Origin of the sequence: Paraclostridium benzoelyticum (assembly GCF_001006285.1) — a bacterium.
Taxonomy (GTDB): Bacteria; Bacillota; Clostridia; order Peptostreptococcales; family Peptostreptococcaceae; genus Paraclostridium; species Paraclostridium benzoelyticum.
On sequence record NZ_LBBT01000241.1, the window covers coordinates 1 to 52,536 of the forward strand.

Genomic DNA, 52,536 nt, shown 5'->3' on the forward strand with positions numbered 1-52,536 from the left:
TTAGGGGATGAAATAGAAGAAAAAACTTCCAAATCAAATAAAGAGGTTTTTGTTATAGATAAATCATCATCTAGACCTTTAAATATAAACTCTATAGAAACTATAAAAGAGCAAAGATTTTCAACTTGTATAAACGAGTTAGATAGGGTTTTAGGTGGAGGAGTAGTTAAAGGATCATTAGTTTTAGTCGGAGGGGATCCAGGTATTGGTAAGTCAACATTACTTATACAAGTTTCAAGTAACGTTGCTAATAGCGGTAAAAAAGTTTTATACATATCAGGAGAGGAATCTGCATCTCAAATAAAAATGAGGGCTCAAAGATTAGGAATAAAGTCCGATAATTTATATATATTTGCTGAAAATAATTTAAGTATAATAGAAGCTCATTTAGAAAGTGTAAATCCAGATTTAATTATATTAGACTCAATACAAACTGTTTTTAGTCCTGAAATTACATCTGCTCCAGGTACTGTAAGCCAGATAAAGGAAGGTACTTCGAGATTTATGAAAATTTCTAAAAAAATGGGTATATCAACCTTTGTAGTTGGACATGTAACTAAAGAAGGTGCACTAGCAGGTCCGAAGGTGTTAGAGCATATGGTAGATACTGTATTATATTTTGAAGGAGAACGATTCAATACGTATAGATTGATAAGAGCTGTAAAAAATAGATTTGGGTCTACAAATGAATTAGGTGTATTTGAGATGAGAGAAGTAGGTTTAGTTGAAGTAGAAAATCCATCTAAAATACTTATAGCTGAAAAACCTAAAGATGTAGCAGGATCTATAATTATATCTACGGTAGAAGGTACCAGACCAATGCTTTTAGAGTTACAAGCATTAGCATCACCTACTAGTTTTGGTATTCCTAAAAGGACAGCTACAGGGGTAGATTACAATAGAGTATCGTTACTTATGGCTGTGCTTGAAAAGAGAGTTGGTATGCAAATACAAAATCAGGATATATATATAAATGTTGTTGGAGGAATAAAAATTAATGAGCCGTCTATAGATCTCGGCATAGTTATGGCAATAGCTTCTAGTTTTAGAAATATACCTATAGATGGAAATGTAGCAATTACAGGAGAAGTTGGATTAACAGGAGAAGTAAGAGCGGTGAGTTTTATAGAAAAGAGAATCGCAGAATGTAAGAAGTTAGGTTTCACTAAAATCGTTATTCCAAAGAGCAATTATGAGGCAGTTAAAGGTGTAAAAGGGATAGAGATATGTCCAGTGGATAGTGTAAGACAAGCTATAAATATGGTATTAGGAGGAAATAGATAAAATGGATGATTTTTTTAGTGGAAAAAAAGCAATTAGAACGCTAAAAATGATATCTCCTGGTACAGACCTTAGATTGGGAATAGACCATGTTTTAAAGGCTAAAACAGGAGGACTTATTGTAATTGCCGATAGCGATGAGGTTATGAGCATTGTTGATGGAGGATTTGCTATAAATGCAGAATATTCTCCAGCATACTTATATGAGCTAGCTAAAATGGATGGAGCTATAGTTTTAAGTTCAGATATAAAGAAGATACTCTTTGCAAATGCTCAACTTATACCAGATTACTCAATTGAAACATCTGAAACTGGAACAAGACACAGAACTGCTGAAAGGGTTGCAAAACAAACTGGAGGAATTGTAATAGCTATATCTCAAAGAAGAAATGTTATAACTGTATATCAAGGGGATAAGAAATATGTAGTAGAAGATATATCAAAGATATTTACTAAGGCCAATCAAGCATTACAAACTTTAGAGAAATATAAGTCTGTTTTAGACCAAGCTATAATAAGTTTAAATGCACTAGAATTTAAAGACTTCGTAACTTTGTATGATGTTGTACTCGTAGTTCAAAAGATAGAAATGGTTATGAGAGTGACAAATATAATTGAAAAGTATATAGTAGAATTAGGTGTGGAAGGTACACTTTTGAGTATGCAGGTTGAGGAACTAATGGGAACAACTAAAATAGATCAAAGCCAAATACTAAAAGATTATAAAAGAAATGATATGAATTTAGCTGAATTTAAGAAAAAAATTATATCATTATCATCAGAAGAGTTACTTGATTTAGCAAATATAGCAAAAATGTTAGGATATACAGGTTTTTCAGAAAGTATGGATATGCCTATTAGACCAAGAGGATATAGAATATTAAATAAAATACATAGATTGCCTAGTGCTATAATTGAGAATTTAGTTAATTATTTTGAAGATTTTCAGGATATACTATGTGCAACAATTGAAGATTTAGATGATGTTGAGGGAATAGGCGAAATAAGAGCAAAATATATAAAAAATGGACTTATAAAAATGCAAGAATTATCACTTATAGATAGACATATATAATATATTATGTCAAATTTGAAACAATATTGTGCTTGAATATAGTTAATAGTTTGATTATAATAAGAAAATATTAAGGAAAAAATATAGGGGGTGAAAATTTGGTATCTAAGATAATAAGAGCGATACTTACATTAGTAGGATTCGTGTTAGGTATGACAACGTATATATCATTAGTTCAAAAATTTCCTCAAATTTCGTTAGGATCAGAGCTATATGTATTTATAATTTCTATAGTTATTGGAGTAGTAATAGGTTTTGTATTCTTTATAATAGCTCCTTGGATTATGAACAAATCTAAGAAAATAGCAAAAGCTATGGATAGAGAAATTTCTAAATATCCTCAAACAGATATAATATTAGGAACAATAGGATTAATAGTTGGTTTTGTTATAGCTTATCTTGTAAGTCAATTAATATTGATGTTAAAGATACCTGTAATAGGAAGCTTACTATCTTTATTTACATATGTATTTTTAGGTTATTTAGGTAGTAGAATAGCACTAAAGAGTAAGGATGATATTTTTAACTTAAACAAGTTAACTAGGTTATCTGTAAATAAGGACAAGAACTCTAAAAAAGAAGAAAAAAGTATACCACCTAAAGTTTTAGACACTAGTGTTATTATAGACGGTAGAATTGCTGAAATATGCCAAACTGGGTTTATAGAAGGGAAACTTGTAATTCCTACTTTCGTTCTAGATGAATTAAGACATATAGCAGACTCTTCAGATGACTTAAAAAGAGTTAGAGGGAGAAGAGGATTAGATATACTTAACATAATTCAAAAAGAATTAAATATTGAAGTTGAAATAAGCAACAGAGATTTTGATGATATAGCAGAAGTTGATGCAAAATTATTAAAGTTGGCTGAAACACTTGGGGGTAAAGTTGTTACAAATGACTACAACTTAAACAAGGTAGCTCAAGTTCAAGGTGTTGAAGTTCTTAATATAAATGAATTAGCTAATGCAATTAAGCCAGTAGCGATACCTGGTGAACATATGATAGTTCAAGTTGTTAAAGAAGGTAAGGAATCTAATCAGGGTATAGCCTATTTAGATGATGGTACTATGATTGTAGTAGATGGTGGAAAGAAACATATGGGAGAAACTATAAGTGTTTTAGTTACATCGGTATTACAAACACCAGCAGGAAGAATGATATTTGGAAAACCTAAAGTTGATTAGTTAAAAGTCTTCAGGATAAAAGTTCTGAAGGCTTTTTTTGATAAAGTGTATTGAATTTTCTAGTTTATCAAAATTTAATTATTACTATGGTAAAATATATTTAAGTTATTTATTCGTATATTGTAAGAGGTGAGTTTATGAATGGTGTTGTAATAGTAGCAGCAGGAACTGGAAGTAGGATGAAGAAAGATATAAATAAGCAATTTATAAAGCTAAATAATAAAGAAATTGTAGCACACACTATAGACAAATTTTATAATAATGAAAATATAGATGATATAGTTGTTGTTATAAGAAAAGATGAAGAAGAATACTTTAATAAAAATATTAAAGAGAAATATGGATTTACAAATATAAAAGTAGCACATGGAGGAAATGAAAGACAAGATTCTGTGTTCAATGGAATAAAAATGTTAAAAAAAGAATGTGATGTAGTACTAATACATGATGGTGCTAGACCTTTTGTGACAGATGATATAATAAAAAGATCTATAGATGAAGCTAATGAGTATAATGCTATAGTTGTTGGAGTTAAGGTAAAAGATACGATAAAAGTAGTAAGTGATAATGGAAATATTGTAGACACTCCAAACAGAAGTTATTTATGGGCAGTACAAACTCCTCAGGTTTTTAAATATGATATTATAACAAAAGCATACGAAGATGCATGTAATAACAATTACTATGGAACTGATGATGCAATGTTAGTAGAAAGAATAGGTTATAATGTTAAAATGATAGAAGGGTCATATAATAATATAAAAATAACTACACAAGAAGACTTGGAATTTGGAGAGCAAATTCTAAAAAATATATAATTTCGGAGGATAAAAAATGAGAGTAGGAATGGGATATGATGTTCATAAGCTAGTTGAAAATAGAAAGTTAATACTAGGTGGAGTTGAAATAGAGCACCAAAAAGGATTATTGGGGCACTCAGATGCAGATGTTTTACTTCATGCAATAATGGACTCTATACTAGGCGCATTAGCACTTGGGGATATAGGTAAACACTTCCCTGATACAGATGAAAAGTATAAAGGTGCAGACAGCATGAAATTATTAGAGCATGTATATAATTTAATAAAAGAAAAAGGATATGCTATTGGAAACTTAGATGCGACAATTATAGCACAAGCCCCTAAAATGGCTCCACACATACAAAAAATGAGAGAAAATATAGCAAGAGTTTTAAATACAGATATAAACAATGTAAATGTTAAAGCAACAACAGAAGAAGGATTAGGTTTCACAGGGAACAAAGAAGGAATTTCATCGCAAAGTATTTGTTTATTAATTAACATTGACAATTAGAAATAAATTCTATAAAATTATTATAAATAATGTATCAAAAAGTTCGCCAAGAACATAATAGTAGGTATAACAAAAGCTTACTAAAATGCAATTAGATACGTTGACAAGGTATATTAATTACTATAAAATAGAATCAATTATTTATAATTAAAAAGCTAAGAAGAGAAATAGTAAAAGATAGTATTTTTTACAGAGAGGAAACACTTGGTGAAAGTTTCTAAAAATTATTCTTTGAACCAGTCTCAGAGCTTAAGAATGGTAAAAAGTTCTTACGGGAAGGACCGTTACATCCTATAAAGAGAATTGATAAAATTACTTATCAATTAACTAGAGTGGTACCGCGGAAATATAACCTTTCGTCTCTATATTGAGATGAAGGGTTTTTTTGATTATAAAAAAATTCAATAGGAGGAAGAAAATATGAAAATGTCAAGAATGTTTATGCCTACTTTAAGAGAGGTTCCAGCAGATGCAGAGATAACTAGTCATCAGTTAATGATGAGAGCTGGTATGATAAAGAAAATGTCATCAGGGGTATACAATCAATTACCTATGGGAATAAGAGTTTTCAAAAAAATAGAAAATATAATAAGAGAAGAATTAAATAAAAAGGGATGTCAAGAAATATTATGTTCTGCATTAATTCCAGCTGAATTATGGCAAGAGTCTGGAAGATGGGATGTAATGGGAGCAGAAATGTTTAGATTAAAAGATAGAAATACTAGAGATTACTGCTTAGGACCTACTCATGAAGAAGTTTTCACAGATATAATAAGACAAGAGATTACTTCATATAAACAATTACCTTTAAACTTATATCAAATTCAAACTAAATATAGAGATGAAAGAAGACCAAGATTCGGAGTAATGAGAACTAAGTCTTTCACTATGAAAGATGCATATAGCTTTGATACTGACGAAGCTGGATTAGATAAATCATATCAAGATATGTATGATGCATATACAGAAATATTTAGAAGATGTGGATTAGAAAATAGTCCAGTTCAAGCTGATTCAGGAGCTATAGGAGGATCGACTTCAGCGGAGTTTATGGTTAAATCTCCAGTAGGTGAAGATGAAATAGTATTCTGTACTGGTTGTGATTATGCAGCAAACATAGAAAAAGCTAACTCAGTAGATGATTTAAAAGCTAAAGAAGAAATGAGAGAATTAGAACCAGTTCATACTCCAGGAGTAACTACTATAGAACAATTGTGTGAGTTCTTTAATACAACAGCAGATACATTTGCTAAAACATTAATATATGAAGCAGATGGAAAGACAGTTGTTGTTTTAGTAAGAGGAGATAGAGACGTTAATGAAGTTAAAGTTGCTAACGCTATAGGTGAAGTTATAGAATTTGATTTAGCAAGAGAGGAAGTAGTAAAAGAATTAACTAATGCTGAAGTTGGATTTGCTGGACCAATAGGAATGAAAGCAGATTATGTATTTATAGATAAAGAAGTAGCAGAGCAAAGTAACATAGGGGTTGGTGGAAATAAAACTGATTACCATATAAGAAATGCTAACTTTAGTAGAGATTTTGATGGTGTAGTTGGAGATTTCAGAAATGTACAAGAAGGAGATAAATGTACATGTTGTGGAGCGCCACTTGAAATAGCTAGAGGAGTTGAAGTTGGTCATATATTCAAATTAGGTACAAAATACTCAGAAACTATGGGAGCTAAATTTATAGATAAAGATGGTAAGAGTAAACCAATAGTTATGGGATGTTATGGTATAGGTGTTGAAAGAACTGCAGCAGCAGTTATAGAACAACATAATGATGACAATGGCATAGTATGGCCTTTAGCAATAGCTCCATATCATGTAGTTGTAGTTCCTGTAAATATTAAGAAAGCTGAGCATATGGAAGCAGCTGAGAAGATATACAATGAATTAACAGCTATGGGAGTAGAAGCATTATTAGATGATAGAGATGAAAGAGTAGGGGTAAAATTCAAAGACTCTGAATTAATAGGTATACCTATGAGAATTACAGTAGGTAAAGATATAACTGATGGAAAAGTTGAGTTTAAATTAAGAGACGAAGCAGAAAAAGAGTTAATATCTTTAGACGAAATAAATGATAAAATAAAAGCTGAATTTGCTAAAAATGAAGTTAAGTTAGGATAGTTTAAATTAAAATAGTATATATAATCCACGAAGTTATTAACATTTTGAATAAAATGTGGATATATATACTATTTAATTTTGTATAAAAATACAATTATCCACAGGTGGAAAATTTAAAAAATAGGGTAACTATAGTAATAGTAATATAAAGTTTTTATTATAAATACTTATTAAGTTTGGTATTATAATAGATATTAAGATTATTTTAGGAGGTAAAGTTATGAATGTAAGAGTAAGATTTGCTCCAAGTCCAACAGGATTTGTTCATATAGGTAGTTTAAGAACTGCATTATACAATTATCTATTTGCAAAAAGAATGGGTGGAGAATACATATTAAGAGTTGAAGACACTGATAGAACTAGAATTGTTGATGGTGCAATAGAAAATATGCTAGAAGCAATGTCATGGGCAGGAGTTAACCATACAGAAGGAGTTATGTTAGATGAAAATAAAAATGTAACTCAAGTTGGACCATACGGACCATATATACAATCTGAAAGATTAGACATATATAAAGGTTATATACAAGAATTATTAGATAGTGGAAAAGCATACTACTGTTTCTGTTCAAAAGAAAGATTAGATGAAGTTAGAGAACAACAAAAAGAAGCTGGAGAAACTCCAAAGTATGATGGCCATTGTAGAAATTTATCAAAAGAAGAAGTAGAAGCTAAATTAGCAGCTGGTGAAGAACATGTAATAAGATTAAAATTACCTGAAAATCATGTTATAAAGTTTACTGATTTAGTAAGAGGAGAAACTGAATTTAACACTGATGAGTTAGATGATCAAGTACTTATAAAAACTGATGGATTCCCAACATACCATTTCGCAGTTGTTGTAGATGACCATATGATGAAAATAACACATGTTATAAGAGGAGAAGAATGGATATCATCTACTCCAAAGCATGTATATTTATATGAAGCATTTGGTTGGGAAGCTCCTACATTTGTGCATCTTCCAAATATACTTAATAAAGAAAAGAAAAAATTAAGTAAAAGACATGGAGATGTTGCTGTAGAAGACTTCAAGAGAAAAGGATACTTACCAGAAGGATTAGTAAACTATGTTGCTTTAGTTGGTTGGTCTCCAGAAGATAATCAAGAATTATTTACTATGAAAGAATTAGAAGAACACTTCTCTGTTGAAAGAGTTTCTAAGAGTGGAGGAGTATTTGATACAGATAAATTAAATTGGGTTAACCAACATTATATAAAAGATGCTTCAGATGAATATATAACTGATTTAGCAATACCTTTCTTAATAGAAGCTGGATACATAACAGAAGAAGATGCTAAAAATAGATATGAATTTGTAAAAGCTATGGTTTCTGTTGTTAAAGAAAAATTACAATATGTAAAAGAAGTAACAGATCACGTAAATATATTCTTTGGAGACAAAGTAGAGTTAGAAACAGAAGAATGTCAACAATTCTTAAAATTAGAGCATATGCCAACATTAATAAATGCATTAGAGGAAAAAATTAATGCTGCAGACGAAATAAGTGAAGAGTTCTTTAAGGCGATGTTTAAAGAAATACAAAAAGAACATGCAATAAAAGGTAAAAATTTATTCATGGGAACTAGAATAGTATTAACTGGACAAATGCATGGTCCAGATTTACCAAAAGCAGCTGCTGTTATAGGTAAACAAACATGTTTAAATAGAATAAAATATGTAAAAGAGAATTTATTATAGTAAAAATTATAGTAAAAAATCTCACCTTTTATTAGGTGAGATTTTTTTTATGTAGTTTTTTGAAGAAAGATTACAACCTAAAAATAAAGGGATTTTGCACAGTTAAACTAAATATATTTTAAATAGTTTATTATTAAAACAATGTATATTTTTAGGAGGATTGTATGAGTATAGATATTAACGAAATAAAGGAGGAACTAGATCAACTTTGTAAAGACTACATAGACATAGTTAGTAAAATGAAAAATAAGAAAATCATTAATGATGATATATATTTAAATTGTGTATCTAATAAAATAGAATTTTTAGAAAAAAATGATCTAATTAAAACTAAATAGTTTGTTTATAAAAGCCCGAGGGTATAATAGTAGTACTATTAATTCGGGCGAATATAAATTATAATAGATTATATAGTTAGATTTATAAATTAAACAATGGTGAGGTGAATATTATGAAGTTATACAATACGTTAACTAGGACAAAAGAAGAATTTGTACCAATCGAAGAAGGAAAGGTAAAGATGTATGTTTGTGGACCTACAGTTTACAACTTCTTCCATATAGGAAATGCTAGACCCTTTATAATATTTGATACATTTAGAAGATATTTAGAATATAGAGGTTATGATGTAAAATATATTCAAAACTTTACTGATGTAGATGATAAAATAATAAAAAGAAGTAATGAAGAGGGAATAGCTCCGGAGCAAGTTGCTGACAAGTACATAGATGAATATTTTAAAGATGCAGATGGATTAGGAATAAAAAGAGCTACTGTTCATCCAAGAGTTACTGAGAATATCAATGAAATAATAGAATTTATAAAAGAATTAGAAGAAAAAGGATATGCTTATGCAGTAAATGGAGAAGTTTATTTTGATACTCAAAAATTTGAAGGATATGGAAAATTATCTAAACAAAATCAAGAAGACCTAGAAGCAGGAGCAAGAATAGAAGTAAACTCTCAAAAAAGACATCCTATGGATTTCGTATTATGGAAGCCTAGAAAAGAAGGAGAGCCAGGATGGGAAAGTCCATGGAGTGTAGGTAGACCAGGTTGGCATATAGAGTGCTCTGTTATGTCTAAGAGATACTTAGGAGATACTATTGACATACATGCTGGAGGGCAAGATTTAGCATTCCCACACCATGAAAATGAAATAGCTCAAAGTGAAGCTAGAAGTGGAAAGACTTTCTCTAACTACTGGATACACAATGGTTATATAAATATAAATAATGAAAAAATGAGTAAGTCTAAAGGTAACTTCTTTACAGTAAGAGATATAGCAGATAAGTATGATTTAGAAGTTGTAAGATTCTTTATGCTATCAGCTCATTATAGAAATCCAGTAAACTTTAGTGATGAAATGTTATCTCAGTCAAGAGCTGGATTAGAAAGATTATATAATACAAAAGAAAAATTAGAATTTACATTAAGTAATCTAAAAGTAACAGATATAAAAGAAGACGAAAAAAGTTTAAGTGAAGAATTAAATTCATTTAGAGAAAAATTCATAGTTGCTATGGATGATGATATAAACACAGCTGATGCTATAAGTGTTATATTTGAATTAGCTAGATTTATAAACACTAATGTAAATGAAGAGTCATCAATAGAGTTTGCTAAGATGTGCTTAACTGAATTTGAGGAATTAACTAATGTTTTAAATATAGTTAATAAAAAACAAGAAGAAGTTTTAGATGCTGATATAGAAAAGTTAATACAAGATAGGGTTGATGCAAAGAAAAATAAAGATTTTGCATTAGCAGATGAAATAAGAAATAAGTTATTAGAAATGGGAATTGTTTTAGAAGATACAAGACAAGGAACTAAATGGAAAAGGGTGTAATAATGGAAAATGTAAACTTAGCTACGGTATCACCACTGGTTCTTGCTTATTTAGGAGATACTGTATATGAATCACATATAAGGGAGTATCTTATAAATAGAAATGTAAATAAGAAAGTTAATGATTTGCATAAGACAGCTATAAAATATGTAAAAGCTAAGGCTCAAGCAAATGTGATTCTTACTATTGAGGAATCATTGACTGAAGAAGAACACAGAATATATAAAAGAGGACGTAATCAAAAGTCTCATACTACACCTAAAAATGCGGATATTATAGACTATAAAAATGCTACTGGATTTGAAGCTTTAATAGGATATCTTCATATGAAAAAAGATTATGAAAGATTGAACTATATAATTCAAAAAGCAATTGAAATAACAGAAGAGAGCATATAATAAAAAAGAGCTATCTCTATGTAGAGATTAGCTCTTTTTTATGCTTATATAAAAATTTATGTTAATCTAAAAAACTCCATTTTTAGACGAAATAATGTATAATAATATAATAAACTATTAAAGGAGGTACACACATGAAAGTTAAAGTAATAGCACACACACCTGAACCAGAAAAAGTGATATCAATGGCAGCAAAATTATGTTATTCATCTGTAGGAGTAGATGAAATAGAACAAAATTTAACTGATGAAAGTGTAGAAAAATTTTTAAATATGTTAATAAATATAGGACATGAATCTCCGTTAGAGCATGTCACATTTACATTTGCTGTAGAAGGGATATCAAGAAGTTGTTCACATCAAATTGTTAGACATCGTATAGCAAGTTTTTCTCAACAAAGTCAAAGATATGTTAAGCTAGATCAATTTGAGTATATAGTTCCTCCTGAAATAGAGAGTATCGAGGAAGCTAAAGAATTATTTATAGATGCTATGAATAAAGATCAAGAAGCTTATGACAAATTAGTGGATATATTATTTGAAAAACATTATAATAATTTAATCAAATGTGGAAAAAATGAGAAGGAAGCTAAAAGAAATGCAGAAAAGAAAGCAATAGAAGATGCAAGATATGTTTTTCCTAATGCATGTGAAACGAAAATGGTATTTACAATGAATACTAGAAGTTTATATAACTTCTTTAATCATAGATGTTGTGAAAGAGCACAATGGGAAATTAGAGAGTTATCTATAGAAATGTTAAGACAGGTAAGATTAATAGCTCCTATATTATTTAAGAATATAGGGCCAAAGTGTATAAAAGGACCTTGTCCAGAAGGAAAAATGACTTGTGGAAATATTGTTCAAGTAAGAGAAAAGTTTAATAATTTATAGGCGGTGAAGAGTTTGGCAATTATAGAAGGTAGAAACCCAGTTATAGAAGCTATAAAAAACGATAGAGAGATAGATAAAATAATGATAGCGAATGGGGCTAAAGAAGGCTCTATAAAAAAGATAACTGCAATGGCAAAAGAAAAAAATATAATAATACAATATGTAGATAGAAATAAATTAGATGAAATAAGTACTAGTCATTCACATCAAGGTGTAATAGCTAATGTTAGTGAATATAAATATTTTGAACTAGATGATCTAATTCAAAATGCAAAAGATAAGGGAGAAGACCCATTTTTTATAATATTAGATGAAATAACAGATCCTCATAATTTAGGATCAATAATAAGAACAGCGGATGCAGTAGGTGCACATGGAGTTATAATTCCAAAGAGAAGATCAGTTCATATAACACCTACAGTTGTAAAGGCATCTGCAGGGGCCGTAGAGTACGTACCGGTTTGCAAGGTAACTAATATAGTTAATACAATAAAAACATTAAAAGATCACGGATTATGGATTGCAGCCGCAGATATGGATGGACAAACATTTTATGAGCAAAACCTAACAGGGCCTATAGGTCTAGTAATAGGAAGTGAAGGGTTTGGTATATCAAGGCTTGTTAAAAAGAATTGTGACTATATAGTAAAAATGCCTATGGTAGGAAATGTTACTTCACTAAATGCATCAGTTGCAGGAAGTATACTTTTATATGAAATATTCAAACAAAGAATAGGCTCTAAATAAGGTAATGAAAAGAAAGTTTAATCATTATCTAATAATTGATGGATATAATATTATAAATGCATGGGAAGAACTTAGACGTATTTCAGTAGAAGATTTAGATGCATCTAGGGAAAAATTAATTGATATAATCATTGAATATGCAGAATTTTCAGGCCAAAAAGCCATTATTGTTTTTGATGCATATAATGTTAAAAGCTCTATGGAAAAAATAGAAAATAGAAAATATATAACAGTGGTTTACACAAAAGAACATCAAACAGCAGATAGTTATATTGAAAAATATATAACATCTTTATCTAAGTATGATGTTGTAAAAGTAGCTACAAATGATTATGCTGAACAGCAAATAGTATTAGGTAAAGGAGCATCTAGAATATCAGCTAGAGAGCTTAAATTAGACATAGAAGACGCCAAAAACAAGATAAGAAGTAAACAAATAGGGTCAGAGCGCAAAATTCAAAGAAATTGGTTAGAAGATAGATTAGATAAAGAAACTTTGTCGAAACTTGAGAACATTCGTAGAAACCGTTGAAATTACTAAGTTTAATAAACTATAATATACCTATGAAATTAAGTAATGGGGGATAGTAAAATGTTAGTAGCTAAAGAAAATAATTTTGGGTTTATAAATAATTCTCAGCAAGATGAATATGAAATAGTATTAAAAGCAAACAAAGGGGACACAATAGCACTTGAGTATATAATTACCAAGTATAAAAACTTTGTTAAATCAAAGGCAAAGTCATACTTTTTAGTAGGAGCGGATAAAGAAGACATAATCCAAGAAGGTATGATAGGACTTTACAAAGCTATAAGAGATTTTGACGGTACAAAAACAAACTCTTTTAAGTGTTTCGCAGATATATGTATAACAAGGCAAATTATAACAGCAATAAAAACAGCAACAAGACAAAAACATATACCACTTAACTCTTATGTATCTTTGAACAAGCCTATATATGATGAAGAATCAGATAGAACTTTATTAGATATAATAGCAACAAGTATAATTACTGATCCAGAAGAATTAATAATAAGCAAAGAGGAACTTAAAAATATAGAATCAAAGATGAATGAAATTTTAAGTAAGTTGGAGCTAGAAGTTTTAGAATTGTACTTAAATGGCAAGTCTTATCAATACATAGCAGATAAATTGGATAGAGATGTTAAGTCTATTGATAATGCGTTACAAAGAGTGAAGAGAAAATTGGAAAAATATCTTGAAAACAGAAATAATTAATAGTAAAATACTTAGCATAAGCTTAATGTAAGCATTAACAAATATACAAAGGGAGGAATTCAAAATGGCTAAAGCTAAATTTGAAAGAAACAAGCCACACGTTAATATAGGAACAATAGGTCACGTTGACCACGGTAAAACTACATTAACTGCAGCTATAACAAAAACATTATACGATAGATATCAATTAGGGGAAGCAGTAGATTTCGCTAATATAGATAAAGCTCCAGAAGAAAGAGAAAGAGGAATCACAATATCAACTGCTCACGTTGAATATGAGACTCCAAACAGACATTACGCTCACGTTGACTGCCCAGGACACGCTGACTACGTTAAGAACATGATAACAGGTGCTGCTCAAATGGATGGTGCTATATTAGTTTGTTCTGCAACTGATGGACCAATGCCTCAAACAAGAGAGCATATATTATTATCAAGACAAGTTGGTGTACCATACATAGTAGTATTCTTAAACAAATGTGATATGGTAGACGATGAAGAATTATTAGAGTTAGTTGAAATGGAAGTTAGAGACTTATTAAATGAGTACGAGTTCCCAGGAGATGACACTCCAATAGTAAGAGGATCTGCTTTAATGGCATTACAAGATTCTTCTTCAGAGTGGGGAGATAAAATAGTTGAATTATTCGAGCAAATAGACGAATATATACCAGCTCCAGAGAGAGATGTAGATAAAGATTTCTTAATGCCAGTAGAAGACGTATTCTCTATAACAGGTAGAGGAACAGTTGCTACAGGTAGAGTTGAAAGAGGAATATTAAAGGTTCAAGACGAAGTTGAACTAGTAGGTTTAGCTGAAGAGCCAAGAAAATTAGTAGTAACAGGAGTAGAAATGTTCAGAAAGTTATTAGACCAAGCGCAAGCTGGAGATAACATAGGAGCATTAATAAGAGGTATACAAAGAAATGAAATAGAAAGAGGACAAGTTTTAGCTAAGCCAGGAACTGTTAAGCCTCACACTAAGTTCAATGCAGAAGTATACGTATTAAAGAAAGAAGAAGGTGGAAGACATACTCCATTCTTCGATGGATACAGACCACAATTCTACTTCAGAACAACTGACGTAACAGGAGCTTGTAAGTTACCAGAAGGTGTAGAAATGGTTATGCCTGGAGATAACATCCAAATGACTATAGAGTTAATAAACTCAATAGCAATAGAAGAAGGATTAAGATTCGCAATAAGAGAAGGTGGAAGAACAGTAGCATCAGGTGTTGTTGCTTCTATAATAGAGTAATTCTGTTATTTAAATATAAGTTTGAAAAACTAAAAAAAAGAGGGGGATATCCTCCTCTTTTTTTAACTTGAAACTAACAAAAACATTGACATGCCTACTAATTTGTGATAATTTATATGAGGTGATGATTCAAAAACGATAAATTGAACCTATTATACAGAGTAGGCAATAAAGTTAACAATATATATATTGTATTTACGAGTTGGAGGTGTAGCAGATGAGAGTTAAAGTAACTTTAGCATGTACAGAGTGTAAGCAAAGAAACTACAACACTACTAAAAACAAAAAGAATAACCCAGATAGAATAGAATTACAAAAATATTGTAGATTCTGTAAGAAGCATACTGCTCATAAAGAAACAAAATAGTTTTTATTAAGGATGTGAGTGTGGAATGGCTGCCCAAATAAATGAAAGTCCAAGAACTAAAAAGAAATTTAGTTTCGTTAGATATGTTAAGGAAACTAAAAGTGAATTAAAAAGAGTTACGTGGCCAACAAAGAAAGAGCTTTTAAAAAACACAGGAGTTGTTTTAACTGTTGTTGTTTCGGCTACTATCTTAGTATGGGCTTTAGATAGTGTATTATCTGGTGCACTAAATCTAATACTAAAATAGAAAGGGAGAATCAGAATGTCGGAATTACAAGAGGCTAGATGGTATGTAGTACATACTTATTCAGGTCATGAAAATAAAGTTAAAGCAACAATTGAAAAAGCTGTTAAAACTAGAGGTATGGAAGATTGCATAACTCAAGTGGTTGTCCCTACTGAAGATGTAGTTGAGACTACAAAAACTGGGAAAGAAAAAACTAGACAACGTAAGGTATTTCCAGGGTACGTACTAGTAAAAATGGTTATTACTGATGAATCTTGGTATGTCGTAAGAAATACTAAAGGGGTTACTGGATTTGTAGGACCAGGTTCTAAGCCAGTTCCTTTAAGTGAAGAAGAAGTAATAGCTATGGGCATAGATACAGCTGTTCCTAAATTAGTAAGCGGAGACATAAATTTTGAAATTGGCGAAGTAATAAAGGTTGCTAATGGTCCTTTTGAAGGACAAATAGGAACTATAGAAGAGATAGACCTGGAATCAAAAGAAGTAAAAGTGTGTATAGATGCTTTTGGTAAAAAAACTCTATTTGCAATAGACTACAAAGGCATAGAAAAATATAACTAGAGAATAAATAATCTGAGGAGGTGCGCTCAATGGCTAAAAAAGTTATAGGTCAAATAAAATTACAAATACCTGCAGGGAAAGCTACACCAGCTCCACCAGTTGGACCAGCATTAGGACAACACGGTGTTAACATAATGGGATTCACAAAGGAATTCAATGCTAAAACTGCAGATCAAGCTGGAATGATAATACCAGTTGTTATAACTGTTTATCAAGATAGATCTTTCAGTTTCATAACAAAAACTCCTCCAGCTGCAGTATTATTAAAGAAAGCTGCTGGATTAGATACTGCTTCAGGAGAGCCAAATAAGAAGAAGGTTGCTACTTTATCTTCAGCTAAGGTAAGAGAAATAGCTGAGTTAAAAATGCCTGACTTAAACGCTGCTTCAGTAGAATCTGCTATGAGAATGATAGCTGGTACTGCAAGAAGTATGGGTATCGTTGTTGAAGACTAATTAATATTAGATTAGTTATCTTCGCTTGAAAAAGTGGGAGGTAAAAAACCAATATAACCACAAGGAGGACATGAAAATGGCTAAAAAAGGTAAAAAATACGTAGAAGCTTTAAATAAGATAGATAGAACTAGATTATACGATGCTTCAGAAGCTTTAGCTTTAGTTGCAGAAGTTGCTACTGCTAAGTTTGATGAGACTGTAGAAGCTCATATAAAATTAGGTGTTGACTCAAGACACGCTGACCAACAAGTAAGAGGTGCGGTTGTATTACCACACGGAACTGGTAAAACTAAAAGAGTTTTAGTTTTTGCTAAAGGTGCAAAAGCTGAAGAAGCTACAAATGCTGGTGCTGACTTTGTAGGTGCTGAAGATTTAGTACAAAAAATACAAGGTGAAAACTGGTTTGAATTTGATGTAGTTGTTGCTACTCCAGACATGATGGGTGTAGTAGGTAGATTAGGTAGAGTATTAGGACCTAAAGGTTTAATGCCAAACCCTAAATCAGGAACAGTTACTTTCGATGTAGCTAAGGCTATAGATGAAATAAAAGCTGGTAAAGTTGAATATAGATTAGATAAAACTAACATAATACACGTTCCAGTAGGAAAAGTATCTTTCGGTGGAGAAAAGTTAACTGAAAACTTTGCTGCATTAATGGATGCTATAGTTAAGGCTAAGCCTGCTGCTGCTAAGGGACAATACTTAAAGAGCGTAGCTGTTACTTCAACTATGGGACCAGGAGTTAAAGTTAATCCTGCTAAAATAGCTGAATAATAAAAGCTTGACATTGATAAATAACGATGTTAAAATAATATTCGTTAATAAATAAAAAAGAATAGATTTGCCGTAGACAGTAGGTGCTTTAAGCTTAATATCCTACCGAGGTTTTAGATAAATTTTGATGCTAAAGCTTTTGTATGTCTATATGATTACAAAAGCTTTTATAAGTTGCGGCAGATAAAACCTATCGGATGAAGGAGGTGCTGACCAGATGAGAAAAGCTATAGAAGTAAAATCACATGTTGTTGCTGAAATAGTTGAGAAGTTACAAAACTCTTCTTCTGCTATAGTTGTTGATTACAAAGGATTAACAGTTGAAGAAGTAACTGAATTAAGAAAGAAAATGAGAGAAGCTGGTGTTGAATACAAAGTATATAAAAACACTTTAGTTAGAAAAGCAGCTAAAGAAGTTGGTATAGAACAATTCAATGACGAATTATTAGTAGGAACAAATGCGATAGCATTCGGATACGAAGATCCAGTTGCTCCAGCTAGAATAATAAAAGAATTTATGGATTCTCATCCAAAAATGGAATTAAAAATGGGTGTAGTTGAAGGAGAATTCTACGGTAAAGAAGATATCGTTGCATTCGCTAACATACCATCAAGAGAAGTACTTCTTGCTAAATTACTTGGAAGCTTAAAAGCTCCAGTATCAAACTTTGCATACTTATTAGATGCAATGATTAAGAAGCAAGAAGGTCAAGAAGCTTAATAATAGCTTAAAACTTAAGAATAAGAAAAAAATAACAATTATTAATTGAAAAGAATATAATTCGGAGGTGCTAACAATGACAATAGAACAAATATTAGAAGCTATAGAAAACATGAAAGTTTTAGAATTAAATGAATTAGTTAAAGCTGCAGAAGAGAAATTCGGAGTATCTGCTTCAGCTCCAGTTATGATGGCTGGTGCTGCTGCTGGTGGAGCTGCTGAAGAGAAAACTGAGTTTGATTTAGTATTAACAAGTGCTGGATCTTCAAAAGTTGGAGTTATAAAAGCTGTTAGAGAAATAACTGGATTAGGATTAAAAGAAGCTAAAGAATTAGTTGATAATGCTCCTAAGACATTAAAAGAAGCAGTTTCTAAAGATGAAGCTGAACAAATGAAAGAAAAGTTAGAAGCTGCTGGAGCTTCAGTAGAAGTTAAGTAGTTTTCTTTTAAAGAAGATGTCCTTTAGGGCATCTTTTTTTTTCCTAAAATACAAAAAATAACAGTATATTTTTTAAAAAAGCGAATTAGAGAATGATTTTTTGAACATAATAAATAATGCATGTTTTATGTCGAACAAAAAAAGCTAATATTATGCATATACATAAAAGTTATATATTGAAAAAAGCTTGCAATTATGTTAGAATTATTAGATGCGTTAGAATAAACTATGGTTTTATTTTTAATTATTGAGAGGTGAAAAGTGAATGCCACATCCTGTCACGATAGGTAAGAGAACTAGAATGAGCTACTCAAAAATAAAAGAGATAGCTGATGTACCAAATCTTATAGAAATACAATGCGATTCCTATGAGTGGTTTTTAAAAGAAGGTTTAAAAGAAGTGTTTGAAGACATTTCACCTATAGAAGATTATACAGGTAATCTTATATTAGAATTTGTTGATTATTCTTTAGACGAGAAACCGAAGTATGACATAGAAGAATGTAAAGAAAGAGATGCAACATATTGTGCACCTCTAAAAGTTAAAGTAAGACTTATAAATAAAGAAACAGGTGAAATAAAAGAACAAGAAGTATTTATGGGTGACTTCCCTTTAATGACAGAAAAGGGAACTTTCATAATAAACGGAGCAGAAAGAGTTATAGTAAGTCAGTTAGTTAGATCTCCTGGAGTTTACTATGCTCAAGAAATGGATAAGTCAGGTAAAAGACTTATATCATCTACTGTTATACCAAACAGAGGTGCGTGGTTAGAATACGAAACTGATTCTAATGATGTTATATCTGTAAGAGTTGACAGAACAAGAAAACAACCTGTTACAGTCTTATTAAGAGCATTTGGAATAGGTTCAGATGCAGAAATAATAGAGCTATTAGGCGAAGATGAAAGATTAATGGCTACATTAGAAAAAGATAACACAAAAACTGTTGAAGAAGGTCTTATAGAAATATACAAAAAATTAAGACCAGGTGAACCTCCAACAGTAGAAAGTGCATCATCATTATTAAATGCATTATTCTTTGATGCTAAGAGATATGACTTAGCTAAAGTTGGTAGATACAAGTTTAACAAAAAACTTGCATTATGCTATAGAATAATGAACAAAATTTCAGCTAACGATATTATAAATCCAGAAACAGGGGAAGTATTTGTTAAAGCTGAAGAAAAAATATCTTTAGAGGTAGCTGTTGCTATACAAAACTCAGGAATAAATGTTGTTGAGTTATTGACTGAAGATGAAAAAGTTGTAAAAGTTATAGGGAATAACTTTGTAGATATAAAATCACATATAAACTTTGATATAGACGATTTAAGGATAAAAGAAAAAGTTCACTACCCAACTTTAAAAGAAATTTTAGATGAGTATAGTGAAGAAGAAGAGATAAAAGAAGCTATAAAATCTAGAATGAAAGAACTTATACCAAAGCATATATTATTAGATGACATAATTGCTTCTATAAGCTACCAATTTAATATATTCTATGGAATAGGTAATATAGATGATATAGATCATTTAGGAAACAGAAGAATAAGATCAGTTGGTGAATTACTACAAAACCAAGTTAGAATAGGTCTTTCAAGAATGGAAAGAGTTATAAAGGAAAGAATGACGGTTCAAGATATGGAATCTATAACTCCTCAAGCATTAGTAAACATAAGACCTGTTTCAGCTGCAATAAAAGAATTCTTTGGTAGTTCTCAGCTATCGCAATTCATGGACCAAACAAACCCATTATCAGAGTTAACTCACAAGAGAAGACTATCAGCACTTGGACCAGGAGGACTTTCAAGAGAAAGAGCTGGATTCGAAGTTCGTGACGTTCACCATTCTCACTACGGAAGAATGTGTCCGATAGAGACTCCAGAGGGACCAAACATCGGTCTTATAAACTCTCTAGGAACATATGCTAAAATAAATGAATTTGGATTTATAGAGTCTCCTTATAGAAAATATGATAAGGAGAGCGGAAAAGTTACAGATGAAATACATTACTTAACAGCTGACGAAGAAGATTTATTCATAAGAGCTCAAGCAAATGAGCCTTTAGATGATAATGATGCATTCGTAAACAGCAGAGTTGTATGTAGAACTGTAAATGGTGCCATGGAATTAGTTCCTACTGAAAAAGTTGACTACATGGATATATCTCCTAAGCAAGTTGTGTCTATAGCAACAGCTATGATACCATTCTTAGAGAATGATGACGCCAACCGTGCGCTTATGGGATCAAACATGCAACGTCAAGCAGTACCACTAGTAAGAAGAGAAGCACCTATCATAGGTACAGGTGTTGAATATAGAGCTGCTAAAGACTCTGGAGCAGTTGTAGTTGCTAAAAATGCTGGTATAGCAGAAAAAGTAAGTGCAGAAGAGATAATCATAAGAAGAGAAGATGGAAATAAAGATAGATATAAGTTACTTAAGTTTAAGCGTTCAAACCAAGGTACTTGTATAAATCAAACTCCTATAATAAATAAAAATGATAAGATAGAAGCTGGAGATGTTATAGCTGATGGACCATCTACTGAAATGGGAGAAGTAGCTTTAGGAAGAAACTGCTTCATAGCATTCATGACATGGGAAGGTTACAACTATGAGGATGCTATCTTAATAAATGAAAGACTTGTAAAAGAAGATAGACTATCTACTATTCATATAGAAGAATATGAATGTGAAGCTAGAGATACTAAACTAGGACCAGAAGAAATAACTAGAGATATACCTAACGTCGGAGAAAGTGCTATAAAGAACTTAGACGAAAGAGGTGTAATCAGAATAGGTGCAGAAGTTGACTCTGGAGATATATTAGTAGGTAAAGTAACTCCTAAAGGAGAAACAGAACTTACTGCAGAGGAAAGATTACTTCGTGCTATATTCGGAGAAAAAGCTAGAGAAGTTAGAGATACTTCATTAAAAGTACCTCATGGAGAATCTGGTATAATAGTTGACGTAAAAGTATTCACAAGAGAAAATGGAGATGATTTATCTCCAGGAGTGAATGAATTAGTTAGATGTTATATAGCTAAGAAGAGAAAAATAAGAGTTGGAGATAAAATGGCCGGACGTCATGGTAATAAAGGGGTTATCTCAAGAGTATTACCTGAAGAAGATATGCCGTTCATGGAAAATGGTCAACCACTTGATATAGTTCTTAACCCACAAGGTATACCATCTCGTATGAACATCGGACAGGTTCTTGAGGTTCATTTAGGTCTTGCTGCTAAAACTTTAGGATGGCATGTAGCTACATCAGTATTTGATGGAGCGAAAGAGCCTGATATAAGAAAAGCATTAGTAGAAGCAGGATACCCAGAAGATGGAAAAGTAACTTTATATGATGGTAGAACCGGAGATGCGTTTGACAATAGAATTACAGTTGGATACATGTACATGTTAAAACTACATCACTTAGTTGATGATAAGTTACATGCAAGAAGTACAGGACCATACTCTTTAGTAACTCAACAACCGCTTGGTGGTAAAGCACAATTCGGTGGTCAGAGATTCGGAGAGATGGAGGTTTGGGCATTAGAAGCATATGGTGCTGCTCACATACTTCAAGAAATTCTTACAGTTAAGTCAGATGACGTTGTAGGACGTGTTAGAACTTACGAAGCTATCGTTAAAGGTGAAAATATACCTGAACCAGGTATACCAGAATCATTTAAAGTTTTAATAAAAGAACTTCAAAGTTTATGCTTAGATGTAAAAGTATTAACAGAAGAAGATCAAGAAATAGAAGTAAGAGAGTCTATAGATATAGATGAGGATGCTAAAGAGTTTGAATTAGATGTTATGGAAAACATAAGCGAACTTGAAGAAAATAGCATAGTTGAAGAAATAGATAATCTTGAAACATCAGAAGAAGTAGAAGAATTAGAATTTGAAGAAGACGTAGTTTACGAAGATTTAAATTACGACGATGAAGACTTTGATATATAGTTTCTTATTTTAAGTAAATCTCAAATAGAAGGGAGAGAACTCCTTGTTTGAACTAAACAATTTCGAGTCAATAAAAATAGCATTGGCTTCTCCAGAAAAAATAAGACAATGGTCTAGAGGAGAAGTAAAAAAGCCTGAAACAATAAACTACCGTACACTTAAGCCTGAGAAAGATGGTCTTTTCTGTGAAAGAATATTTGGACCACAAAAGGACTGGGAGTGTCACTGTGGAAAGTACAGAAGAGTTAGATATAAAGGTGTTGTTTGTGATAGATGTGGAGTAGAAGTAACTAAGGCGAAGGTAAGAAGAGAAAGAATGGGACATATAGAGCTAGCAGCTCCTATGTCTCATATCTGGTACTTCAAAGGGATACCAAGTAGAATGGGACTTCTACTTGATATGTCTCCTAGATCGTTAGAAAAAATATTATACTTTGCATCTTATGTAGTAACCAATCCTGGTGAAACTGGATTAAATGAAAAGCAATTATTAACAGAAAAAGAATACAGAACTGCTGTAGAAAAGTATGGATATAATACTTTCGAAGTAGGAATGGGTGCTGAAGCTGTTAAGAAGCTTTTAAAAAACATAGACTTAGAGCAACAAAGTAAAGAATTAAGAGCTGAACTAAAAGATAGTACAGGTCAAAAAAGAGTTAGGACTATAAGAAGATTAGAAGTTGTAGAAGCATTTAAGAAATCTGGAAATAAACCAGAGTGGATGATATTAGATGCTATTCCAGTTATACCACCTGATTTAAGACCGATGGTTCAATTAGATGGAGGAAGATTTGCAACATCTGACTTAAATGACTTATACAGAAGAGTTATAAATAGAAATAACAGATTAAAGAGATTATTAGAGCTTGGAGCTCCAGACATCATTGTAAGAAATGAGAAGAGAATGCTTCAAGAAGCTGTAGATGCTTTAATAGACAATGGTAGAAGAGGTAGACCAGTAACTGGACCAGGAAATAGACCATTAAAGTCGTTATCAGATATGCTTAAAGGTAAGCAAGGACGTTTCCGTCAAAACTTACTTGGTAAGCGTGTTGACTACTCAGGACGTTCTGTTATAGTTGTTGGACCGGAACTTAAATTCTATCAATGTGGTCTTCCTAAGAAGATGGCTCTTGAATTATTCAAGCCATTCGTTATGGATAGATTAGTTAAAGAAGGATATGCACACAACATAAAGAGTGCAAAATCTATAGTAGAAAAAGTTAAGCCGGAAGTTTGGGATGTATTAGAAGATGTTATAGAAGGACATCCAGTAATGCTTAACCGTGCTCCGACTCTTCATAGATTAGGTATACAAGCATTTGAACCAGTTTTAGTTGAAGGAAAAGCTATAAAATTACATCCATTAGTATGTACAGCGTACAACGCTGACTTCGATGGTGACCAAATGGCGGTACATGTTCCTTTATCTGTTGAAGCTCAAGCTGAGGCAAGATTCTTAATGTTATCTATAAATAACATACTTGCTCCTAAAGATGGTTCTCCTATAACTACTCCTTCTCAGGATATGGTTCTAGGATGCTACTACTTAACAATAGAAGCTCAAGAAGGTGCTAGAGGTACTGGAATGGTCTTCAAAGATTATAATGAAATGATGCTTGCTTATGATAATAAGGCGGTTACATTACACTCACTAGTTAAAGTAAGAAGAACTGTTGAGGGTGTTGGAACTCAATTAGTAGAAGCAACTGTTGGTAGATTTATATTTAATGAAAATATACCTCAAGACTTAGGATTCGTTGATAGAAACGAAGACAAATTTGCTTTAGAAGTAGATTTCTTAGCAGATAAAAAGTCTTTAGGAAAAATAATAGATAAGTGTTTCAGAAAGCATGGAAACACAGTAACTGCTGAGATGTTAGACCATATAAAATCTTTAGGATTTAAATATTCTACAAGAGGTGGTATAACTGTTGCTGTTGCAGATATGAAAATACCAGAAGCTAAGAAAGGTTATATAATTGAAGCTGAAGGTAAGGTTGATAAATATGAAAAAGCATATAGAAGAGGTCTTATATCTAACGAGGAAAGATATGAGAGAGTAATAGAAACTTGGACAGAAACTACTGAAAAAGTTACAGATGCTCTTATGGCTAACCTAGATAGATTAAACAACATCTTCATAATGGCTCACTCTGGAGCCAGAGGTTCTAAGAACCAGATAAGACAGTTAGCTGGTATGCGTGGTCTGATGGCCAATGCATCTGGTAAGACAGTTGAAATACCAGTTAAATCTAACTTCCGTGAAGGTTTATCAGTACTTGAATACTTTACATCTTCACATGGAGCTAGAAAGGGTCTTGCCGATACAGCTCTGCGTACAGCTGACTCAGGATACTTAACAAGAAGACTTGTTGATGTCAGTCAAGATGTTATTGTTAGAGATGTTGATTGTGGGACAACAGAAGATACAGAAATCTTTGCAATAAAAGATGGAAATGAAGTAATAGAAGAATTATATGATAGAATAGTGGGAAGATACACTATAGATCCTGTAGTTCACCCAGAAACAGGTGAGGTAATCGTTGAAGCTGATTCTATGATACAAGAAGATCAAGCTGAAAAGATTATAGAAGCGGGAATAGAAATAGTTAAGATAAGAACAGTTCTTAATTGTAAAACTAACCATGGAGTATGTTCTAAGTGTTATGGTAGAAACTTAGCTACTGGTAAAGAAGTTAATATAGGAGAAGCTGTTGGTATAATAGCTGCTCAATCAATCGGTGAACCTGGTACTCAGCTTACAATGCGTACATTCCATACAGGTGGGGTTGCCGGAGGAGATATAACACAAGGTCTTCCAAGGGTAGAGGAATTATTTGAAGCTAGAAAGCCAAAAGGTCTTGCTACAATAACTGAAGTACCAGGTAGAGTAGAAATAGATGAAACTGGTAAGAGAAAAGAAGTTACAGTAGTTCCAGAACAAGGTGAAGCACAAGTATATGCTATACCATATGGTTCAAGATTAAGAGTTAAAAATGGTCAATTTGTAGAAGCTGGAGAAGCTTTAACTCAAGGATCAATAAATCCTCATGATATAGTAAGAGTTAAAGGTATTGAAGGTGTTCAAGACTATGTTGTTAAAGAAGTTCAAAGAGTTTATAGAATGCAAGGGGTTGACATCAACGATAAACATATAGAGGTAATTGTTAGACAAATGCTATCTAAAGTTAAAGTTGAAGATCCAGGTGATACTGATTTATTACCAGGAGGATATGAAGATGTTCTTACATTCAATAAAACAAATGAAGAAGCTGAAGCTCAAGGTTTAAGACCTGCATCAGCTAAGAGAGTTTTACTTGGTATAACTAAAGCATCTCTTGCAACAGAATCTTTCTTATCAGCTGCATCATTCCAAGAAACTACTAGAGTATTAACAGAAGCTGCTATAAAAGGAAAAGAAGATCACTTAATAGGTCTTAAAGAAAATGTTATAATAGGTAAGTTAATACCAGCAGGAACAGGAATGAAGAGATACAAAAATATAGCAGTTGAAAAAATAGAAGAATAATTTTACTTTGTTATATAAACTAAACATCCTTGACATAAGGTGTCGCTGATGCTAAAATGTAAAGGTATGTGAAGTAAAGATATTAAATATTACTAAGGGCCAAGCTCTTAGTAATATTTTAAATATATTTTATTTTAACTAATAAAAAGCATAATAATATGCACCAAACTAAAGAGCTAAAACCACAAATGTGTGTTATAGACATTTATTGCATTGTAGCAGATTTGCTACATATTATATCAATATGAGTTCATATTGATGTAGTTGGCGGTCATTTAAGATCGAAAAATTTGGAAGGAGGTGCAGATGATGCCAACAATTAACCAATTAGTTCGTAAGAGAAGAAAAGCGATAGAGAAGAAATCTACTGCTCCAGCATTACAAAAAGGATACGATTCTTTACACAAGAAATCAACTGATACTAGTGCTCCACAAAAAAGAGGGGTTTGTACTTCAGTTAAAACATTTACTCCTAAGAAACCTAACTCAGCTTTAAGAAAAGTTGCCAGAGTTAGATTAACTAACGGTATAGAAGTTTCTGCTTATATACCAGGAGAAGGACATAACTTACAAGAACATAGTGTTGTTCTTATAAGAGGAGGAAGAGTTAAAGACCTTCCAGGGGTTAGATACCACATATTAAGAGGTACATTAGATACAGCTGGTGTTGATAAGAGAATGCAAGCTAGATCTAAGTACGGTGCTAAGAGACCTAAACCTGCAAAAAAATAAGCAATTAAAAATCAATTATAGTTCGGTGCTTTAAATATATAAATATTTATGGCATCACGGCGTTTTATATGATGTCGAGTACCTATGATTTAAGATTAAATAATTAAGGAGGGAAGCAAAATGCCAAGAAAAGGTAATGTTCCAAAAAGAGAAGTTTTACCAGATCCATTATACGGAAGTAAGGTAGTAACTAAGTTAATAAATAACTTAATGATAGATGGGAAAAAAGGGAAATCTCAAAAGATAGTATATGATGCTTTCGAGATAATCGCTGAAAAAACTGGAGAAAATGCTTTAGAAATTTTCGAAGCAGCTATGGAAAATATAATGCCTGTTTTAGAGGTTAAAGCTAGAAGAGTTGGTGGAGCTAACTACCAAGTTCCAGTTGAGGTTAGACCTGAAAGAAGACAAACTTTAGGATTAAGATGGTTAGTAAACTATACTAGAGCTCGTGGTGAAAAAGGTATGGTTGAAAAGCTAGCTAAAGAAATAATGGATGCTGCTAACAATACAGGAGCTTCTGTTAAGAAGAAAGAAGATACTCATAAGATGGCAGAAGCTAATAAAGCATTTGCTCATTACAGATTCTAATAATAGGATATATTTGATATCCTTTTATTAGATTAGGATGTCGTAAGGAGGAGAATCATGGCTAGAAAGTTTCCTTTAGAAAGAACTAGAAATATAGGAATCATGGCTCATATAGATGCTGGAAAAACTACTACTACAGAAAGAATCCTATTCTATACAGGGCAAACTCATAAAATAGGAGAAACTCACGAAGGAGCTTCTCAAATGGACTGGATGGAGCAAGAGAAGGAGAGAGGTATAACAATAACTTCTGCTGCTACTACTGCTGCATGGAAAGACCATAGAATAAACATAATAGATACACCAGGTCACGTCGACTTTACAGTTGAGGTTGAAAGATCTCTAAGAGTTCTTGATGGATCAGTTGCTGTATTCTGTGCTAAGGGTGGGGTTGAGCCTCAATCTGAGAATGTATGGAGACAAGCTGATAACTACGGTGTACCTAGAATAGCATTCGTAAATAAGATGGACATCATGGGTGCAGATTTCTACAATGTTGTACAAATGATGAAAGACAGATTAAGTGCAAATGCTGTACCAATGCAATTACCAATAGGTAAGGAAGATTGGTTAGAAGGTGAAGTTGACTTATTAGAAATGAAAGCTCATATCTATAAAGATGACTTAGGTATTGAAATAGAAATAACTGAAATACCAGAAGATATGAAAGAATTAGCTCAAGAGTGGAGAGAAAAAATGGTTGAAGCAGTAGCTGAAACTGACGAAGAGTTAATGATGAAATATCTTGAAGGTGAAGAGCCAACTATAGAAGAATTAAAAGCTGCTATAAGAAAGGCTACAATAGCTTGTGAACTTAATCCAGTATTCTGTGGATCTGCTTACAAGAACAAAGGTGTTCAGTTATTATTAGATGCTGTTATAGACTACTTACCAGCTCCAACTGATATAGCTTCTATAAAAGGTATATTAGAAGATGGAGAAGAAGCAGAAAGACATTCATCTGATGAAGAACCATTCTCAGCTTTAGCATTCAAAATAATGACTGACCCATTCGTTGGGAAGTTAGCATTCTTCAGAGTTTACTCAGGAACACTAGAAAGTGGTTCTTATATCCTGAATGCTACTAAAGGTAAGAGAGAGAGAATAGGACGTATACTACAAATGCATGCTAATACTAGAGAAGAAATATCTATAGTATATGCAGGGGATATAGCTGCAGCAGTAGGATTAAAAGATACTACTACTGGAGATACTTTATGTGATCCAGCTAACCCAATAATACTTGAATCTATGGAATTCCCTGAGCCAGTTATAGATGTTGCTATAGAGCCTAAATCAAAAGCTGCTCAAGAAAAGATGGGTGTTGCTCTTCAAAAGTTAGCTGAAGAGGATCCAACTTTCAGAGTTAGAACTGATGAAGAAACTGGACAAACTATAATCGGTGGTATGGGTGAATTACACTTAGAGATAATAGTAGACAGATTATTAAGAGAATTTAAAGTTGAAGCTAACGTTGGTGCTCCACAAGTTGCTTATAGAGAAACTATAACTCAACCAGTTGATGTTGAGTACAAGTACTCTAAGCAATCAGGTGGTAGAGGACAATATGGTCACGTTAAGATCAGAGTTAATCCTCAAGAACCAGGTGAAGGATATAAATTTGAAAACAAAACTGTTGGTGGATCTGTACCGAAAGAGTACGTTGGACCAACAGATGCAGGTATACAAGGAGCTATGGCTTCAGGTATAGTTGCTGGATACCCAGTTGTTGACGTTGCTGTTGAGTTATACGATGGATCATATCATGAGGTTGACTCTTCAGAAATGGCATTCAAGATGGCAGGATCAATGGCTATGAAGGACGCTCTTAAGAGAGGAAACTCTGTATTACTTGAGCCATACTTCAAAGTTGAAGTTGTTACTCCAGAAGAATACATGGGAGACGTTATGGGTGGATTAAACTCTAAGAGAGGTTTAATCCAAGGTATGGAAGCTAGATCTGGTGCACAAGTTATAAATGCATTCGTTCCACTTTCAGAAATGTTTGGATACTCTACAGAGTTAAGATCTTCTACTCAAGGTCGTGCAACATACACTATGATATTCGACCATTATGAGCAAGTTCCAGCTTCAGTTGCTAAGAAAATAGCTGAAGGTAAATAATTAATTAATTTAATTAATTTTGTATATAATAAAAAAATAAGGCGAGGGAATCCTCGTCTTACAAAAAATAAAACCAATATTAAAGGGAGGAATTCAAAATGGCTAAAGCTAAATTTGAAAGAAACAAGCCACACGTTAATATAGGAACAATAGGTCACGTTGACCACGGTAAAACTACATTAACTGCAGCTATAACAAAAACATTATACGATAGATATCAATTAGGGGAAGCAGTAGATTTCGCTAATATAGATAAAGCTCCAGAAGAAAGAGAAAGAGGAATCACAATATCAACTGCTCACGTTGAATATGAGACTCCAAACAGACATTACGCTCACGTTGACTGCCCAGGACACGCTGACTACGTTAAGAACATGATAACAGGTGCTGCTCAAATGGATGGTGCTATATTAGTTTGTTCTGCAACTGATGGACCAATGCCTCAAACAAGAGAGCATATATTATTATCAAGACAAGTTGGTGTACCATACATAGTAGTATTCTTAAACAAATGTGATATGGTAGACGATGAAGAATTATTAGAGTTAGTTGAAATGGAAGTTAGAGACTTATTAAATGAGTACGAGTTCCCAGGAGATGACACTCCAATAGTAAGAGGATCTGCTTTAATGGCATTACAAGATTCTTCTTCAGAGTGGGGAGATAAAATAGTTGAATTATTCGAGCAAATAGACGAATATATACCAGCTCCAGAGAGAGATGTAGATAAAGATTTCTTAATGCCAGTAGAAGACGTATTCTCTATAACAGGTAGAGGAACAGTTGCTACAGGTAGAGTTGAAAGAGGAATATTAAAGGTTCAAGACGAAGTTGAACTAGTAGGTTTAGCTGAAGAGCCAAGAAAATTAGTAGTAACAGGAGTAGAAATGTTCAGAAAGTTATTAGACCAAGCGCAAGCTGGAGATAACATAGGAGCATTAATAAGAGGTATACAAAGAAATGAAATAGAAAGAGGACAAGTTTTAGCTAAGCCAGGAACTGTTAAGCCTCACACTAAGTTCAATGCAGAAGTATACGTATTAAAGAAAGAAGAAGGTGGAAGACATACTCCATTCTTCGATGGATACAGACCACAATTCTACTTCAGAACAACTGACGTAACAGGAGCTTGTAAGTTACCAGAAGGTGTAGAAATGGTTATGCCTGGAGATAACATCCAAATGACTATAGAGTTAATAAACTCAATAGCAATAGAAGAAGGATTAAGATTCGCAATAAGAGAAGGTGGAAGAACAGTAGCATCAGGTGTTGTTGCTTCTATAATAGAGTAATCTATTATCCACTATATATAAGAGGAAGATGTTTATCATCTTCCTCTTTTTTATGTAACTAAAGAAATTAGAAATGTTTTTTAAAAAGATATAAAGAATGTAAGTAAGAAGTGTTTTTTATAAAGTGGAAATTAAGATAAATTGAAAATTTTATTTAATTATTATAAAAAATAAAAATCATTGACAAAATTGCTGAAAGAATATATACTATCTTAGTACCCGTTAAGATTCTCAACACAAAATTTGTAGTAAGTTTTACATACAAAAAATATTTTGTAAAATTATAAAAAAAACTTGAAAAAAAGTAAAAAATAATATAAACTATAATAGTGTGCTTGAGAGATGCGAAATGAAAGACAAGTAAAGTAATATCCTAGAGATAGGCGACGAGATGCCGATTTTTAAAAAAACACAACACACCCGGAACTGTGTATCGGTATCAGTCGTGCGTAACCAAAAAAATTAAACGTACGATAAAGGAGGGAAACTAAAATGGCTAACAATGGAAAAATAAGAATAAGATTAAAGTCATATGATCACAAATTATTAGATTTTTCAGCTGCTAAAATAGTTGAAACTGCTAAAAAAGCTGGATCACAAGTTTCAGGACCTGTGCCACTACCAACTGAAAAGCAAGTTGTAACTATATTAAGAGCTGTACACAAGTATAAGGACTCTAGAGAGCAATTCGAAATGAGAACTCATAAGAGATTAATAGACATAGCAAACCCAACACCTAAGACAGTTGACTCATTAATGAAGTTAGACTTACCAGCTGGTGTTGATATAGAAATAAAGTTATAAGATAAGCCTCTAAGATACGATCCTATAAGGCAACTATCTTAGAATGATTATGAGAAATCATAATCCGCTGTAAGATTATAGGAGGTGCGATATGAAAGGAATATTAGGAAAAAAGTTAGGAATGACTCAAATATTCACTGAAGCAGGGAATGTAGTACCTGTAACTGTTGTTGAAGCAGGACCAGTAGTGGTTACTCAAATAAAAACAACAGAAAAAGAAGGATACAATGCAGTTCAAGTAGGTTTTGTAGATGCTAAAGAGAAATCTTTAAACAAGCCTCAAAAAGGACATCTTGCTGCTGCTAACGTATTAAAGAAACACTTAAAAGAATTCAGAATGGATTCAGTAGAAGAGTTCACAGTAGGACAAGAAATGAAAGCTGATATATTTGCAGCTGGAGAAATGATAGATGTTACTGGAACAAGTAAAGGTAAGGGATTCCAAGGTCCAATAAAGAGACATGGTCAATCAAGAGGTCCTGAATCTCACGGTTCTAGATACCACAGAAGACCAGGTTCAATGGGAGCATGTTCTTTCCCAGGTAGAGTTTTCAAAAACAAAAAACTTGCTGGTCACATGGGTAGCGTTACAGTAACTGTTCAAAACTTAGAAGTAGTTAGAGTAGATGCTGATAAGAACCTTATATTAGTTAAGGGTGCTATACCAGGAGCTAAAGGTTCAGTAGTAACTATAAAAGAAGCAGTAAAGGCTTCTAAATAATAACTAACCTAAGAAAGGAGGAAGCACAATGCCAAAATTAAATATATTAAATGTTAATGGACAAAATGTTGGAGAAATCGAATTAGCAGAAGCTATATTCGGTGTTGAAGTTAACGAGCACGTATTATACGAAGTAGTTAAAAATCAATTAGCAAACAAGAGACAAGGTACTCAATCTGCTAAAACTAGAGCAGAAGTTAGAGGTGGCGGAAGAAAACCTTGGAAACAAAAAGGAACTGGTAGAGCAAGACAAGGTTCTATAAGAGCTGTACAATGGGTTGGTGGAGGAGTTGCTTTTGCACCTAAGCCAAGAGATTACAGCTACACTTTACCAAAGAAAGTTAGAAGATTAGCTATAAAATCAGCTTTATCATCTAAAGTTCAAAACAACGAAATAATAGTTTTAGATGCTTTAAACATGGAAGCTCCAAAAACTAAAGAATTCGTTCAAATATTAAAGAACATAAATGCTTCTAAGAAAGCTTTAGTAGTAACAGCTGAAAAGAACGAGAACGTTGTAAAATCAGCTAGAAACATAGAAGGTGTTCAAGCTGCTACAGTTAACACTATAAACGTTTATGACATATTAAAGTACGATACTTTCGTAATAACTACAGATGCAGTTAAGAAAGTGGAGGAGGTGTACGCATAATGACTAATCCACATGATATAATAATGAAACCAGTTGTAACTGAACAAAGTATGACTGAAATGGTTGAGAAGAAATACACTTTTGTTGTTGCTAAAAGCGCAAACAAAACTGAAATAAAGAAAGCTGTAGAAAGCATATTCGGAGTTAAAGTTGATAAAGTAAATACTTTAAACTACGATGGAAAAGTTAAGAGAATGGGTAGAAACGAAGGAAGAACTGCAAGTTTCAAGAAAGCAGTAGTTAAGTTAGCTGCTGATAGTAAAGAAATAGAATTCTTCCAAGGTATGTAATTAACCTTAATAAACAAAGGAGGGAAAACAGATGGCTATAAAAAAGTTTAGACCAACTTCTCCTGCCTTAAGACAAATGACAGTTTTAGTTTCTGATGAAATAACTTGTAATGAACCAGAAAGATCTCTTTTAGTTTCATTAAAAAAGAATTCTGGAAGAAACGTACATGGTAAAATAACTGTTCGTCACAGAGGTGGAGGAAACAGAAGAAAATATAGAATAATAGATTTCAAGAGAAATAAAGATGGAATACCTGCTAAGGTTGCTACTGTTGAGTATGATCCAAATAGAACTGCTAACATAGCATTATTAAACTATGCTGACGGTGAAAAAAGATATATACTAGCTCCAGTTGGAATACAAGTTGGAGATACTATATTATCAGGACCAGAAGCTGATATAAAGCCAGGTAACGCAATGGCATTAAAAGATATGCCAGTTGGTACAGTAGTACACAACGTTGAATTAAAGCCAGGAAAAGGAGCTCAGTTAGTTAGATCTGCTGGAGCATCTGCTCAATTAATGGCTAAAGAAGGAAAAACAGCATTACTAAGATTACCATCAGGTGAAATGAGATTAGTAAGCATAAATTGTAAAGCTACAATAGGACAAGTTGGAAACTTAGAACACGGTAACGTTGTTATAGGTAAAGCTGGTAGAAAAAGACATATGGGTATAAGACCTACAGTTAGAGGTTCTGTAATGAACCCTTGTGACCATCCACACGGTGGAGGGGAAGGTAGATCTCCAATAGGTAGAGCTAATCCAGTTACTCCTTGGGGTAAACCAGCACTTGGATATAAAACTAGAAAGAAAAATAAAGCTTCTGATAAGTTAATCGTATCAAGAAGAACTAAGTAATAGATTTATTTTTGCTCGAAAGGAGGAAATAAAATGTCAAGATCAACTAAAAAAGGACCTTTTATACATGCAAGACTTTTAAAGAAGATAGAAGATATGAATGCTTCTGGAAATAGAGAAGTTATAAAGACTTGGTCAAGATCTTCAACTATATTCCCACAAATGGTTGAACATACAATAGCTGTACATGATGGAAGAAAACATGTGCCAGTTTATATAACTGAAGATATGGTTGGACACAAGTTAGGTGAATTCGTTCCTACAAGAACTTTCAAAGGGCACAAGGACGACGAAAAATCTAATAAGAGAAGATAATTAAAGATCTAACTAAGGAAGGAGGAAATTGTAATGGAAGCAAAAGCTACTGCAAAATACGTACGTGTATCACCTAGAAAAGCAGGTCAAATATGCGGCCTTGTTAGAGGAAAAAATGTTGATGAAGCTTTAGCAATATTAAAGTATACTCCAAGAGGAGCTGCTTCAATAATAGCTAAGGTTGTAAAATCAGCGAAAGCTAATGCAGAAAACAATCACGAGATGGATGTTGAAAATTTATATATAGCTTCAATAGTTGCTAATCAAGGACCAACTATGAAGAGATTCATGCCTAGAGCTATGGGTCGTGCAACTATGATAAGAAAGAGAACTTCACATATAGAGGTTGTTCTTAAAGAGAAAAAATAATAATAGATAGGAGGGAAACACATGGGTCAAAAGGTTAATCCACACGGTTTAAGAGTCGGTGTTATAAAGGACTGGGACTCAAGATGGTTCGCAACTGATAAAAAAGAGTTCGGAAACTTATTATTAGAAGACCATAATATACGTAAATTCTTAAAGAATAAATTATACTCAGCTGGTGTTGCTAAGATAGAAATAGAAAGATCAGCAAACAAATTAAAGCTAGACTTACACGTTGCTAAGCCAGGTGTAGTTATAGGTAAAGGTGGAGCTGGAATAGAAGCTCTTAAAGCTGAGTTAGAAAAAATGACTAAAAAAAATGTTATAGTTAACATAGTAGAAGTTAGAAACCCTGATAAAGAAGCTCAATTAGTAGCAGAAAATATAGCTTTAGCTATAGAAAGAAGGGTTGCTTTCAGAAGAGCTATGAAGCAAGCAATACAAAGAGCTATGAAATCAGGAGTTAAAGGTATAAAAGTATCTGCTTCTGGTAGACTTGGTGGAGCTGAAATGGCTAGAACTGAAGGATACAGCGAAGGAAATGTACCTCTTCAAACAATAAGATCTGACATAGAGTACGGATTTGCTGAAGCAAACACTACTTATGGAAAGACTGGTATCAAAGTTTGGATATGCAACGGAGAAGTTTTACCAACTAGAAACGGTGTAAACCCAAGAGAAGATAGAAGAGATAACAATAGAAGAGATAGAAGAGACAACAGAAGAAACGATAGAAGAAACGACAGAAGAAATGATAGATCTAACAACAACAGATCAAACAACAGAGGACCAAGACCTCAAAGAACTGAGAATAAACAAGCTTAATAGAAGCACAGTTAAGGAAGGAGGAAAATACTCATGTTAATGCCAAAAAGAGTAAAACGTCGTAGAGTACACAGAGGTAGCTTAGCTGGAAAGGCTCATAAAGGTAACAAAGTTACTTATGGAGAGTTCGGTTTAGTTGCTTTAGAGCCATCTTGGATAACTTCTAACCAAATAGAAGCTGCCAGAATAGCTATGACTAGATATATAAAAAGAGGGGGAAAAGTTTGGATAAAGATATTCCCTCACAAACCAGTAACAAGAAAACCTGCAGAAACTCGTATGGGTGCTGGTAAAGGTTCACCAGAATACTGGGTAGCAGTAGTTAAACCAGGAAGAGTTATGTTCGAATTAGCAGGTGTTTCAGAAGATAAAGCTAGAGAAGCAATGAGACTTGCTATGCATAAACTTCCAGTTAAATGTAAGTTTGTGAAACGTGAAGATTTAGAAGTAGAGGGTGGTGAATAGGATGAAAGCTAAAGAACTAAGAGATTTAACAAGCGAAGAGTTAATGAACAAGTTAAATGGTTTTAAAAGTGAATTATTTAGCTTAAGATTCCAATTAGCTACTGGTCAATTAGAAAACACAGCAAGAATCAAGTTCGTTAAGAAAGATATAGCTAGAGTTAAAACTATACTTGCTGAAAGAAAGTTAAACGAAACTAGAGCTTAATTTTGGAAAGGAGGCTGTCAAACATGGAAAGAGGAAGAAGAAAAGTAAGAGTAGGCCGTGTTGTTAGTAATAAAATGGAAAAAACAATAGTTGTTGCTGTTGAAGATTTCGTACGTCATCCATTATATAACAAGCCAGTTAAGAGAACTAAGAAATTTAAGGCTCACGATGAGAACAACGTATGTAGCATCGGAGATAGAGTAAGAATAATGGAAACTAGACCTTTATCTAAAGACAAGAGATTCAGACTAGTTGACGTTATAGAGAAAGTTAAGTAGTTTGTAGAGAAGGAGGGATTACGATATGATACAACAAGAATCACGTCTAAGAGTTGCTGATAACTCAGGAGCTAAAGAACTTTTAACTATCCGTGTATTAGGCGGAAGTAAAAGAAGATATGGTAACATAGGTGACGTTATAGTTGCAACTGTTAAAAGTGCAACACCAGGTGGAGTTGTAAAAAAAGGTAAAGTAGTTAAAGCTGTTATAGTAAGAACTAAGCAAGGCGTAAGACGTAAAGATGGTAGTTATATATCATTCGACGAGAATGCTGCAGTTATCATAAAAGATGATAAAACTCCAGTAGGAACTCGTATATTCGGGCCTGTTGCTAGAGAGTTAAGAGACAACGACTTTATGAAGATAGTATCTCTTGCTCCAGAAGTACTATAATAAGGAGGTGCAATAGGACATGATGCGTGTTAAAAAAGGTGACACTGTTGTAGTTATAGCAGGAAAAGATAAAGGTAAAAAAGGTACAGTTGCTAAGGTTTTCACTAAAACTAATAAAGTATTAGTTGAAGGTGTTAACGTTATAACTAAACACCAAAAGCCAACTGCTGTTAACCCACAAGGTGGAATAATAAATAAAGAAGCCCCAATACACATATCTAACGTAATGCCAGTAGATCCTGAAACAGGAAAAGGTACTAGAGTTAGAGTTGAAGTTAAAGATGGGCAAAAAGTTAGAGTATCAGTAAAGAGCGGAAAAGAATTATAATAAGCTTGAAAGGAGGGACCACAAATGACTTCTAGATTACAAGAAAAATATGTTAAAGAAGTTGCTCCAGCTTTAATGGAGAAATTTGGATACAAAAATGTTATGGAAATACCTAAGTTAGAGAAAATAGTAATAAACATGGGTATAGGTGATGCAAGAGAAAATCCAAAAGGATTAGAAGCTGCAGTTGCAGAATTAGAAATGATATCTGGACAAAAGCCAGTTATAACAAAGGCTAGAAAATCAGTAGCTAACTTCAAATTAAGAGAAGGAATGCCTGTTGGAACTAAAGTTACTTTAAGAGCTGACAAGATGTTCTACTTCATGGACAAGTTAGTAAACATTTCTTTACCAAGAGTTAGGGACTTCAGAGGAGTTAATGCTAATGCATTCGATGGAAGAGGAAACTACGCTTTAGGATTAAAAGAGCAATTTATATTCCCTGAAATAGAGTACGACAAGGTTGACAAAGTAAGAGGAATGGATGTAATATTCGTAACTACGGCTAAAACTGATGAAGAAGCTAGTGAGTTATTAAGATTATTAGGAATGCCATATTCTAAGTAAATAAAGGAGGGATTCCAGTGGCTAGAAAAGCGATGGTTGTAAAACAACAAAAAAAGCAAAAGTACGCAACTAGAGAGTACACTAGATGTACAATATGTGGTAGACCACACTCTGTGCTAAGAAAATTCGGTATATGCCGTATATGCTTTAGAGAATTAGCTTATAAAGGTCAAATACCTGGTGTAAGAAAAGCAAGTTGGTAAGACTTGGTTAAAATGGAAGGAGGTTTACAATTATGACAATGACAGATCCAATAGCAGATATGTTAACACGTATAAGAAATGCTAACATGGTTAAGCATGAAACTGTTGATGTTCCTGCTTCTAATATGAAGAAAGAATTAGCTAGAATCTTATTAGAAGAAGGTTTCATAAGAGGGTACGATGTTATAGAAGATGGAAAGCAAGGAATAATAAGAATACAATTAAAGTACGGACAAATAGGCGAGAGAGTTATAACAGGATTAAAGAGAATATCTAAGCCTGGTATGAGAGTTTACGCTGCTAAAGAAGAATTACCAAAAGTATTAAACGGATTAGGTATATCAATAATATCTACTTCTAAGGGTATATTAACTGACAAGCAAGCTAGAAATGCAGGCGTTGGTGGAGAAGTAATCTGCTACGTTTGGTAATAAAAACGAACAATGTAAGGAGGTGCAACTATGTCAAGAATAGGTGTTAAGCCAATAAACGTTCCTGCAGGTGTTGAAATAACTATAGCTGAAGATAACTTAGTTACAGTAAAAGGACCAAAAGGAACTTTAGAAAAGCAATTCAGTAATGAATTAGCTATAAAAAAAGAAGAAAATACTGTATTAGTTGAGAGACCAACTAATAATAAAAAACATAGATCTTTACACGGATTAACTAGAACTTTAATAGATAATATGGTAGTAGGTGTTACTACTGGATTCGAAAAGAAGTTAGAGTTAGTTGGTGTTGGGTACAGAGCTCAAAAACAAGGAAACAAGTTAGTTATGAACTTAGGATACTCTCATCCAGTTGAGATGGTAGATCCAGAAGGAATAACTGTTGAAGCTCCAAACCAAACTGAATTAGTTGTTAAAGGAATCGACAAGCAATTAGTAGGTAACTATGCTGCTAAGATAAGAGCTTGGAGAGAGCCAGAGCCATACAAAGGTAAAGGTATAAGATACGCTGGTGAAGTTGTAAGACGTAAAGAAGGTAAAACTGGTAAGAAATAATACCAAACATAAAAGCTAGAAAGGAGTGATCTCTGTGTTTAAAAAAGCTAACAAAAACGCAAATAGACTTCAAAGACATAAGAGAGTTCGTAGAAAAATAACTGGAACTACTCAAAGACCAAGATTATGTATATTTAGAAGTTCTAATAACATATATGCTCAAATAATAGATGATACAAACAGAGTAACTGTTGTTTCTGCATCTTCTTTAGAAGCTGAAATAAAAGGTGCTGTTAATCACTGTGGAAATAAAGAAGCAGCTAAAAAAGTTGGAGAACTTGTTGCTAAGAGAGCTGTAGAGAAAGGTATAACTGAAGTTGTATTTGACAGAGGTGGATACTTATATCACGGAAGAGTTCAAGAATTAGCAGAAGGTGCTAGAGAAGCTGGACTTAAGTTCTAATACAAAGGAGGGAAAATAATGCTACGTCGTAAACCAATAGATGCAAGACAACTTGATCTTCAAGAGAAAGTTATCGAAGTAAGACGTGTTACTAAGGTTGTTAAAGGTGGTAGAAACTTTAGATTTGCAGCTTTAGTAGTTGTTGGAGATGAAAACGGACACGTTGGTATAGGTGCTGGTAAAGCTATGGAAGTACCAGATGCTATAAGAAAAGCAGTTGAAGATGCTAAGAAGAATTTAATAACTGTACCTATGGTTGGTACAACTATACCTCACCAAACAAACGGACATTTTGGTGCTGGAAAAATATTAATAATGCCTGCTGCTCAAGGTACAGGAGTTATAGCTGGGGGACCTGCTAGAGCTGTACTTGAATTAGCTGGATTAAAGGATGTTAGAGCTAAATCTTTAGGAACTAACAACCCAAGAAACATGGTAAATGCTACAATAGAAGGTTTAAAATCTTTAAGAACAGCTGAAGATATAGCTAAACTTAGAGGTAAAAAAGTAGAAGATCTTCTAGGGTAAGGAGGTAGTAAAAAAATGGCTAAATTACAAATAAAGTTAGTTAGAAGTACAATAGGAACTACTCCTAACCAAAGAAAGAACGTAGAAGCGTTAGGATTAAGAAAAAGAGAGCAAGTAGTTGTTAAAGAAGACAACGCTCAAATGAGAGGTATAATAGCTAAAGTTAGTCACTTAGTAGAAGTTACTGAAATAGCTGAATAATAATTTAAACAAATACTAAGGGAGGTGCAATCCATGAAGTTACATGAATTAAGACCTGCTGAAGGTGCAGTTTCTTCTAAAAAAAGATTAGGAAGAGGTACTGCTACTGGACAAGGTAAAACTTCAGGACGTGGACAAAAAGGTCAAAAGTCTCGTTCAGGTGGTGGAGTAAGAGTTGGATTCGAAGGTGGACAAATGCCACTTGCTAGAAGACTTCCTAAGAGAGGATTCAAGAATCCTTGTAAGAAAGTTTACTCACTAGTTAACGTAGAAACTTTAAATAGATTCGAAAACGGAACAGAAATAACAGCTGAATTACTTAAGTCAACTGGAGTAATAAGCAAAATAGAAAAAGACGGCGTTAAAATCTTAGGTGAAGGTAACTTAGAAAGAGCTTTAACTATAAAAGCTGCTAAGTTTACTGCTTCAGCGCAAGAAAAAATAGAAAAAGCTGGAGGAAAAGCAGAATTAGTTTAATCTAATCTGCTAACTCTTGGCCATAAGGCAGGGGTGAGTTTAACGTGCTGTCAAACTTAAAACAAGCTTGGAAAATAAAAGATGTAAGAAGAAAAATTTTATATACTTTGATGATGATTGTTATCTTTAGGATAGGATGTACAATTCCTGTTCCTGGAGTTAATAGAGATATTATAAAGGGAATGGTTGACGGAAACGGTCTTCTTTCCCTGTATAATATGTTTACAGGAGGAGCTTTTAGCAACTTTACTTTATTTGCATTAGGAATCAGTCCTTATATAACGGCATCTATAATCATTCAACTTTTAACTATCGGATTCCCATCTCTTGAAGAACTTCAAAAGTCTGGTGAAGAAGGTAAGAAAAAGATAAATAAATACACTAAGTATACAGCATTAGGATTAGCTATAGTACAAGCTATCGGTATAACACTAGGAATAGTGAGACGTGCTTTACAAACAGATAGTGTATTTTTTATAGTTACTGTTATAGTCACATTAATTTCAGCAAGTATGCTTTTAATGTGGATGGGAGATAAGATTACTGAAAAAGGATTAGGTAATGGAAGCTCTGTAATAATATTTATAGGGATTATATCGAGAATTCCTAAAGACATAACTCAATCAATATCTCAATTTGAAAGCGGAAGTGTTGGATTATGGGTATTAATAGTTATGGCTGTAGTATCGCTTCTTACAGTAGCTGCGGTTACATATATACAAGAAGCTACAAGAAAAATACCTGTACAATATGCTAAAAGAGTTGTAGGAAGAAAAACATATGGGGGCCAAAATTCCCATATACCAATGAAAGTAAATCAATCTGGAGTTATTCCAGTTATATTTGCAAGTTCACTGTTAGCTTTCCCTCAAACTATAGCTATATTTATGGGAAAAGATGCTCAAGCATTTGTAACTAAATTCTTATCTCCAAGTGGAGAGCCAGGATTCTGGATATATTTAGTTATAGAAGTTGTGTTAATAATATTCTTCTCTTATTTCTATACTACTATATCATTCAATACTGAAGATATAACTAATAATATGAAAAATAGTGGAGGTTTTATACCAGGTATAAGACCGGGTAATCCAACCATGGATTACTTAAATAGAATATTATCAAGATTAACTTTAGCAGGAGCATTATTCTTAGCTGTTATAGCTGTAATTCCTTCTATAATAGGTAAATTTACTGGCGTACATTTAAGTTTAGCTGGTACATCATTACTTATAGTTGTAGGTGTTGCATTAGAGCTTAAGAGACAGCTAGAATCAAATCTAGTAATGAGAAGCTATCAAGGCTTTTTAAAATAAATGGAGATGATCATATGAGAATAATATTACTTGGACCTCCTGGTGCGGGTAAGGGTACTCAAGCAGCAGGAATAGTAGAAAAATACAATATACCTCATATATCAACTGGAGATATATTCAGAAAGAATATAAAAGAAGGTACAGAACTTGGTAAAAAAGCTAAAGGATATATAGATCAAGGTCTTTTAGTTCCAGATGAATTAACAGTAGGTTTAGTTACTGATAGAATAGCTCAACCTGATTGTGAAAAAGGATTCATGTTAGATGGATTCCCAAGAAATGTAGCTCAAGCTCAACATTTAGATGAATATCTAAAAGAAGTTGGTATATCTTTAGACAAAGTTGTTAACATTGAAGTTGATAAAGATATATTAGTAGGTAGAGCAGTAGGTAGAAGAATCTGCAAATCTTGCGGAGCTACTTACCATGTTGAGTTTAACCCTCCAAAAGTAGATGGCGTATGCGATGTATGTGGAGGAGAACTTTACCAAAGAGCTGATGATAATGAAGAAACTGTATCAAAAAGAATACAAGTTTACTTAGATGAAACTAAGCCTTTAGTTAACTATTATTCTGAAGAAGGTATAATAGCTAATATAAATGGTCAACAATCTATAGAGAATGTATTTGGAGATATAGTTGAGGCTCTAGGAAGTGAAAAATAATGATTATTTTAAAATCTAAGCAAGAGATTGAACTTATGAGAGAATCAGGTAAAATCGTTGCTGAAACACATGAGATTTTAAGAGATGCTATTAAACCGGGAATATCTACTTTAGAGTTAGATGAAATAGCTGAAAATCATATTAGAAAATATAATGCTATCCCATCTTTTAAAGGGTATAACGGATTTAAAGGATCTATATGCGCTTCTATTAATGAAGAAGTTGTACATGGAATACCTGGATCTAAAAATTTAAAAGACGGTGATATTATAAGTATCGATATAGGTGCTTATTTTAAAGGATATCATGCAGATTCAGCAAAAACACATGCGGTAGGCATAATATCTGAAGAGGATAGGAAATTAATAGAAGTAACAAAAGAAAGCTTCTATGAAGGATTAAAGTTTGCTAAACTAGGATGTAGACTTTCTGACATTTCGCACGCAGTACAAACACATGTAGAAAATAACAATTTTTCTGTAGTTAGAGATCTTGTAGGGCATGGGGTTGGTAAACAACTACATGAAGATCCTCAAATACCTAATTATGGACGACCAGGTAAGGGCCCTAAACTTAAAGAGGGTATGGTTCTTGCAATAGAGCCTATGGTTAACTATGGTACACACTATGTTAAAATGTTAGGTGATGGTTGGACAATTGTTACAATAGACTCTAAAAAGTCAGCTCATTATGAGCATACGATAGCTATTACTGAAGATGAACCTTTGATATTAACAAAGTTATAGTCAGAAATGTAGGTGGAAATTATGCTATCAAGTAACATAAGTGTAGGGCAAGTTGTTAAAAATACATCTGGAAGAGATGCTGGGAGATTATTTTTCGTAGTAAAAATAATTGATGATAAGTATGTTCTTATATCCGATGGTAAAAAAAGAAAACTTGAAAATCCTAAACTAAAAAAAGTTAAGCACTTGCAAAAGTATGATATTATTAATTGTATAGTTAAAAATAAGATAGAGTCTAATGAATCTATCACAAATACTTTTTTAAGAGCTGAACTTGGAAAGTTAAACAATGTTTAGCTTATTGAATGGAGGTTTGGTTAGTTAATGGCCAAAAAAGATGTTATAGAATTTGAGGGTACAGTTACAGAAAACTTACCTAATGCTATGTTTAAAGTCAAGCTAGAAAATGGACATGAAGTTTTATGTCATCTTTCTGGGAAGCTAAGAATGAACTTTATAAGGATTCTTGAAGGAGATAAAGTTAATGTTGAGCTTTCTCCATATGACCTTACAAGAGGAAGAATTACTTGGCGTAAGAAGTAGACTATCGATGCTAGTCTATAAGGAGGGATTAATAATGAAAGTAAGACCATCAGTAAAACCAATATGTGAAAAATGTAAAGTAATAAAGAGAAAAGGAAGAGTAATGGTTATATGTGAAAATCCTAAGCACAAGCAAAAGCAAGGTTAATAAATTGTGCTAGCATTTTGTTAAATATTATAGTATAATATCATATTGTGATAATTAACAAACTTTTTTTGGATTTTATATAAACATGAATCGGAATTAACTTATTATTTAAGAAAATTTAATCATGAAAAAAGTTAAAAAAGTTAAGTTGTAGGAGGTGCAAAGTATGGCAAGAATAGCTGGGGTAGATTTACCTAGAGAAAAAAGAGCAGAAATAGGCTTAACATATATCTACGGTATAGGTAAGGCAACTGCTAACGAAATATTAGCTAAAGCTGACATAGATCCTAACGTAAGAATCAAAGATTTATCTGAAGATCAAGTAAATGATTTAAGAAAGATAATAGATAATGATTTCTTAGTTGAGGGAGATTTAAGAAGAGAAATAGCTTTAAACATAAAGAGATTAAGAGATATAAAATGTTACAGAGGTATGAGACATGCTAAAGGTCTTCCTCTAAGAGGTCAAAAGACTAAGACTAACGCTAGAACTAGAAAAGGTCCTAGAAAGACTGTATCTCGTAAGAAGAAGAAGTAATAGTTAGAAGAGGAGGGAAGAATAATGGCTAAACCAAAAAAGAAAGTTACACGTGTTAGAAGAAGAGAGCGTAAAAACATAGAACGTGGACATGCTCATATACAATCAACTTTTAACAATACTATAATAACTTTAACAGACGTTCATGGTAACGCATTATCTTGGGCAAGTTCTGGACAATTAGGATTCAAAGGATCAAGAAAAGCAACTCCATTTGCATCTCAAATGGCTGCTGAAACAGCTGCTAAAGCTGCAATGGAACACGGATTAAAGACTGTAGAAGTATTCGTAAAAGGACCAGGTTCTGGTAGAGAAGCTGCTATAAGAGCTTTACAAGCAACTGGATTAGAAGTAACTATGATAAAAGACGTTACTCCAATACCACACAACGGATGTAGACCACCAAAAAGAAGAAGAGTGTAATATAGGAGGTGTAATTAATGGCAAGATATACAGGTGCATCATGTAGACAATGTCGTAGAGAAGGAATGAAGTTATTCCTTAAAGGTGACAGATGTTATACTGACAAATGTGCTATAGTTAAGAGAAACTATGCTCCAGGACAACATGGACAAGGAAGAAAGAAAGTTTCTAACTATGGATTACAATTAAGAGAAAAACAAAAAGTTAAGAGAATATACGGAGTTTTAGAAACTCAATTCAGAAATTTATATGAGCGTGCTGAGAAAACACCTGGAATAACAGGGGAAAACTTATTAAGCTTATTAGAAAGAAGATTAGACAACGTAGTTTACAGAATGGGATTAGCATCTTCTAGAAAAGAAGCTAGACAATTAGTAAGACACGGTCACTTCACTTTAAACGGACATAAGGTAGATATACCTTCTTTAACAGTTTCTAATGGAGATGTTATAGCTGTTAAAGAAACATCTAAATCTTCTGCAAAATTCAAAGGATTAGTTGAAAATAGCTCAAGAATAGCTCCTAAATGGTTAGATGCTAGCTTAGAGAACATGACAGCTTCTGTTGTTGCTAATCCAGGAAGAGAAGATATAGATCTTGAAATAGCTGAACACTTAATAATAGAGCTTTACTCTAAGTAATAAGTATAGTTATAAAAAATATTTTAAGATTTTGTTTACCCTCAGTGGATTAATAAATTTTAAGGAGGGTTTTGTCCATGATAGAAATAGAAAAACCAAGAGTAGATATAATTGAAATTAGCGAAGACCATAGATATGGTAAATTCGTTATAGAGCCTCTAGAGAGAGGTTATGGAATAACTATAGGTAATGCACTAAGAAGAATATTATTATCTTCTTTACCAGGAGTAGCTGTTAACTCTATAAGAATAGATGGAGTTCTTCATGAATTCTCAACAGTGTCTGGTGTTAAAGAAGATGTTACAGAAATAATATTAGCATTAAAAGAATTATCAGCTACTATAGATGGTGAAGGAAGTAGAACACTTAAAATAGAAGCACAAGGACCATGCACAGTAACAGGAGCTGACATAATATGTCCTCCAGATGTTGAAATAATAAGCAAAGACTTACATATAGCTACGCTAGATGATAATTCTAAGCTTAACATGGAAATATCTGTTAATAAAGGAAGAGGTTATGTATCTTCTGAAGACAATAAAACAGAGCATATGCCTATAGGAGTTCTTCCTGTAGACTCAATATATACTCCTGTTGAAAAAGTTAGCTACCATGTAGAAAATACTAGAGTTGGTCAAAAATCAGATTACGATAAATTAATACTTGAAGTTTGGACTAATGGAAGTATAAATCCTCAAGAAGGAATATCACTTGCAGCTAAGGTTCTAGTTGAACATCTAAATCTATTCATAGATTTAACAGAGCATGTAAGCAATGTTGAAATAATGGTAGAAAAAGAAGAAGATCAAAAAGAAAAAGTTCTTGAGATGACTATCGAAGAACTTGACTTATCAGTTAGATCTTACAACTGTTTAAAGAGAGCGGGAATAAATACAGTTGAAGAACTAGCTAATAGATCTGAAGAAGATATGATGAAAGTTAGAAACTTAGGTAAAAAGTCATTAGAAGAAGTTATCCAAAAGTTAGAAGAACTTGGATTAAATCTTAAACCAAGCGAAGAGTAAGCGCAAAGGAGGGATAAGCATGGCTAAGTACCGTAAATTAGGACGTGTAACTGCTCACAGAAATCTTATGTTAAGAAACTTAGTAACAGACTTACTAAGAAATGGAAAAATAGAAACTACAGTTACTAGAGCAAAAGAAACTCGTAGAATGGCAGAAAAGATGATAACTCTTGCTAAGAGGGGAGATCTTCATGCTAGAAGACAAGTTTTAGCTTATGTTTTAGATGAGACAGTAGTTAACAACTTATTCACTGATATAGCTCCAAAATATGCAGAGAGAAACGGTGGATACACTAGAATAATGAAAATGGGACCAAGAAGAGGCGACGCTGCTGAAATGGCTCTAATAGAATTAGTATAGTATATAAAGGATTAGGCTTAGCCTAGTCCTTTTTTTATATTTAATAAAAATGTTAATATACAAAAACGATAATAAGTTATAAGGAATTATTTTATACTTGAATAAAAAAACTAACAAAATTATGAAATTACTTGAGTTATAAATTAAATTGTCCGTTTAGTTATGAAGGTAAATAAATTTTTATTTTATAAATGAGTTTTGAAATTTGATGAAGATAAAATGAAATATAAAGTCATACACATATATTTTAGGTGGATTTTTATATTAATTTAGAATTTAAATTGTGTTATAATACAATAGAAATTGTAAATTAAGAGCACTACTAACAAAAGGAGAAAAGTTTATGAAAGTTAATGATATAGTAAGTGTTGAAGATATTTCATTTGAATATGTAACAGAAGAGGATAAGTTTAAAGCTATAGACAACTTGAGTTTAAATGTAAAGCAAGGAGAGTTTGTTGTAGTTATAGGTCATAATGGATCGGGAAAATCAACTCTTTCTAAAAACTTAAATGCAATTCTTATGCCAACGAGTGGAAATATTTATATAAATGGATTAAATACAAAGGAAGAAAAAAATCTGTGGGATATTAGACAAACTGCAGGTATGGTATTTCAAAACCCAGACAATCAAATTGTTGCCACTATAGTAGAAGAAGATGTTGCATTTGGACCTGAAAATTTAGGCATAGATCCCCCAGAAATAAGAAAAAGAGTAGAAGAGTCTCTTAAAAGTGTGGGGATGTATGAAATGAGAGGTAGACAACCTCATTTACTATCAGGAGGACAGAAACAAAGGGTAGCAATAGCGGGGATAATAGCTATGAAACCTAAATGTATAATATTTGATGAGGCTACAGCTATGTTAGATCCATCTGGAAGAAAAGAAGTAATGAAAACAATTAGAAGATTAAATAAAGAAGAAGATATAAGCATAATGCATATAACTCATTTTATGGAAGAAGCAGTTGATGCAGATAGAGTTATTGTTATGGAAAAAGGGAAAAAAGTATTGGAAGGTGCTCCTAAAGAAGTTTTTTCTAAAGTAGAAATGTTAAAAAATATAGGCTTAGATGTTCCGTGCATGACTGAATTAAGTAAAGAACTTAAAGAAGAAGGATTAGATATAGATGGAGATATATTAACTGTAGATGAGATGGTGGTGAAACTATGTCAATTGTAATAAAAAATTTAACTCATATATACAATGAAGGATTACCATTTGAAAGTAGAGCCTTAGATGATATAACATTAGAGATTAAATCAGGTGATTTTGTTGGTTTAATAGGTCATACAGGTTCTGGAAAATCTACTTTAATTCAACATTTAAATGGAATTCTTAAACCTTCATCGGGAAAAATTTTAATAAATGAATTTGATATAACCGATAAAAATTTAAACTTAACAGATATAAGAAAAAAAGTAGGTGTTGTATTCCAATATCCTGAGTATCAGCTATTTGAAGAAACTGTCGAAAAGGATATAGCTTTTGGACCTTCAAATTTAGGTTTAGGAGAAGAAGAGATAAGCAATAGGATTAAAGCATCTATGGAAGCTGTCGGACTTGATTATGAAGCGTTTAAAGATAAATCGCCTTTTGAGTTATCAGGAGGACAAAAAAGAAGGGTAGCAATAGCTGGAGTTATAGCTATGAATCCAGAAGTGTTAATACTAGATGAACCAACAGCAGGATTAGACCCAAAAGGTAGAGATGAAATTTTTAAATTAATAAAAGACTTACATGAAGAAAAAAATATGACCATAATATTATCTTCTCATAGCATGGATGACATGGCTAAGTTAGTAAAAACTATAATAGTTATGAATTCAGGTAAGGTTGAGTTTATGGGACCCACAAGAGAAGTGTTTAATAATCACTCTAGTAGACTTAAAGAGATTGGCTTAGATATACCTCAAGTATTGGAATTATCTATAAAATTAAAAGAACATGGGTTTGAGATAAAAGAAGATGCAATTACTATAGAAGAAATTAAAAACGAAATAATAAGAGTTATGAGAGGTAAGGGAAAATGTTAAAAGATATAACAATAGGCCAATATTATCCTACAAACTCGAGTATTCATAAGTTAGATGCTAGAGTTAAGCTTATAGCAACGTTTATATTTATGATATCTTTGTTTATAATAAATAAATTTTGGCCATATTTAATAGTGGTAGCAAGCTTGATTGCAGTAATAGGTTTATCTAAAATACCAGTAAAGTTCATTATGAAAGGATTAAAACCTTTAAAATGGATTATAATATTTACATTTGTAATTAATATATTTTTTATACCTGGAGACCCTATATGGTCATTTGGATTTGTAAAGATAACATACCAAGGTGTTAGTCAAGCTATATTTATGGCTTTAAGACTTATATTTTTAGTTGTAGGGACATCTCTTTTAACACTTACTACATCACCTATAGAACTTACAGATGGTATAGAGAGACTATTGAATCCTTTTAAAAAAATAGGATTTCCAGTTCATGAGTTAGCTATGATGATGACTATAGCTCTAAGATTTATACCTACTTTATTAGATGAAACAGATAAAATAATGAAAGCTCAAATGTCTAGAGGAGCAGATTTTGAAAGTAAAAATATCATAAATAGAGCTAAGAACCTAGTTCCACTATTAATACCTTTATTTATTAGTGCTTTTAGAAGGGCTGATGAGCTAGCTATGGCTATGGAAGCTAGATGTTATAGGGGTGGAGATAATAGAACTAAGATGAAAGAGTGTATAATGACTAAAGCAGATTATATAGCATATGTTGTACAAGTTTTATACTTAGGAATTGTAGTGTTTATAAGATTTGTTTAAAGAGGTATAATATGAGAAATATAAAATTAACTATCCAATATAATGGTAAAAGATTTTGTGGATGGCAAAAGCAAAATGATTCATTGGGTATTCAAGGTAATATTGAACAATCAATAAAAGATATAACTAATGAGAGTGTAAAAATAACTGGATCTGGAAGAACAGATGCAGGGGTTCATGCGTTGGGACAAGTTGCAAATTTTAATACGGAGTGTAATATTCCTATTGAAAAAATACCTAATGCATTAAATTCTAAGTTGCCGAAAGATATAGTTATAATAAATGCAGAAGAAGTTAATTTAGATTTTCACTCTAGATATTCAGCTAAAGGAAAAAGATATAGATATATTATATATAATAACCGATATAGAAGCCCTATATATAGTGATATTTCTTATTTTGTAAAATATGATTTAGACTTTGAAAAGATGAAAAAAGAAGCTGAATCATTAAAAGGAACACATGATTTTAAGGTATTTATGAGCTCGGGATCAAGTGTTAAAGACACAGTTAGAACTATTTATGATATAGATATTTCAAAGTGTGAAGACTTGATAGTTATAGAAATTGAAGGGAATGGATTTTTATATAATATGGTTAGGATTATAGTTGGAACGTTAGTTGATATAGGAAGAGGGAAAATAGATAATAGCATGTCGAGCATAATAGAATCAAAGTTGAGATCGATGGCAGGACATACAGCTCCAGCCCACGGATTATTTCTCAAAAAAGTTGATTATTAGCTTGACACACTAGGGTGCATGTATTAAAATATACAAGAGTGTGTTAATAAGTCCACTTGCCCCGGACTTGACATAGACGGTAAAATATCATATGGAAATAAGATAAGGAGGGACTTGTAATGAAAAGTTATATAGCTAAACCAGCTGACGTACAAAGAAAATGGTACGTAGTTGATGCTGAAGGAAAAACATTAGGTCGTATGGCTACTGAAATAGCTACAATATTAAGAGGAAAGCATAAACCAACTTTCACTCCTCACGTTGATGGTGGAGATTTCGTTGTTGTTGTAAATGCTGATAAAGTAGTTTTAACAGGAAAGAAATTAGATCAAAAGATGTACAGATACCACACTGGATATGTAGGTGGATTAAAAGAAATAACATATAGAGAAATGATGGAAAAGAAACCTGAAGAGGTTGTTATGCATGCTGTTAGCGGTATGTTATGTAAGAACAAATTAAGAAGCAGAATGATGACTAGATTAAGAGTATTTGCTGGACCAAACCACGGACACGAAGCTCAAAATCCAGAAGTTTTAAACTTTAAATAATCATAACGGGTGAAAGGAGGAGTTAATCATGGCTAACGTTCAATACTATGGAACAGGAAGAAGAAAACACTCTGTAGCAAGAGTAAGATTAGTTGCAGGTGAAGGAAATATAATAGTAAATGGAAGAAAAGTTGAAGAATTCTTCAACTATGAAACTTTAATAAGAGATGTTAAACAACCATTAGTTTTAACAGGAACTGAAAACAAATACGATGTTATAGTAAAAGTTGAAGGTGGAGGATTCACTGGACAAGCTGGAGCTATAAGACATGGTATATCTAGAGCTTTATTAACAGTAGATGCTGAGTTAAGACCAGCTTTAAAGAAAGAAGGTTTCTTAACTAGAGATGCTAGAATGAAGGAAAGAAAGAAATACGGATTAAAGGCAGCAAGAAGAGCTCCACAATTCTCAAAGAGATAATTATATATGTTTACTCAAAGACTTTGGAATATTCCAAAGTCTTTTTTTATATAATATATGGGGTGATATTATATGAAATATATTAAGCATGTAAGTTTGATTGGAGCTCTTTTATGTTTTTTGGCTATATTTATATTTGAAGTCAAAAAGAATTCCCAAGATGTATTGACTTATATGCCTGTAACTAATAAGGTTATTCTTTTAGATGCGGGACATGGAGGTATAGATCCAGGTGCTTTGAGTGATGATGAGTCTGTTGAAGAAAAAGATATAAACTTACAAATAACGTTGAAGCTAAGAGAGTTGTTAGAATCAAGTGGATGTTTAGTATTATTAACTAGAGAAGATGATATTAGTTTGTACGAAGAGAGCCCAGATAAGACAACTAGACAGAAATATAATGAAAACTTAAAAAATAGGAAGAAAATGATTGAAGAATCAGGGGTAGATGCTTTTGTATCTGTTCATCTAAATAAATTTGAACAGAGCAAATATTATGGAGCTCAAACTTTTTATCCTCAAGGACAAGATGATAGCAAATTGTTATCGAAATTTATTCAAGATGAATTAAAGAGAGTTGTAGATGAAACAAATCAAAGAGAAGTTAAACCAAGTAATGATATTTATTTATTGAAGGATAATAAAATACCTTCAGTGTTAATAGAGTGTGGTTTTTTATCTAATGAGAAAGAATCTAAACTATTGAATGATGAAAAATATCAAGAAAAAGTAGCTTGGGCTATATATGCAGGTATTCAAAAATATTTTGGAACAAATGTACATAATTAAATTGAAATATGTAAAAAATAACTTATATATTTA

The 52,536-nt window shown here is 32.5% G+C and carries 67 protein-coding genes and 2 other annotated features; all 67 genes read left to right on the forward strand.

Translation table 11 applies throughout. From position 1 onward, the window contains the following. A partial coding sequence (gene radA, locus VN21_RS11960; RefSeq protein WP_046823489.1) for a DNA repair protein RadA occupies positions 1–1,284 on the forward strand: 1,284 nt, incomplete at its 5' end. Position 1,285: 1 nt separating this feature from the next. Continuing rightward, positions 1,286–2,356 (forward strand): DNA integrity scanning diadenylate cyclase DisA, encoded by a 1,071-nt coding sequence (gene disA / locus VN21_RS11965; protein ID WP_046823490.1) that lies wholly within the window; start codon positions 1,286–1,288, stop codon positions 2,354–2,356. A 98-nt stretch (positions 2,357–2,454) separates the two neighbouring features. Continuing rightward, entirely contained in the window at positions 2,455–3,543 is a 1,089-nt protein-coding gene (locus VN21_RS11970; protein ID WP_046823491.1) for a PIN/TRAM domain-containing protein, read from the forward strand. Between the two features lie 137 nt (positions 3,544–3,680). Continuing rightward, positions 3,681–4,361 (forward strand): 2-C-methyl-D-erythritol 4-phosphate cytidylyltransferase, encoded by a 681-nt coding sequence (gene ispD / locus VN21_RS11975; RefSeq protein WP_046823492.1) that lies wholly within the window; start codon positions 3,681–3,683, stop codon positions 4,359–4,361. 16 nt (positions 4,362–4,377) lie between these two features. After that, complete coding sequence (gene ispF, locus VN21_RS11980; protein ID WP_046823493.1) at positions 4,378–4,857, forward strand: 2-C-methyl-D-erythritol 2,4-cyclodiphosphate synthase; 480 nt, start codon at positions 4,378–4,380, stop codon at positions 4,855–4,857. Between the two features lie 148 nt (positions 4,858–5,005). Beyond that, positions 5,006–5,224 (forward strand) — a binding site (T-box leader). A 53-nt stretch (positions 5,225–5,277) separates the two neighbouring features. After that, a complete protein-coding gene (locus VN21_RS11985) occupies positions 5,278–6,993 on the forward strand; it encodes a proline--tRNA ligase (protein WP_046823494.1) in 1,716 nt (571 codons plus the stop codon). Between the two features lie 220 nt (positions 6,994–7,213). Beyond that, positions 7,214–8,695, forward strand: a complete 1,482-nt coding sequence (gene gltX, locus VN21_RS11990) for a glutamate--tRNA ligase (RefSeq protein WP_046823495.1) — start codon at positions 7,214–7,216, stop codon at positions 8,693–8,695. 164 nt (positions 8,696–8,859) lie between these two features. Further along, positions 8,860–9,033, forward strand: a complete 174-nt coding sequence (locus tag VN21_RS18700) for a hypothetical protein (RefSeq protein ID WP_161794395.1) — start codon at positions 8,860–8,862, stop codon at positions 9,031–9,033. 113 nt (positions 9,034–9,146) lie between these two features. Continuing rightward, positions 9,147–10,544, forward strand: coding sequence for a cysteine--tRNA ligase (gene cysS, locus VN21_RS11995; RefSeq protein ID WP_046823496.1), 1,398 nt, complete (start codon positions 9,147–9,149; stop codon positions 10,542–10,544). Continuing rightward, entirely contained in the window at positions 10,529–10,942 is a 414-nt protein-coding gene (locus VN21_RS12000; protein ID WP_025162206.1) for a Mini-ribonuclease 3, read from the forward strand. The genes cysS and VN21_RS12000 overlap by 16 nt, the downstream gene beginning before the upstream one ends. Positions 10,943–11,076: 134 nt before the next feature. Next, positions 11,077–11,835 carry an FAD-dependent thymidylate synthase gene (gene thyX, locus VN21_RS12005; protein WP_046823497.1) on the forward strand — a complete coding sequence of 253 codons (759 nt, stop codon included), beginning with the start codon at positions 11,077–11,079 and terminating at the stop codon, positions 11,833–11,835. Positions 11,836–11,847: 12 nt separating this feature from the next. After that, positions 11,848–12,582 carry a 23S rRNA (guanosine(2251)-2'-O)-methyltransferase RlmB gene (gene rlmB, locus VN21_RS12010; protein ID WP_046823498.1) on the forward strand — a complete coding sequence of 245 codons (735 nt, stop codon included), beginning with the start codon at positions 11,848–11,850 and terminating at the stop codon, positions 12,580–12,582. 4 nt (positions 12,583–12,586) lie between these two features. Further along, positions 12,587–13,114 carry an NYN domain-containing protein gene (locus tag VN21_RS12015; RefSeq protein WP_046823499.1) on the forward strand — a complete coding sequence of 176 codons (528 nt, stop codon included), beginning with the start codon at positions 12,587–12,589 and terminating at the stop codon, positions 13,112–13,114. A gap of 60 nt (positions 13,115–13,174) precedes the next feature. Further along, positions 13,175–13,822 (forward strand): RNA polymerase sporulation sigma factor SigH, encoded by a 648-nt coding sequence (gene sigH / locus VN21_RS12020; RefSeq protein WP_046823500.1) that lies wholly within the window; start codon positions 13,175–13,177, stop codon positions 13,820–13,822. Between the two features lie 64 nt (positions 13,823–13,886). Then, positions 13,887–15,080 carry an elongation factor Tu gene (gene tuf / locus VN21_RS12025; RefSeq protein WP_046823501.1) on the forward strand — a complete coding sequence of 398 codons (1,194 nt, stop codon included), beginning with the start codon at positions 13,887–13,889 and terminating at the stop codon, positions 15,078–15,080. A 217-nt stretch (positions 15,081–15,297) separates the two neighbouring features. Next, a complete protein-coding gene (gene rpmG, locus VN21_RS12030; protein WP_021121979.1) occupies positions 15,298–15,447 on the forward strand; it encodes a 50S ribosomal protein L33 in 150 nt (49 codons plus the stop codon). A 25-nt stretch (positions 15,448–15,472) separates the two neighbouring features. Next, positions 15,473–15,694 (forward strand): preprotein translocase subunit SecE, encoded by a 222-nt coding sequence (secE, locus tag VN21_RS12035; RefSeq protein ID WP_021428169.1) that lies wholly within the window; start codon positions 15,473–15,475, stop codon positions 15,692–15,694. A gap of 15 nt (positions 15,695–15,709) precedes the next feature. Then, entirely contained in the window at positions 15,710–16,255 is a 546-nt protein-coding gene (gene nusG, locus VN21_RS12040) for a transcription termination/antitermination protein NusG (RefSeq protein ID WP_025161504.1), read from the forward strand. A 29-nt stretch (positions 16,256–16,284) separates the two neighbouring features. Then, the gene (gene rplK, locus VN21_RS12045) at positions 16,285–16,710 is read left to right on the forward strand and encodes a 50S ribosomal protein L11 (protein ID WP_025161505.1); all 426 of its coding nucleotides are present in this window, start codon (positions 16,285–16,287) and stop codon (positions 16,708–16,710) included. 76 nt (positions 16,711–16,786) lie between these two features. Then, positions 16,787–17,485 (forward strand): 50S ribosomal protein L1, encoded by a 699-nt coding sequence (gene rplA, locus VN21_RS12050; RefSeq protein WP_046823502.1) that lies wholly within the window; start codon positions 16,787–16,789, stop codon positions 17,483–17,485. A 52-nt stretch (positions 17,486–17,537) separates the two neighbouring features. Then, positions 17,538–17,665: a sequence feature (ribosomal protein L10 leader region), on the forward strand. A gap of 37 nt (positions 17,666–17,702) precedes the next feature. Beyond that, a complete protein-coding gene (gene rplJ / locus VN21_RS12055) occupies positions 17,703–18,206 on the forward strand; it encodes a 50S ribosomal protein L10 (RefSeq protein ID WP_021428184.1) in 504 nt (167 codons plus the stop codon). A gap of 76 nt (positions 18,207–18,282) precedes the next feature. Next, a complete protein-coding gene (gene rplL, locus VN21_RS12060) occupies positions 18,283–18,645 on the forward strand; it encodes a 50S ribosomal protein L7/L12 (protein WP_021428185.1) in 363 nt (120 codons plus the stop codon). A gap of 265 nt (positions 18,646–18,910) precedes the next feature. After that, positions 18,911–22,609, forward strand: a complete 3,699-nt coding sequence (gene rpoB / locus VN21_RS12065; RefSeq protein ID WP_046823503.1) for a DNA-directed RNA polymerase subunit beta — start codon at positions 18,911–18,913, stop codon at positions 22,607–22,609. 43 nt (positions 22,610–22,652) lie between these two features. Further along, the gene (gene rpoC, locus VN21_RS12070; RefSeq protein ID WP_046823504.1) at positions 22,653–26,141 is read left to right on the forward strand and encodes a DNA-directed RNA polymerase subunit beta'; all 3,489 of its coding nucleotides are present in this window, start codon (positions 22,653–22,655) and stop codon (positions 26,139–26,141) included. A 309-nt stretch (positions 26,142–26,450) separates the two neighbouring features. Further along, complete coding sequence (gene rpsL, locus VN21_RS12075) at positions 26,451–26,873, forward strand: 30S ribosomal protein S12 (protein WP_021431497.1); 423 nt, start codon at positions 26,451–26,453, stop codon at positions 26,871–26,873. 120 nt (positions 26,874–26,993) lie between these two features. Further along, entirely contained in the window at positions 26,994–27,464 is a 471-nt protein-coding gene (gene rpsG / locus VN21_RS12080; RefSeq protein ID WP_046823505.1) for a 30S ribosomal protein S7, read from the forward strand. 57 nt (positions 27,465–27,521) lie between these two features. Continuing rightward, the gene (gene fusA / locus VN21_RS12085; RefSeq protein WP_046823506.1) at positions 27,522–29,588 is read left to right on the forward strand and encodes an elongation factor G; all 2,067 of its coding nucleotides are present in this window, start codon (positions 27,522–27,524) and stop codon (positions 29,586–29,588) included. 98 nt (positions 29,589–29,686) lie between these two features. Beyond that, positions 29,687–30,880: an elongation factor Tu gene (gene tuf, locus VN21_RS12090; RefSeq protein ID WP_046823501.1), complete on the forward strand. Its 1,194-nt coding sequence runs from the start codon at positions 29,687–29,689 to the stop codon at positions 30,878–30,880. A 492-nt stretch (positions 30,881–31,372) separates the two neighbouring features. Further along, entirely contained in the window at positions 31,373–31,684 is a 312-nt protein-coding gene (rpsJ, locus tag VN21_RS12095) for a 30S ribosomal protein S10 (RefSeq protein ID WP_021431502.1), read from the forward strand. 91 nt (positions 31,685–31,775) lie between these two features. Beyond that, positions 31,776–32,405, forward strand: coding sequence for a 50S ribosomal protein L3 (gene rplC / locus VN21_RS12100; protein ID WP_025162558.1), 630 nt, complete (start codon positions 31,776–31,778; stop codon positions 32,403–32,405). A 28-nt stretch (positions 32,406–32,433) separates the two neighbouring features. Next, on the forward strand, positions 32,434–33,057 hold the full coding sequence (rplD, locus tag VN21_RS12105; RefSeq protein WP_021431504.1) for a 50S ribosomal protein L4: 624 nt from the start codon (positions 32,434–32,436) through the stop codon (positions 33,055–33,057). Continuing rightward, complete coding sequence (rplW, locus tag VN21_RS12110; protein ID WP_025162559.1) at positions 33,057–33,347, forward strand: 50S ribosomal protein L23; 291 nt, start codon at positions 33,057–33,059, stop codon at positions 33,345–33,347. Before rplD ends, rplW begins: the two co-directional genes overlap by 1 nt. Positions 33,348–33,378: 31 nt before the next feature. Beyond that, entirely contained in the window at positions 33,379–34,209 is an 831-nt protein-coding gene (gene rplB / locus VN21_RS12115; RefSeq protein ID WP_025162560.1) for a 50S ribosomal protein L2, read from the forward strand. A gap of 33 nt (positions 34,210–34,242) precedes the next feature. Further along, complete coding sequence (rpsS, locus tag VN21_RS12120) at positions 34,243–34,524, forward strand: 30S ribosomal protein S19 (RefSeq protein WP_021428212.1); 282 nt, start codon at positions 34,243–34,245, stop codon at positions 34,522–34,524. Between the two features lie 33 nt (positions 34,525–34,557). Next, complete coding sequence (rplV, locus tag VN21_RS12125; RefSeq protein WP_021428211.1) at positions 34,558–34,893, forward strand: 50S ribosomal protein L22; 336 nt, start codon at positions 34,558–34,560, stop codon at positions 34,891–34,893. A 21-nt stretch (positions 34,894–34,914) separates the two neighbouring features. Further along, positions 34,915–35,715 (forward strand): 30S ribosomal protein S3, encoded by an 801-nt coding sequence (gene rpsC, locus VN21_RS12130; protein WP_021428198.1) that lies wholly within the window; start codon positions 34,915–34,917, stop codon positions 35,713–35,715. Positions 35,716–35,748: 33 nt separating this feature from the next. After that, on the forward strand, positions 35,749–36,180 hold the full coding sequence (rplP, locus tag VN21_RS12135; RefSeq protein ID WP_021428207.1) for a 50S ribosomal protein L16: 432 nt from the start codon (positions 35,749–35,751) through the stop codon (positions 36,178–36,180). A 1-nt stretch (position 36,181) separates the two neighbouring features. Next, a complete protein-coding gene (rpmC, locus tag VN21_RS12140) occupies positions 36,182–36,385 on the forward strand; it encodes a 50S ribosomal protein L29 (RefSeq protein ID WP_021122014.1) in 204 nt (67 codons plus the stop codon). A gap of 23 nt (positions 36,386–36,408) precedes the next feature. After that, positions 36,409–36,663: a 30S ribosomal protein S17 gene (gene rpsQ, locus VN21_RS12145; RefSeq protein ID WP_021428205.1), complete on the forward strand. Its 255-nt coding sequence runs from the start codon at positions 36,409–36,411 to the stop codon at positions 36,661–36,663. A 25-nt stretch (positions 36,664–36,688) separates the two neighbouring features. Beyond that, positions 36,689–37,057, forward strand: coding sequence for a 50S ribosomal protein L14 (gene rplN, locus VN21_RS12150; RefSeq protein ID WP_021122016.1), 369 nt, complete (start codon positions 36,689–36,691; stop codon positions 37,055–37,057). Between the two features lie 22 nt (positions 37,058–37,079). Then, positions 37,080–37,385: a 50S ribosomal protein L24 gene (gene rplX, locus VN21_RS12155; protein WP_021428210.1), complete on the forward strand. Its 306-nt coding sequence runs from the start codon at positions 37,080–37,082 to the stop codon at positions 37,383–37,385. Between the two features lie 24 nt (positions 37,386–37,409). Then, positions 37,410–37,952, forward strand: a complete 543-nt coding sequence (gene rplE / locus VN21_RS12160; RefSeq protein WP_021431508.1) for a 50S ribosomal protein L5 — start codon at positions 37,410–37,412, stop codon at positions 37,950–37,952. A 17-nt stretch (positions 37,953–37,969) separates the two neighbouring features. Further along, entirely contained in the window at positions 37,970–38,155 is a 186-nt protein-coding gene (locus VN21_RS12165) for a type Z 30S ribosomal protein S14 (protein ID WP_021127555.1), read from the forward strand. Positions 38,156–38,187: 32 nt separating this feature from the next. After that, positions 38,188–38,586 carry a 30S ribosomal protein S8 gene (rpsH, locus tag VN21_RS12170; RefSeq protein ID WP_021428203.1) on the forward strand — a complete coding sequence of 133 codons (399 nt, stop codon included), beginning with the start codon at positions 38,188–38,190 and terminating at the stop codon, positions 38,584–38,586. 30 nt (positions 38,587–38,616) lie between these two features. Next, positions 38,617–39,159 carry a 50S ribosomal protein L6 gene (gene rplF / locus VN21_RS12175; RefSeq protein WP_046823507.1) on the forward strand — a complete coding sequence of 181 codons (543 nt, stop codon included), beginning with the start codon at positions 38,617–38,619 and terminating at the stop codon, positions 39,157–39,159. 34 nt (positions 39,160–39,193) lie between these two features. After that, positions 39,194–39,562 (forward strand): 50S ribosomal protein L18, encoded by a 369-nt coding sequence (rplR, locus tag VN21_RS12180; protein ID WP_021428220.1) that lies wholly within the window; start codon positions 39,194–39,196, stop codon positions 39,560–39,562. A gap of 18 nt (positions 39,563–39,580) precedes the next feature. Further along, positions 39,581–40,090 carry a 30S ribosomal protein S5 gene (gene rpsE / locus VN21_RS12185; RefSeq protein ID WP_021428196.1) on the forward strand — a complete coding sequence of 170 codons (510 nt, stop codon included), beginning with the start codon at positions 39,581–39,583 and terminating at the stop codon, positions 40,088–40,090. Positions 40,091–40,105: 15 nt separating this feature from the next. After that, the gene (gene rpmD / locus VN21_RS12190; protein ID WP_021127557.1) at positions 40,106–40,291 is read left to right on the forward strand and encodes a 50S ribosomal protein L30; all 186 of its coding nucleotides are present in this window, start codon (positions 40,106–40,108) and stop codon (positions 40,289–40,291) included. A 33-nt stretch (positions 40,292–40,324) separates the two neighbouring features. Further along, positions 40,325–40,768, forward strand: a complete 444-nt coding sequence (rplO, locus tag VN21_RS12195) for a 50S ribosomal protein L15 (RefSeq protein ID WP_021428219.1) — start codon at positions 40,325–40,327, stop codon at positions 40,766–40,768. Positions 40,769–40,812: 44 nt separating this feature from the next. After that, positions 40,813–42,081: a preprotein translocase subunit SecY gene (gene secY / locus VN21_RS12200; RefSeq protein ID WP_046823508.1), complete on the forward strand. Its 1,269-nt coding sequence runs from the start codon at positions 40,813–40,815 to the stop codon at positions 42,079–42,081. 14 nt (positions 42,082–42,095) lie between these two features. Beyond that, positions 42,096–42,746, forward strand: coding sequence for an adenylate kinase (locus VN21_RS12205; RefSeq protein ID WP_046823509.1), 651 nt, complete (start codon positions 42,096–42,098; stop codon positions 42,744–42,746). Next, complete coding sequence (gene map / locus VN21_RS12210) at positions 42,746–43,492, forward strand: type I methionyl aminopeptidase (protein WP_046823510.1); 747 nt, start codon at positions 42,746–42,748, stop codon at positions 43,490–43,492. Before VN21_RS12205 ends, map begins: the two co-directional genes overlap by 1 nt. Before the next feature lie 21 nt (positions 43,493–43,513). Further along, positions 43,514–43,789, forward strand: a complete 276-nt coding sequence (locus VN21_RS12215; protein WP_046823511.1) for a KOW domain-containing RNA-binding protein — start codon at positions 43,514–43,516, stop codon at positions 43,787–43,789. A gap of 27 nt (positions 43,790–43,816) precedes the next feature. After that, on the forward strand, positions 43,817–44,035 hold the full coding sequence (infA, locus tag VN21_RS12220) for a translation initiation factor IF-1 (RefSeq protein WP_021122032.1): 219 nt from the start codon (positions 43,817–43,819) through the stop codon (positions 44,033–44,035). 34 nt (positions 44,036–44,069) lie between these two features. Next, positions 44,070–44,183, forward strand: coding sequence for a 50S ribosomal protein L36 (rpmJ, locus tag VN21_RS12225; protein ID WP_003373491.1), 114 nt, complete (start codon positions 44,070–44,072; stop codon positions 44,181–44,183). 166 nt (positions 44,184–44,349) lie between these two features. Then, positions 44,350–44,721, forward strand: coding sequence for a 30S ribosomal protein S13 (gene rpsM / locus VN21_RS12230; RefSeq protein ID WP_021122034.1), 372 nt, complete (start codon positions 44,350–44,352; stop codon positions 44,719–44,721). 24 nt (positions 44,722–44,745) lie between these two features. Then, positions 44,746–45,144 (forward strand): 30S ribosomal protein S11, encoded by a 399-nt coding sequence (gene rpsK / locus VN21_RS12235; protein ID WP_021428214.1) that lies wholly within the window; start codon positions 44,746–44,748, stop codon positions 45,142–45,144. 17 nt (positions 45,145–45,161) lie between these two features. Continuing rightward, positions 45,162–45,785 carry a 30S ribosomal protein S4 gene (gene rpsD, locus VN21_RS12240; protein WP_021428209.1) on the forward strand — a complete coding sequence of 208 codons (624 nt, stop codon included), beginning with the start codon at positions 45,162–45,164 and terminating at the stop codon, positions 45,783–45,785. A gap of 77 nt (positions 45,786–45,862) precedes the next feature. Further along, positions 45,863–46,810, forward strand: coding sequence for a DNA-directed RNA polymerase subunit alpha (locus tag VN21_RS12245; RefSeq protein ID WP_046823512.1), 948 nt, complete (start codon positions 45,863–45,865; stop codon positions 46,808–46,810). 19 nt (positions 46,811–46,829) lie between these two features. Further along, a complete protein-coding gene (gene rplQ / locus VN21_RS12250) occupies positions 46,830–47,171 on the forward strand; it encodes a 50S ribosomal protein L17 (protein WP_046823513.1) in 342 nt (113 codons plus the stop codon). A 343-nt stretch (positions 47,172–47,514) separates the two neighbouring features. After that, positions 47,515–48,354 carry an energy-coupling factor transporter ATPase gene (locus tag VN21_RS12255; RefSeq protein WP_046823514.1) on the forward strand — a complete coding sequence of 280 codons (840 nt, stop codon included), beginning with the start codon at positions 47,515–47,517 and terminating at the stop codon, positions 48,352–48,354. Next, complete coding sequence (locus VN21_RS12260) at positions 48,342–49,208, forward strand: energy-coupling factor transporter ATPase (RefSeq protein WP_021428217.1); 867 nt, start codon at positions 48,342–48,344, stop codon at positions 49,206–49,208. The genes VN21_RS12255 and VN21_RS12260 overlap by 13 nt, the downstream gene beginning before the upstream one ends. Next, the gene (locus VN21_RS12265; protein ID WP_046823515.1) at positions 49,202–49,999 is read left to right on the forward strand and encodes an energy-coupling factor transporter transmembrane component T family protein; all 798 of its coding nucleotides are present in this window, start codon (positions 49,202–49,204) and stop codon (positions 49,997–49,999) included. The genes VN21_RS12260 and VN21_RS12265 overlap by 7 nt, the downstream gene beginning before the upstream one ends. A gap of 11 nt (positions 50,000–50,010) precedes the next feature. After that, positions 50,011–50,742, forward strand: coding sequence for a tRNA pseudouridine(38-40) synthase TruA (gene truA / locus VN21_RS12270; protein ID WP_046823516.1), 732 nt, complete (start codon positions 50,011–50,013; stop codon positions 50,740–50,742). Positions 50,743–50,861: 119 nt separating this feature from the next. Next, the gene (gene rplM, locus VN21_RS12275; RefSeq protein ID WP_021428215.1) at positions 50,862–51,293 is read left to right on the forward strand and encodes a 50S ribosomal protein L13; all 432 of its coding nucleotides are present in this window, start codon (positions 50,862–50,864) and stop codon (positions 51,291–51,293) included. A 28-nt stretch (positions 51,294–51,321) separates the two neighbouring features. Beyond that, positions 51,322–51,714: a 30S ribosomal protein S9 gene (gene rpsI, locus VN21_RS12280; protein ID WP_021431517.1), complete on the forward strand. Its 393-nt coding sequence runs from the start codon at positions 51,322–51,324 to the stop codon at positions 51,712–51,714. Positions 51,715–51,786: 72 nt separating this feature from the next. Continuing rightward, a complete protein-coding gene (gene cwlD, locus VN21_RS12285) occupies positions 51,787–52,503 on the forward strand; it encodes an N-acetylmuramoyl-L-alanine amidase CwlD (protein ID WP_046823517.1) in 717 nt (238 codons plus the stop codon). Positions 52,504–52,536 lie beyond the last annotated feature (33 nt).

Bases quoted from the DNA above. Each gene is read 5' to 3' on its own strand.
- disA (WP_046823490.1), top strand. From the start codon at position 1,286: ATGGATGATTTTTTTAGTGGAAAAAAAGCAATTAGAACGCTAAAAATG.
- ispD (WP_046823492.1), top strand. From the start codon at position 3,681: ATGAATGGTGTTGTAATAGTAGCAGCAGGAACTGGAAGTAGGATGAAG.
- ispF (WP_046823493.1), top strand. From the start codon at position 4,378: ATGAGAGTAGGAATGGGATATGATGTTCATAAGCTAGTTGAAAATAGA.
- VN21_RS11985 (WP_046823494.1), top strand. From the start codon at position 5,278: ATGAAAATGTCAAGAATGTTTATGCCTACTTTAAGAGAGGTTCCAGCA.
- gltX (WP_046823495.1), top strand. From the start codon at position 7,214: ATGAATGTAAGAGTAAGATTTGCTCCAAGTCCAACAGGATTTGTTCAT.
- VN21_RS18700 (WP_161794395.1), top strand. From the start codon at position 8,860: ATGAGTATAGATATTAACGAAATAAAGGAGGAACTAGATCAACTTTGT.
- cysS (WP_046823496.1), top strand. From the start codon at position 9,147: ATGAAGTTATACAATACGTTAACTAGGACAAAAGAAGAATTTGTACCA.
- VN21_RS12000 (WP_025162206.1), top strand. From the start codon at position 10,529: ATGGAAAAGGGTGTAATAATGGAAAATGTAAACTTAGCTACGGTATCA.
- thyX (WP_046823497.1), top strand. From the start codon at position 11,077: ATGAAAGTTAAAGTAATAGCACACACACCTGAACCAGAAAAAGTGATA.
- VN21_RS12015 (WP_046823499.1), top strand. From the start codon at position 12,587: ATGAAAAGAAAGTTTAATCATTATCTAATAATTGATGGATATAATATT.
- sigH (WP_046823500.1), top strand. From the start codon at position 13,175: ATGTTAGTAGCTAAAGAAAATAATTTTGGGTTTATAAATAATTCTCAG.
- tuf (WP_046823501.1), top strand. From the start codon at position 13,887: ATGGCTAAAGCTAAATTTGAAAGAAACAAGCCACACGTTAATATAGGA.
- rpmG (WP_021121979.1), top strand. From the start codon at position 15,298: ATGAGAGTTAAAGTAACTTTAGCATGTACAGAGTGTAAGCAAAGAAAC.
- secE (WP_021428169.1), top strand. From the start codon at position 15,473: ATGGCTGCCCAAATAAATGAAAGTCCAAGAACTAAAAAGAAATTTAGT.
- nusG (WP_025161504.1), top strand. From the start codon at position 15,710: ATGTCGGAATTACAAGAGGCTAGATGGTATGTAGTACATACTTATTCA.
- rplK (WP_025161505.1), top strand. From the start codon at position 16,285: ATGGCTAAAAAAGTTATAGGTCAAATAAAATTACAAATACCTGCAGGG.
- rplA (WP_046823502.1), top strand. From the start codon at position 16,787: ATGGCTAAAAAAGGTAAAAAATACGTAGAAGCTTTAAATAAGATAGAT.
- rplJ (WP_021428184.1), top strand. From the start codon at position 17,703: ATGAGAAAAGCTATAGAAGTAAAATCACATGTTGTTGCTGAAATAGTT.
- rplL (WP_021428185.1), top strand. From the start codon at position 18,283: ATGACAATAGAACAAATATTAGAAGCTATAGAAAACATGAAAGTTTTA.
- rpoB (WP_046823503.1), top strand. From the start codon at position 18,911: ATGCCACATCCTGTCACGATAGGTAAGAGAACTAGAATGAGCTACTCA.
- rpsL (WP_021431497.1), top strand. From the start codon at position 26,451: ATGCCAACAATTAACCAATTAGTTCGTAAGAGAAGAAAAGCGATAGAG.
- rpsG (WP_046823505.1), top strand. From the start codon at position 26,994: ATGCCAAGAAAAGGTAATGTTCCAAAAAGAGAAGTTTTACCAGATCCA.
- fusA (WP_046823506.1), top strand. From the start codon at position 27,522: ATGGCTAGAAAGTTTCCTTTAGAAAGAACTAGAAATATAGGAATCATG.
- tuf (WP_046823501.1), top strand. From the start codon at position 29,687: ATGGCTAAAGCTAAATTTGAAAGAAACAAGCCACACGTTAATATAGGA.
- rpsJ (WP_021431502.1), top strand. From the start codon at position 31,373: ATGGCTAACAATGGAAAAATAAGAATAAGATTAAAGTCATATGATCAC.
- rplC (WP_025162558.1), top strand. From the start codon at position 31,776: ATGAAAGGAATATTAGGAAAAAAGTTAGGAATGACTCAAATATTCACT.
- rplD (WP_021431504.1), top strand. From the start codon at position 32,434: ATGCCAAAATTAAATATATTAAATGTTAATGGACAAAATGTTGGAGAA.
- rplW (WP_025162559.1), top strand. From the start codon at position 33,057: ATGACTAATCCACATGATATAATAATGAAACCAGTTGTAACTGAACAA.
- rplB (WP_025162560.1), top strand. From the start codon at position 33,379: ATGGCTATAAAAAAGTTTAGACCAACTTCTCCTGCCTTAAGACAAATG.
- rpsS (WP_021428212.1), top strand. From the start codon at position 34,243: ATGTCAAGATCAACTAAAAAAGGACCTTTTATACATGCAAGACTTTTA.
- rplV (WP_021428211.1), top strand. From the start codon at position 34,558: ATGGAAGCAAAAGCTACTGCAAAATACGTACGTGTATCACCTAGAAAA.
- rpsC (WP_021428198.1), top strand. From the start codon at position 34,915: ATGGGTCAAAAGGTTAATCCACACGGTTTAAGAGTCGGTGTTATAAAG.
- rplP (WP_021428207.1), top strand. From the start codon at position 35,749: ATGTTAATGCCAAAAAGAGTAAAACGTCGTAGAGTACACAGAGGTAGC.
- rpmC (WP_021122014.1), top strand. From the start codon at position 36,182: ATGAAAGCTAAAGAACTAAGAGATTTAACAAGCGAAGAGTTAATGAAC.
- rpsQ (WP_021428205.1), top strand. From the start codon at position 36,409: ATGGAAAGAGGAAGAAGAAAAGTAAGAGTAGGCCGTGTTGTTAGTAAT.
- rplN (WP_021122016.1), top strand. From the start codon at position 36,689: ATGATACAACAAGAATCACGTCTAAGAGTTGCTGATAACTCAGGAGCT.
- rplX (WP_021428210.1), top strand. From the start codon at position 37,080: ATGCGTGTTAAAAAAGGTGACACTGTTGTAGTTATAGCAGGAAAAGAT.
- rplE (WP_021431508.1), top strand. From the start codon at position 37,410: ATGACTTCTAGATTACAAGAAAAATATGTTAAAGAAGTTGCTCCAGCT.
- rpsH (WP_021428203.1), top strand. From the start codon at position 38,188: ATGACAATGACAGATCCAATAGCAGATATGTTAACACGTATAAGAAAT.
- rplF (WP_046823507.1), top strand. From the start codon at position 38,617: ATGTCAAGAATAGGTGTTAAGCCAATAAACGTTCCTGCAGGTGTTGAA.
- rpsE (WP_021428196.1), top strand. From the start codon at position 39,581: ATGCTACGTCGTAAACCAATAGATGCAAGACAACTTGATCTTCAAGAG.
- rpmD (WP_021127557.1), top strand. From the start codon at position 40,106: ATGGCTAAATTACAAATAAAGTTAGTTAGAAGTACAATAGGAACTACT.
- rplO (WP_021428219.1), top strand. From the start codon at position 40,325: ATGAAGTTACATGAATTAAGACCTGCTGAAGGTGCAGTTTCTTCTAAA.
- VN21_RS12205 (WP_046823509.1), top strand. From the start codon at position 42,096: ATGAGAATAATATTACTTGGACCTCCTGGTGCGGGTAAGGGTACTCAA.
- map (WP_046823510.1), top strand. From the start codon at position 42,746: ATGATTATTTTAAAATCTAAGCAAGAGATTGAACTTATGAGAGAATCA.
- VN21_RS12215 (WP_046823511.1), top strand. From the start codon at position 43,514: ATGCTATCAAGTAACATAAGTGTAGGGCAAGTTGTTAAAAATACATCT.
- infA (WP_021122032.1), top strand. From the start codon at position 43,817: ATGGCCAAAAAAGATGTTATAGAATTTGAGGGTACAGTTACAGAAAAC.
- rpmJ (WP_003373491.1), top strand. From the start codon at position 44,070: ATGAAAGTAAGACCATCAGTAAAACCAATATGTGAAAAATGTAAAGTA.
- rpsM (WP_021122034.1), top strand. From the start codon at position 44,350: ATGGCAAGAATAGCTGGGGTAGATTTACCTAGAGAAAAAAGAGCAGAA.
- rpsK (WP_021428214.1), top strand. From the start codon at position 44,746: ATGGCTAAACCAAAAAAGAAAGTTACACGTGTTAGAAGAAGAGAGCGT.
- rpsD (WP_021428209.1), top strand. From the start codon at position 45,162: ATGGCAAGATATACAGGTGCATCATGTAGACAATGTCGTAGAGAAGGA.
- VN21_RS12245 (WP_046823512.1), top strand. From the start codon at position 45,863: ATGATAGAAATAGAAAAACCAAGAGTAGATATAATTGAAATTAGCGAA.
- rplQ (WP_046823513.1), top strand. From the start codon at position 46,830: ATGGCTAAGTACCGTAAATTAGGACGTGTAACTGCTCACAGAAATCTT.
- VN21_RS12255 (WP_046823514.1), top strand. From the start codon at position 47,515: ATGAAAGTTAATGATATAGTAAGTGTTGAAGATATTTCATTTGAATAT.
- VN21_RS12260 (WP_021428217.1), top strand. From the start codon at position 48,342: ATGTCAATTGTAATAAAAAATTTAACTCATATATACAATGAAGGATTA.
- VN21_RS12265 (WP_046823515.1), top strand. From the start codon at position 49,202: ATGTTAAAAGATATAACAATAGGCCAATATTATCCTACAAACTCGAGT.
- truA (WP_046823516.1), top strand. From the start codon at position 50,011: ATGAGAAATATAAAATTAACTATCCAATATAATGGTAAAAGATTTTGT.
- rplM (WP_021428215.1), top strand. From the start codon at position 50,862: ATGAAAAGTTATATAGCTAAACCAGCTGACGTACAAAGAAAATGGTAC.
- rpsI (WP_021431517.1), top strand. From the start codon at position 51,322: ATGGCTAACGTTCAATACTATGGAACAGGAAGAAGAAAACACTCTGTA.
- cwlD (WP_046823517.1), top strand. From the start codon at position 51,787: ATGAAATATATTAAGCATGTAAGTTTGATTGGAGCTCTTTTATGTTTT.